The sequence below is a fragment of the Streptomyces thermospinosisporus genome (assembly GCF_039526425.1).
Classification (GTDB): domain Bacteria; phylum Actinomycetota; class Actinomycetes; order Streptomycetales; family Streptomycetaceae; genus Streptomyces; species Streptomyces thermocarboxydovorans.
Map to the genome: position 1 here is coordinate 61,270 of NZ_BAAAIZ010000011.1, position 57,510 is coordinate 118,779.

The window sequence follows — 57,510 nt, forward strand, 5'->3', positions numbered from 1 at the left end:
TGGACCCGGGGTGCGTGGTGCTGGGCGGCGAGATCGGGCAGGCCGGGGGAGAGGAGCTGGCCCGCCGGGTGGAGCAGCGGCTGGGATCCATGTCGCCGCTGCCCACCGAGGTGCGGCCCAGCGTCCTGGGCGGTGCGGCCGTGCTGCGGGGCGCGCTGCTGACCGTCCGCGACCGCGCCCAGGACGAGCTGTTCGGCGCCCCCGCGCCGGCGCGCTGATCCGGGCGCAGTCGCCTGGAGATCCGATCCGGGCGAAGGGGCCTCAGCCCTTGCGTCTGCCGCTCCGCCTCGCGTGCTCCGCCAGATAGTCCTCGAACGTCCGCTTGCCCACCGCGTGGTCCGGGGTCAGATGGCCGCCCGCCCGGAAGGCCTGGTAGGCCTGACCTGCCAGCGGCACCTTGACGACCGCCCGGCGGCGGCCCGTGGCCCGCAGATACGACTCGGCCAGCGACTCGAACGTGCGCACCTCGGGGCCGCCCATCTCGCCGACCCGCCCCGCGGGCGCCCCCTGGGCCAGCTCGGCCAGCCGCTCGGCGACCTCGGTGACCTCGATCGGCTGGTCCTTCACCCGGGCCGGGAGCAGCAGCACCGGCGCCTTCGACAGGGCCTGGAGCAACCTGAAGACCAGATCGTGGAACTGGGTCGTGCGCAGGATGGTCCAGCCCAGGCCGGAATCCTCCACCAGCCGCTCCACCGCGAGCTTGGAGCGGTAGTACGGGAACGGCACGCGGTCCACGCCGACGATCGAGATGTACACGAGGTGCGCCACCCCGGCCCGCTGCGCCGCGGCGATCAGATTCCGCGTGGGCTGCTCGTCACCACCGCGCGGGCTGGTCGCGCAGTGCACGATCGTCTCCACGTCCGCGACGGCCCGGTCCAGCGCCGGCCCGCCCTCGCGCAGGTCGACGGCGTAGGGCTGGGAGTGCCGGCTGAGCACCCGCACCTCGTGCCCGGCCGACCGCAGCCGTTCGCAGACGTGTCTGCCGAGTGTTCCGGTACCGCCGGTCACCAGGATCGTGGTCATCGCTGTTCAGCTCCTTCGGACACCGGGCGTCCCCTGCTGGAGCGCCGCTCGTCAGCCAGGACGGGACGACCGCTCCGTTCGTGACATCCCTGGCGGAGCCATCGGGGGCGTCCTGGGGCGGGCACTCCGGCGCGCGCCGGCTGACGACGTACGCAGTCCAGCTTGTCCGGGATCACCGCGGCCCGCACCTGCACGGAACGCGTGTGGTGTGACCCGGCGGCGGGCAAGGGCCGTCGTCACCGCCGCCGGGCCGGTCTCATCGAGGGCGACCCGCGTCAGCAGGGTCCCTGCTCCCGCCGGACGGGTAGTCGGAGCCGCCGAGCGGGAACCGGCCGAACTCCACACCGTGGTGCCGCCGGTGACGTTCTTGAACCCGCGGGTGCAGTACGGCAGTCCGATGTCGGTGCGGCCGTCCACCCGGGTGCCGTCCGGCTCGAAGCAGCCGCCGGTCCCGGCCCAACCGCCCACCGGGATCGGCGTCTTGACGTCCGCGTGCTGCTTCACCGGGCGCCGCTGGTGGCGGTGAGGGGACGGCACGGTCGGTTCCTCTCGACGGAAGTTGCCCGAGACCCTAAGAGGACTAGACCACGCCGTCAATAGGTATGGACCAATCTCGATGACCGCTCAAACGTGTCCCGAATCGGGGGAGTTGGGGTGCTGTGCCACGCTGGGGAGGGGCTCTGTCACCGGCTGTGAGCCACCCCACACCCCCCACGCGCTTCGACGACCTCCGGCCGTGGCACACTGGCCCTGTACCAGTAGCAGCGCACTCCGGGGTCGGTGAAAGTCCGAACCGGCGGTTACAGTCCGCGACCCGGTCGCCTCCAGCGGCCGGTTGACCAGGTGAAACTCCTGGACCGACGGTGAAAGTCCGGATGGGAGGCAGTGCGCGGCGGGCGGGCATCCATGCGCGCCGCCGTACCGGTTCGCCGTCGAGGCGACCCGTGGACCGGCGTCGCAGGCGGTGTCCCGGTCCGTACCTTCTGCCGTCATCGGCAGCCCCGGAGTCCGTGCCCGAAGAGGCAGGAGGACCCGGGAAGTGTTCACCGGAATCGTCGAAGAACTGGGCGAGGTCATCGCCGTCGAGACCCTCGACGACGCCTGTCGCTTCCGGCTGCGCGGACCCGTCGTCACCGAGGGCGCCAAGCACGGAGACTCCATCGCCGTCAACGGCGTCTGCCTCACCGTCGTCGAGCACGAGGGCGACGAGTTCACCGCCGACGTGATGGCCGAGACCCTCAACCGCTCCAGCCTCGGCGCGCTGACCGTCGGCTCCCGCGTCAACCTCGAACGCCCCATGGCCCTCGGCGCCCGTCTCGGCGGCCACATCGTGCAGGGCCATGTCGACGGCACCGGCGAGATCCTCGAGCGCAAGCCGTCCGAGAACTGGGAGATCGTGAAGATCTCCCTGCCCGCGGGCCTCTCCCGCTACGTCGTGGAGAAGGGCTCCATCACCGTCGACGGCATCAGCCTCACCGTGGTCGACGCCGGCCCCGACTTCTTCACCGTCAGCCTGATCCCCACCACGCTCGCGCTGACCACCCTCGGCATCAAGCAGCCCGGGGACCCGGTCAACCTCGAGGTGGACGTGATCGCCAAGTACGTCGAGCGGATGATCGGCGACCGCGCCCTCGGCGAGGGGGCCGTGCGGTGAACTGGCTGAACTCCGAGGCGTTCACTCTCCTCGGCCAGCACATCAAGTGGTCCGACATGACCGGCAATGTGATCGGCCTGATCGGCCTCGCCCTCGGCTGGCGGCGCTCCCTGTGGACCTGGCCCGCCCAGTTCCTCTCCGGGCTGATCCTCTTCGCCGCCTTCGCCACCGCCCACCTCTCCGGCAGCGCCGGCAAGCAGATCGTCGTCATGCTGGTCGCCGCCTGGGGCTTCGCCCAGTGGCGCCGCGGCCAGGAGCGGGCGCAGGACGGGACGATCGCCGTCCGCTTCGCCACCTGGCGCGAGCGCGGCACCCTGGCCGGTGCCGCCGCCCTCGGCACCCTCGCCGTCGGCGGGCTGTTCACCCTCTACCCGTCGCTGTCCTGGGACCCCTGGCCCGACGCCTACATCTTCGTCGGCACCATCGTCGCCATGTACGCCCAGGCCCGCGGCATGGTCGAGTTCTGGTTCGCCTGGCTGCTCGTCGACCTCGTCGGCGTCCCGCTGAACTTCGCCAACGGCTTCGCATTCTCCGGCTTCGTCTACATCGTCTACGGCGCGCTCGTCCTGTGGGGCCTGCGCGACTGGTGGCTGCGCTCCCGCGACGCGCGGCCCGCCCTGGAAGGAGCGTCCGCATGACCGCGGCACCGATCCTGTACAGCACCGAGGGCCCCGAGGACTTCACCCTCGACCCCGTCGAGCAGGCCATCGCCGACATCGCGGCCGGCCGCCCCGTCGTCGTGGTCGACGACGAGGACCGCGAGAACGAGGGCGACCTCGTCATCGCGGCCGAGAAGGTCACCCCCGAGATCGTGGCCTTCATGATGAGCGAGTGCCGCGGCCTGATCTGCGCCCCCATGGAGGGCGAGGAGCTGGACCGGCTGAAGCTCCCGCAGATGGTCGAGGACAACACCGAGTCGATGCGCACGGCGTTCACCGTCTCCGTGGACGCCTCCGCCGCCCACGGGGTGACCACCGGCATCTCCGCCGCCGACCGCGCCGCCACCCTGAAGCTCCTGGCGAGCGGCACCGCCGGGCCCGACGACCTGGTGCGCCCCGGGCACATCTTCCCGCTGCGCGCCCGCCCCGGCGGCGTGCTGGCCCGCAACGGCCACACCGAGGCAGCCGTCGACCTCGCCCGCCTCGCCGGGCTGCGGCCCGCCGGAGCCATCGTCGAGATCGCCGGTGAGGACGGGCAGATGCTGCGGCTGCCGGAGCTGATCCCGTTCGCCCGCAAGCACGGCCTGTCGATCATCTCCATCGAGGACCTGATCACCTACCGCCGCAGCAGCGAACCCACCGTCCGCCGCGAGGCCGAGGTCCGCCTGCCCACCTCCCACGGCGCCTTCACCGCCTACGGCTACCGCTCCACCGTCGACGGGGTCGAGCACGTCGCCCTCGTCCACGGCGACCTCGGCGACGGCGAGGGCGTACTGGTGCGCATGCACTCCGAATGCCTCACCGGTGACGTGTTCGGCTCACTGCGCTGCGACTGCGGCCCCCAGCTGGACGCCTCCCTGGACCGGATACAGGCCGAGGGCCGGGGCGTCGTCGTCTACCTGCGCGGACACGAGGGCCGCGGCATCGGCCTGATGTCCAAGCTGCGCGCCTACGAGCTGCAGGAGCGCGGCCGGGACACCCTGGACGCCAACCTCGAACTCGGCCTGCCCGCCGACGCCCGCGACTACGGCGCCGGCGCGCAGATCCTCGCCGACCTCGGCGTGCGCAGCGTCCGCCTGATGACCAACAACCCCGACAAGTCCGCGGCGCTCGTCCGCCACGGCATCGAGGTCACCGGCCGTGAGCCGATGCCCGTCACCGCGGGCGAGCACAACCTGCGCTACCTGCGCACCAAGCGGGACCGGATGGGTCACGACCTGCCCTGGCTGGACGGACCGACCGTGCCCGCCTGCGGCAACCAGTGAGACCAGTAAGACACGTGCCCACCTGCGGCAACCAGTAACAGAAATTCCCGAGGAGCAACGTGAGCGGCAAGGGTGCACCGGAGCTGACCGTACGCAATGTGGGTGACCTCCGGGTCGCCGTCATCGCGGCGCAGTGGCACGAGAAGGTGATGGACGGGCTGGTGGACGGCGCGCTGCGCGCCCTGCACGACCTGGGCATCGACGAGCCGACCCTGCTGAGGGTCCCCGGCAGCTGGGAGCTGCCCGTCGTCGCCAAGGTCCTCGCCGGCCGGGGCTACGACGCGATCGTCGCCCTCGGCGTGGTCATCCGCGGCGGCACCCCGCACTTCGACTACGTGTGCCAGGGCGTCACCCAGGGCCTCACCCAGGTCTCGGTCGACGCCGGTGTGCCCGTCGGCTTCGGCGTGCTCACCTGCGACACCGAGGAGCAGGCCCTGGACCGCGCCGGACTCGAGGGCTCCAGCGAGGACAAGGGCCACGAGGCGGTGACCGCGGCGGTCGCGACGGCGGCGACGCTCCGCTCGGTATCCGAACCGTGGCGCTAGGCGGGCACCCGTACCGCGTAGAGTGGGCGCCACCATGTCCAAGAAGACGTTCGAGGAGCTCTTCACGGAGCTCCAGCACAAGGCCGCCCACGGCGACCCCGCCACCTCCCGCACCGCCGAGCTGGTGGACAAGGGGGTCCATGCCATCGGCAAGAAGGTCGTCGAGGAGGCCGCCGAGGTCTGGATGGCCGCCGAGTACGAGGGCAAGGAGGCGGCCGCCGAGGAGATCTCGCAGCTGCTGTACCACGTCCAGGTGATGATGGTCGCCCGCGGCATCTCCCTCGACGACGTCTACGCCCACCTGTAAACACACCCGTTCGACACGCCGACACCCCCGTCACGCAAAGGAAGCCGACCTCATGCTGCGCATCGCCGTCCCCAACAAGGGTTCACTCTCCGGCCCTGCGGCGGAGATGCTGCATGAGGCCGGCTACCAGCAGCGCCGGGAGTCGAAGGAACTGCGGATCGTCGACCCGGAGAACGAGGTGGAGTTCTTCTACCTCCGCCCCCGCGACATCGCGATCTACGTCTCCTCCGGCCGCCTCGACATCGGCATCACCGGCCGCGACCTGCTCGTCGACTCCGGCGCCGACGCCGAGGAGATCCTCGCCCTCGGCTTCGCCCGCTCCACCTTCCGCTACGCCACCAAGCCCGGCACCGTGCACACCCTCGCCGACCTGAACGGCAGGACGGTCGCCACCTCCTACGAGGGCATCGTCGGCAAGCACCTGAAGGACAACGGCATCGACGCCTCCGTCGTCCACCTGGACGGCGCCGTGGAGACCGCCATCGAGCTCGGCGTCGCCGAGGTCATCGCCGACGTGGTGGAGACCGGCACCTCGCTGCGCAACGCGGGCCTGGAGGCCTTCGGCGACCCGATCATGAAGTCCGAGGCGGTCGTGATCCGCCGCACCAACGGCGCCGAAGGGGCCGACGAGAACGTCGAGTCCAAGGTGCAGCAGTTCCTGCGCCGCCTGCAGGGCGTCCTGGTGGCCCGCACCTACGTGATGATGGACTACGACTGCCGCGTCGAGCAGCTCGAGAAGGCCGTCGCCCTCACCCCGGGCCTGGAGTCCCCGACGGTCTCCCCGCTGCACAACGAGGGCTGGGTCGCCGTGCGCGCCATGGTCCCGGCGAAGGAGGCCCAGCGGATCATGGACGACCTCTACGACATCGGCGCCCGCGCCATCCTCACCACGGCCATCCACGCCTGCCGCCTGTGAGCACCCCGCCGCGAGCCGCATCGCCTTCACGAGCCGCATCGAGAGCCGTAACCGGGAGACGCGCGAGATGTCTGAGCTGCCCGACCTGCCGGTCACCTTCCGGCCCACGCGCACCCGCGCGGTGCTGCTCACGGCGGCCGCCGCGATCTTCGTGGTGATCACCGTGATCGCGGTGCTGCTGCCGCAGCTCGGCCCCGGCGAGCGGATCAGCTTCGTGTTCACCGCCGCCCTGCTGGCCGGCGTCCTGCTGATGCTGGCGCGGCCGAAAGTCGTCGCCGACGACAGCGGTGTCACCGTCGTCAACATCGCCTCAAGGCGCCGGCTGGAGTGGGCGGAGATCCTCCAGGTGCATCTCCGTCCGGGTGACCCCTGGGTGTTCCTCGACCTCAGCGACGGCACCAGCCTGCCCGCGCTCGGCATCCAGCCCGGCATCGCCCGGCAGCAGGCCCTCGCCGACGCGCGGGCCCTGCGGGCGCTGGCCGAGGAGCGCTCCACGGCCCACCCCGACACGCCCCAGGGGTGAGGTCCGGGACACCTCCGGGGCGTCCACCCTGCCGCAGCCGGGGCTGTCTTGATTAATCTGTTGGGCGGAGGCGCTCCCACAGAGCCTCCGCCCCTGTCGCCCCGCCCGGTGCCTCAGGGGCTCCTGCTACCCGAGGAGTGACTCCCTCCGGCGATGGACGGATCGTCCTGCAGTACCTGCGCCGCCCCCTGCCGACATAGCGCGGACCGAGTCCGCGCCCGTGCGGAGGCGGCGGCATCATGACCATCCCTCTGCTGCTTCTCGCAGCCGCGTTCCTGCTGATTCTCGCCAACGGATTCTTCGTGGCCGCCGAGTTCGGCCTGGTCACCGTCGAGCGACAGGACGCCGAGCAGGCCGCCGCGGACGGCGACCGCCGCGCCCGCCGCGTGGTCGCCGCCCTCAAGGAGCTGTCGTTCCAGCTCTCCGGCACCCAGCTCGGCATCACCATCACCTCCCTGGTCGTCGGCATGCTCGCCGAACCGGCGCTCGCCCAGCTCCTGGACGGCCCGCTGAAGGCGATCGGCATCCCCGGCGGTGCCGTGCCCGGCGTCTCGGTCGTCATCGGCATGCTGCTGGCCTCGGCCGTGCAGATGGTGATCGGCGAACTCGTGCCCAAGAACTGGGCGGTCTCCCGCCCGCTCCAGGTCGCGCGCTTCGTGGCCGGCCCCCAGCACGTCTTCGCCCGCGTGTTCCGCCCGGTCATCGCCGGGCTGAACGCGGTCGCCAACCGCCTGGTGCGGCTGCTCGGCATCGAGCCCGCCGAGGAGCTGGCCTCCGCCCGCACCCCCGGCGAGCTGGTCTCCCTGGCCCGGCACTCGGCGCGGGCCGGAGCCCTGGAACAGGACACCGCCGACCTGTTCGTGCGGACCCTGTCCCTGGGCGGGCTCACCGCCCAGCACGTGATGACCCCGCGTGTCAAGGTCAGCGCCCTCCAGGCCTCGGCCACCGCGCAGGACGTGGTGAACCTCACCCGGGCCACCGGACTGTCCCGCTTCCCCGTCTACCGGGAGCGGATCGACGAGATCACCGGCATGGTCCACCTCAAGGACGCCCTCGCGGTGCCGGCGGCCGACCGGTTGCGCACCCCGGTGCACGAGATCGCCCGCCCGGCGCTGCTCGTCCCGGAGACCCTGCCGGTGCGTCCGCTGCTGACCCGGCTGCGCAGCGAGCAGCCGATCGCCGTGGTCGTCGACGAGTACGGCGGCACCGCCGGTGTCGTCACCCTGGAGGACATCGTCGAGGAGATCGTCGGCGAGGTCCGCGACGAGCACGACGGCCACGACGCCCCCGAGCTGATCGCCGCCCCGCCCGAGGACGGCAACCCGGCCTGGGACGTCGACGGCAGCGCCCGCCTGGACGTTCTGCTGCGCATCGGACTCGACGCCCCCGAGGGCCCGTACGAGACGGTCGCCGGCCTGGTCGCCGACCTGCTCGGCCGGATCCCCGCCGTCGGCGACCGGGCCGAGCTGCCCGGCTGGCAGCTGTCGGTGCGCCGGGTCGGCCACTACCGCGCCGAACGCGTCCGGCTGGTCCGCACCGCGCCGCTGCCGCTGGTGGAGGCGGCGGGATGAGCGTGCTGCAACTTCTCTTCGCCGCGCTGCTCGTGCTCGCCAACGGGTTCTTCGTCGGCGCCGAGTTCGCGCTCGTGTCGGTCCGCCGCAGCCAGATCGAGCCGCTCGGCACGGCCCGCGCCCGCCAGGTCCTCTACGGCCTGGAGCATCTGCCGCAGATGATGGCGGCGGCCCAGTTCGGCATCACCGTCTGCTCGCTGACGCTGGGCGCGGTCGCCGAACCCACCGTCGCCCGGCTGCTGGAGCCGGTCTTCACCTGGATCCATCTGCCGCACGGCATGGTCCATCCGCTGGGCTATGTCATCGCGCTCGCCGTGGTGGTCTTCTGCCATCTGGTCATCGGCGAGATGGTGCCGAAGAACCTCGCCATGGCGGCCCCCGAGAAGACCGCGCTGTGGCTCAGCCCCGGCCTGGTGTGGTTCGCCCGGCTGTGCCCGGTCACCGTGGCCCTCGGCGCCTGCGCGCACGCGGTGCTGCGGCTGTTCCGGGTCGAGCCGAAGGACGAGGTGGAGGCCGTCTTCACCAGCGAGCAGCTCAACCGGCTGGTGGAGGACGCCGGCCAGGCGGGTCTGCTCGATCCTGAGGAGGCCGAGCGCCTCGAGGACGCCCTGGAGCTGGGCTCCCGCCCGGTGACGGACGTCCTGCTGAAGCGCGAGTCCCTGGTCACGGTCGACCCGGCGGTGACCCCCGCGCAGATCGTGGAGCTGACCGCCCGTACGGGCTACAGCCGGTTCCCGATAGCGGTGGGCGACGGCGCCTTCATGGGCTACCTGCATGTGAAGGACGTGCTCGATGTGGAGGACTCCGACCGGGCGGTGCCGCAGCGGCTGTGGCGCCGGATGACGACCCTGCGCCCGGAACTCCCCCTGGACGACGCCCTCACGGTGATGCGGCGGGCGGCCACGCACCTCGCCCAGGTGACCGACGCCTCCGGCAAGGTGCTGGGCCTGGTCGCCCTGGAGGACGTCCTGGAGATGCTGGTGGGCGAGGTGCGCGACCCCGCGCACCGGCAGCTCGCCTAGCCGTACGCAAACCGGTGCCTCCCTCGTGCCCGCGGCGGGGCGGGGGAGGCACCGCGGGGATTCGCCCGGGTGAGGTCCTGAGGGCTTCGCCTAGGTGAGGTCCTGAGGACCCCGCCCCGACAGGACCTCGCCGTACGCCTGCATCAGGTCCGGCAGCCGCAGCGTCGCCAGGTCCTCCCGGCTCAGCTCGCCCGGATACATCGACAGCCGCAGATCCCGGTAGGCGCAGCTCTTCTCGTACAGCGTGCGCAGGAACCGTCCGTTGCCCAGCTCGTCGATCCAGCCCTGGTCCACGACGTGCCCGGCGATGGAGCGGAGCTCCTCCAGGGCTTCCTCGTCCCAGACGTCGCCGTTCTCCGCGGCCAGCACCTTGCCGATCTCCACCAGCTCCAGGGGCCGGTAGGAGGGGAAGTCGATGCGGGTGGTGAAGCGCGAGGACAGGCCCGGGTTGGCGGCCAGCAGGCGGTCCATGCCCTCGGGATAGCCGGCCAGGATCACCACCAGGTGGTCGCGGTTGTCCTCGGCCCGCTTCAGCAGCACCTGCAGCGCCTCGTCGCCGTAGGCGTCGCCCTTGCCGTAGCCGGAGTTGGACAGCGCGTACGCCTCGTCGACGAAGAGCACGCCGCCGAGCGCGGAGTCGATCAGTTCGTTCGCCTTGACGGCGGTCTGCCCCAGGTACTCGCCGACCAGGTCGGCCCGCTGGGCCTCCACCAGGTGGTCGCCGCCGAGGAGTCCGAGGGCGTAGAAGACCCGGCCGAGGATCCGGGCCACGGTGGTCTTTCCGGTGCCGGAGGGTCCGGAGAAGATGAAGTGCCGTTTGGGCGGCTGCACCGGCAGCCCCTGCCCGGCCCGCAGCCGGGCCATGTTCAACTGCGCCGACAGCGCCTTGACCTGGCGCTTGACCGGCTCCAGGCCCACCATGCGCTCGAGCTCGGCGAGCGCCTCCTCGAGTAACGCCGCGTCGGTGGGCCCGGTGGGCACGGGGGAGGCCGTCGCGCCCGCCCGCTCCCGCACCCCGGACCCGCCGCCCGGCGGCGTGGTCACCGGCGGTGCCCCGGGATCGCCGAGCCGCAGCTCACGCCCCTCGGTGCCGAACAGCGGATCGAGGGTGTCCGGGCCGTCCAGCACGTCCTGGCCCACGTCGGTGAGCGTGGCGGTGGCCAGGTCGGCCGAGTCGTCGTAGCCGTCGCCCTCGGCGATCGCCGCGAGCCGGGCCGAGGTGTCCATGAACGCCGGATCGACTCGGTGCACGGCCCGGTACAGGGGGAGCGCGGCGGCGCTCCGGCCGGTGCCCTCGTGCGCCCGCGCGAGCCAGTAGCGCAGCTCCTTGCGCTGCGGCTGCTCGCTGCGGCAGCGCATGAGGGCCGCCGACAGCAGCGGCTCGGCCTGCCCGTACATCTCCAGGCGCACCCGGGCCATGCCGCCGAACAGGCCGGCCTCGATGCCGAGCATGGGGTCGTCGAGCAGCGGGTCGGTGTGCCGGACGAGCTGCTCCCAGTCCTTGACCAGGTAGGCGCGGCAGGCGTGCAGGAAGCGGACCTGCGGGTCGGTGTCCACCGGGGGCAGCCCGGCGAGCGCCCGGTCCAGCTCCGGCACGTGCCGGCCGTCCAGCCAGTGGGAGGCGTGCGCCAGCAGCAGGTCGCGGGGCTTCTCCAGCACCGGCTGCACCCACCAGCCCAGCCAGTACCAGGAGTTGAGGGTGCGTCGGTGCCGGGCGCGCTGCTCGCCGAAGCGGTCCCGGTAGCGGAACATGCGCAGCAGCGCGGTCGTCGTGTCCACGCGCAGCGCGTGCAGCCCCAGCCAGGCGTCGGCCATCCCCGGGTCGAGCCGCACCGCGGTGCGGAACTCCTCCTCGGCCTGCGGATACGCGCCCATGGTGTAGGCGTCCACGCCTCGCAGCCAGGCGAGGTCGGCCGGGGCCTGCGGGCCCTGCGTGCCGAAGTCCATCACGTCCCCCACAAACCGTGCCCCCGTCGGTCTGCCGCCGGGCCCCTCGCCCGACGGCTGCCTCTGGTCGAACCGCTGTGCCGCGGACCGGAGTTGCAAGGTGCGCGAAGCAGTGTCCGTAGGTCGCACCGGGGTGCATCGTACCTGCGAGGGCGGGGCCTGACCCAGTGCGCCGTGCAGGTCGTGGAGGGGACCGGCGGAGGCGGCGGAGGCCGGACATGCTCACCCAGGGTGAGCACGAGATGCCGCTCGGCGTCCGGGAAATGTGAAGTGGACAGAACGAAGCCCCCGATCACGGGGGAACAACCGGGGGCTTCGCGTCTGGCGGCGACTCGGTGAGTCGCACACCGAGAACGTAAGACCTGTACGGGCTTTGGGTCAAGCCGAGTTGGAGCACTCAGGACGCTTGTCCGACACCCTTCTTCACAAGTTCAACACATCGCGGACGGCCCGTCACCGTCCGTACAGGAGGAGCCCAACTCACCCGTCACAACAGGTCCCTGGAGCACCTCGTACCCCTCCTCGCGCTGCCGCACCAGAAGGTCGGCGTACGGGCGCGAGGGGTCGCGTGCGAAGTGCTCGCGCTCCGCCCTGACCCACCCGTCCCAGAACTCCCGCTGCTCCTCGCCGTCCCGTGCCCGGCCGCGGGCCCAGGCCTCCTTTGCGGGCAGGTCCATCCACAGCAGCAGCGCCAGATGCGGCCGCAGTGCCCGCCGCCCCGCGCCCACGCCCTCGACCAGGATCACCGGAGCGGGCGGCAGCGCGCGGGCCGGACCGAAGCGCCGGGTCCGCCAGTCGTAGGGGGAATAGTGGGCGGTCGCCCCCCGGCGGAGCGGCTCGATCACCTGGCTGAGCAGCCGCTCCGTCCAGTCGAACAGCTGCTCGTGGCTGGCGATGTCGTCCAGCCGCAGCACCGGCGCACCGCCCAGCGCCCGGGCCAGCTCCATGGCGAAGGTGGACTTTCCGGACCCGGCATGCCCGTCGACGCCCACCAGCCGCACCGGGCCGCAGGAGGGCGGGAGCCGGCGGATGCGGGAGGCGAGCGCGTGCAGGGCCGATTCCAGGGGAGCGTGAATGGCTGGTTCCAGGGGTGGAGGAGGGGGGACCGACGGGTGAACTCTAAGCCCTCCACTGGTCGAGTCCGATGTCGGTCGGCGCGGCACGGCCCCGGGTGCTGGCCAGGCCCGTCCCGCTGTGTTCATAGTGGGCGCACACCCGCTCCAACCGGTGGACGCACGCCGTCCGGCCGGCCCCGCACGGTCCTGCCCCGACTCGACACCTTGGGGGTCCTCCACCCATGAGCAGAGCCGAACAGCCGTCCCGCAGAACCCTCCTGGCCGCAGCCGTCGTCGCCGCCGTCGCGGGCGGCGCCGCCCCGGCGTCCGCGAGCAGCATGACCACCGTCCCTCCGGTCGGCGCCGCCGGCGGCCGGGCTCCCGCCCGCCCCGTGGACAACCGGGCCTGGGTCACGTACACCGACTGGCGCTCCGGCACCGCCCGCGGCACCCGCGCCGTCGCCGGCACCCGCCCCGGCGTGGTGATCGCCAAGCCCGCCGGCACCACCGACTACACCGACCCGCACACCGGCCGCACCGCCGCCTGGGAGTACGCCGTCTGGACGTCCCCCGTCCACCGGCTCTCCGTCCCCAGCACCGAGGTCATCGCCTCCTGGAACGCGCACACCCCCGGCGGCACCTGGCTGCAGGTCGAGCTCAAAGCGACGTACTCCGACGGCACGGACAGCCCCTGGTACGTGATGGGCCGCTGGGCGGCCGGCGACCAGGACATCCGGCGCACCTCCGTGGACGACCAGAGCGACGGCACCAGCACCGTCTGGACGGACACGCTGGCCCTCGACGACCCCGCCTCGGGCCTGCGGATCGTCTCCTACCGCCTGCGTCTGACCCTCTACCGCAGGCCCGGCACCAAGCTCACCCCGACCGTGTGGCGGCTCGGCGCCATGGGCTCCGACATCCCCGACCGCTTCACCGTTCCGGCCACCGAGCCCGGCCTGGCCAAGGAGCTGATCGTCCCGCGCTACTCGCAGGAGATCCACAAGGGCCAGTACCCCGAGTACGACAACGGCGGCGAGGCCTGGTGCAGCCCCACCTCCTCGCAGATGATCATCGAGTACTGGGGCGGCCGCCTCACCAAGGAGCAACTGTCCTGGGTGAACCCGGACTACGCCGACCCGCAGATCTGCCACGCGGCCCGCCACACCTACGACTACCAGTACGCCGGCTGCGGCAACTGGCCGTTCAACGCCGCCTACGCGGCCACCTTCAAGGACCTGCAGGGCGTGGTCACCCGGCTCGGGTCCCTCACCGACCTGGAGACGCTGATCGCGGCCGGCATCCCCGCCATCACCTCCCAGTCGTTCCTGAAGGAGGAGCTGACCGGCGCCGGGTACGGCACCTCGGGGCATCTGATGACCGTGATCGGCTTCACGGCAGAAGGCGACGTGATCGCCAACGACCCCGCCTCCCCGGGCAACGCGGCGGTGCGGCGCGTCTACCGGCGGCGGGAGTGGGAGAACATCTGGCTGAGGACCAAGCGCTACAACGCCTCCGGCAAGGTCGTCTCCGGCACCGGAGGGGTCTGCTACCTCTACTTCCCGGCGCGCCCGACCGCACGGCAGCGCAAGGCCCTCGCGGCGGTGGGGGTGCGCTGAGCCCACCGGCCGTGTGACCAACGTCTCGGCCGCAAAAGCCGCTCTCGGTGGCAAGGTGGACACCGCCCCGGTCCCTGTCGTCCGGGGCGGACCACCGCACCACCGAGAGCAGCAGCGAGCAGCCATGACCGCGACCGCAGCCACCGCACCCCGCGTCCGCACCGGCGGACCCCAGGAAGACGGCCCGAAGATCCTCGAGCACGTCGCCGGATGGACCCTCGTCGTGGTCGTCGCGATGCTGGTGACCCAGCTCGGGCTGCTCTGAGCTGACCGGTCGGGCTCTTCGAGCCCCCATACCCCTTTGCGCCGCGGGCGCGCGCTCGGGCGAGCGGGCTCGTCCCAGCGCTGCGCGTGCGCTCCGCCGCGCCCCTGCCGATCCCGGCCGGCAGCGACTGCTCCCTGGCGCGCCTCGCTGAACTCCCGGCCGTCGGGCGGAGGTTGTTCGCCCGCGCCTCCTGCCGCGCCCCCTTCCTCGGACGACATCGCCCGCCAGGCGCGGGCTCCAACTCCCACCTGCCGGGCGGGTGCACCGCACCATCGACCCCTGTCTGCGGCGGCGCCGTCATCCCCGGCACCGCCGCACAGCTCTGACCTGCCCGTGCGCTGTTCCGCCCTCCCACGCCCGGTCGGCGGGCTGCCACGCTCCGGATGCCCGCACCCCGGGCGCCGCCCGTGTCGCTCAGCGGCTCCGCGAGCCGCCACTGCCCCGTCCGCGGCTCGTGTACCGCAGCCCCGCGGGCGGCGCCCGTCTCGCCGCGCGGCGGGCCCGGAGGGCAGGTACGAAGGAAGGTGCGAAGGCAGCCGAAGGGTATCCTTGAGTGAGCGGTCGTTAACCAGTGACTTGCTGTGGTCCATCCGGCATACTCACAGCGCACAGCCGCTGGTCAGGACCCTCCGAGACCCGGAGGGGCGACCGCGGCCGAGGCGTCAGAACGACCCAGGCGGATGTGCCCTCACCACGGGGCCCGGCCGCCAGTGCCCGAAAGAGGGAGGAGAGCGTCGCCATGCCCGACCGCGCCCCGCAGCCGGTGGACCGGCAACTGCCCACGGACGAGGCCCGGGACCTGATCTCGCTCGTGCGTGACATCGCACAGCGTGAGATCGCCCCGAAGGCCGCCGAGGAGGAGGACGCCGGGCACTTCCCCCGCGAGCTGTTCTCCCTGCTCTCCGACTCGGGGCTGCTGGGCCTGCCCTACGACTCCGAGTACGGCGGCGGCGACCAGCCCTACGAGGTCTACCTCCAGGTGCTCGAAGAGCTCTCCATGGCGCGGCTGACCGTGGGACTCGGCGTCAGCGTGCACACCCTCGCCTCCTACGCGCTCGCCGCCTACGGGACCAAGGAGCAGCGGACCGAGCACCTGCCCGCGATGCTCGGCGGCGGCCTCCTCGGCGGCTACTGCCTCTCCGAACCGGCGTCCGGCTCCGACGCCGCCTCGCTGCGTACCCGGGCGGTGCGCGACGGCGACGACTGGGTCATCAACGGCACCAAGGCGTGGATCACCCACGGGGGCATCGCCGACTTCTACACCGTCATGGCCCGCACCGGAGAGGAGGGCCCGCGCGGGGTCACCGCCTTCCTGGTGCCCGGCGACGCGGAGGGGCTGAGCGCCGCCGCGCCCGAGAAGAAGATGGGCATGAAGGGCTCGCCCACCGCACAGATCCACCTCGACGGCGTCCGCGTCCCGGACGACCGGCGGATCGGCGAGGAGGGCCAGGGCTTCTCCATCGCCCTGTCCGCGCTGGACGGGGGCCGGCTCGGCATCGCGGCCTGCGCGATCGGCCTGGCCCAGGCCGCGCTCGACGAGGCGCTGCGCTACGCCAAGGAGCGGCGCCAGTTCGGCAAGCCCATCGCCGACTTCCAGGGTCTGCGGTTCATGCTGGCCGACATGGCCACGCAGATCGAGGCGGGCCGCGCCCTGTACCTGTCGGCGGCCCGGCTGCGCGACGCCGGCCGGCCGTTCTCCAAGCAGGCCGCCATGGCCAAGCTGCACTGCACCGACACGGCGATGCGGGTCACCACCGACGCCGTCCAGATCCTCGGCGGATACGGCTACACGGCCGACTTCCCGGTCGAGCGCTTCATGCGCGAGGCCAAGGTGCTGCAGATCGTCGAGGGCACCAATCAGATCCAGCGCATGGTCATCGCTCGTCATCTCGCGGGACCTGAGGCACGCTGAACTGACCGAGCCCCCGCCAGGGCGCCGCGAGCCGGGACCACTCCGGGTCGTGGCGCCCCGGCAGGGTGCGACCGCGGTCCGCCCAGGTCCGCATCATGTCCCGGTAGATGGGTGGATCCGGCAGCTGCGGCGGGGCCGGCGCGAAGGCCGGCGGCGGTACGAAGACACGGCGTTGACGCCCGGTCGTCGAATACGTGGGGGTCGTCATACCTGGGCAACGCGGGAGTCACCGGACAGGTCACCGACCCGCGGAATAGGGCGTGCGTTCGCCGGGGCGTCCGCGACCGGACGACGACCGGGGCGTCGCCGGTGACGGGCCGGTGGCGGGCCGGTGATGGAGCGAGGGCGGCGCGGGGGCCGCCCCCGGCACGGTGCACTCAGGCGGCGTGGCGCCGCATCACGGGAACCCGGATCGGACGCGAGCCCGGGCCGCCCACGTGCGAGAACGGCTGGGTCCGCCAGTCGAGTCCCTGAGGGAGCGTCAACAGCAGTCCCGTGTCCTGCTCCTGGGGTGTGACGGTCTCGTCCGCCGGGCGGGCCTCCGAGGCGCTGCGGCCGGTGCCGGGGCACACCGTGAGGCCGAACGGGTTCCACGGAGAGGCGCACAGCGCGTGCTCCGGCAGGACCTCCTCGTCCGCCAGCAGGGCGATGGGCTGCGCGCAGTCCGGGCAGATCACCCGGTACATCTCGAAGGTGTCGTACGCGTCGTCCTCCTCGGCCAGGGCGTCGGGTTCGACGCCCTCCGGCTCGGGCTCGACGACCTGCTGCCGCCGCTTGGGCACGCTACGACCAGGGCGCTTAACACTCTGCATTGGGTTCTCCCCCTCGGGCTGGGCCGTTCAGGCGCTGCGGCCTCGACCACAGCAAGCACTTCCCGCCGCCGATCCGGGGTAATCACGAGAACATCACGGAAGCTGTTCGAAGCTTGTGGTGTTCGTCACATGCCTGCGGCAGATCACGAACCGGGTGCTGCCTGGCCTGCTCAGGTATCCGAGGAGATCAAGCGCACTGTAGGTTCTTGCGCCATGGAGGAGCTGGACCGACAGATCGTGCAGCTGCTCGTCAAGGACGGGCGGATGAGCTACACAGACCTGGGCAAGGCCACGGGCCTGTCCACGTCGGCCGTGCACCAGCGGGTGCGCAGGCTGGAGCAGCGTGGCGTCATCCGCGGCTATACCGCGGTCGTCGACGCGGAGGCCGTCGGACTGCCCATGACGGCGTTCATCTCGGTCAAACCCTTCGACCCCAGCGCCCCGGACGACATCGCGGACCGCCTCGCCGGAGTGCCCGAGATCGAGGCCTGCCACAGCGTCGCCGGCGACGAGAACTACATCCTCAAGGTCCGGGTCGCCACCCCGCACGAACTCGAGGAACTCCTCGCCCGGGTGCGCTCCCTGGCGGGCGTCTCGACCCGCACGACCGTGGTCCTCTCCACGCCGTACGAGGCCCGCCCGCCGCGCATCTGACCGGCGGGACCCCGACCTGCCGCGGGGCGCCTGCCCCGGCGTGCCGTGGGGCGGTCCCGGCCCGGTGCGGGCGACTGCGCGACCTGCCGCAAGGCACGACCTGGTTGCCGGGCGGAGCGGGCGACGCGCGAGACTGTGGGGCATGAGTGAACGCACCGCCCCCTCCCGCACCGTCCTGCTCCGCCGGGGAGAGATCCACAGCCCCGCCGACCCCTTCGCCACCGCGATGGTCGTGGAGCGGGGGCAGGTCGCCTGGGTCGGTTCCGAGGGGGCCGCCGACGCCTTCGCGGACGGGGTCGACGAGGTGGTCGATCTCGACGGGGCGCTGGTCACTCCGGCGTTCACCGACGCGCATGTGCACACCACCGCGACCGGTCTCGCCCTCACCGGGCTGGACCTGTCCGGGGCGCCCACCCTCGAGGACGCGCTCGCCCGGGTACGGGAGTTCGCCGCCGCCCGCCCGCACGACCGGGTGCTGCTGGGGCACGGCTGGGACGCCGCCCGCTGGCCCGGCGGACGGCCGCCCACGCGTGCGGAACTGGACGAGGCCACCGGCGGACGCCCCCTGTACCTCAGCCGCATCGACGTCCACTCCGCGGTCGTCACCACCGCGCTCCTCGACCTCGCCGGCGGTGACGTGACCCGCGAGGACCGGCCGCTCACCGGCGACGACCACCACGCCGTGCGCGCCGCAGCGCTCGCCGCCGTCACGCCCGCCCAGCGCACCGAGGCCCAGCGCGCCGCCCTCGCCCGGGCCGCCTCGCTCGGCATCGGCACCCTCCACGAGTGCGGCGGCCCGGAGATCTCCTCCGAGGACGACTTCACCGGCCTGCTGCGCCTGGCCGCCGAGGAGGACGGACCGCGGGTCGTCGGCTACTGGGCGGAGCGGGACGCCGCCAAGGCCCGTGAGCTGGGCGCGATCGGCGCCGCGGGCGACCTGTTCGCCGACGGCGCCCTCGGCTCGCACACGGCCTGCCTGCACGAGCCGTACGCCGACGCCGGTCACACCGGCACCGCGCACCTGGACGCCGCCGCCGTCGCCGCCCATGTCGTCGAATGCACCGAGGCGGGACTCCAGGCGGGCTTCCACGCCATCGGCGACGCCGCGGTCACCACCGTCGTCGAGGGCCTGCGCGCCGCCGCCGACAAGCTCGGCCTCAACCGGATCCGGGCCGCCCGGCACCGGATCGAGCACGCCGAGATGCTCACCGAGGAGACCATCGCCGCCCTCGCCGAACTCGGCCTCACCGCCTCCGTGCAGCCCGCCTTCGACGCCCTCTGGGGCGGCGAGGACGGCATGTACGCACGGCGCCTCGGCCCCGAGCGGGCCAGGACCCTCAACCCCTTCGCGGCCCTGCTGCGCGCCGGCGTCCCGCTCGCCTTCGGCTCCGACAGCCCGGTCACCCCGCTCGACCCGTGGGGCACCGTGCGCGCCGCCGCCTTCCACCGCACCCCGGAGCACCGGGTCTCGGTGCGCGCCGCGTTCACCGCGCACACCCGGGGCGGCTGGCGTGCGATCGGCCGCGACGACGCGGGCGTCCTGGTGCCCGGAGCCCCCGCCGACTACGCCGTGTGGCGCACCGGGGAGCTGGTCGTCCAGGCCCCCGACGACCGGGTGGCCCGCTGGTCCACCGACCCCCGCTCCGGCACCCCCGGACTGCCCGACCTCACCCCCGGCCGTGACCTGCCGGTCTGCCTGCGCACGGTGGTCGGCGGGCGCACCGTGTACGTACGGCCGGGCGAGTGATCTACGGGTGCGGCGCGGTGACGATCATGCGCCGGGCCGCCGAGGCGCGACCTGCGCTTCCTCCCCGCTGACCAGGCATTTGAACCACATTGTGCAGGTCAAACGACTGTTGACAGGCGGAGGATCGGGGCCGGTAGGTTCGGCCGGGTCCACCATCGGACGCCCCGACCGGGGAACTTCCGCCACTCGTGGCAGCGCCGCTGGGTCAGGGACGGTGTGCCGCACCGGAGCACCGTCACTGGGAGCCAGGCTCAGCGTCGGCGCGGCGACGAGGGGAACGTTCCGGCCGCCGGGGAGGTGCGACCCGGGTGGGGCCCGTGCGCTCAGTAGACAACGGCTTCAGGTCGACCCGCAGCCGGCGGGTCCCGGGCCGGCCCGAAGGGCGCCGGGCCTCCATCCGCCGCCGCACACGTAACTGGCATCACTGGCCGCCTCGCACGTCCCGTCACGTCGGCGCAGGCCGCGACCACTAAGGTGGGGACCCTGCGGACAGAACATGAAGGGGCAGCAGTGAACGACGGCGACGGGACCCTGGAGTCGGAGACCCGGGGGAGGCGGTTCGGCCCGCTCGGCACGACCTTGGTGATCATTCCGACCTACAACGAGGCGGAGAACATCAAGGCGATCGTCGGCCGGGTGCGCGAAGCCGTCCCGGAGGCGCACGTCCTGGTCGCCGACGACAACAGCCCCGACGGCACCGGCAAGCTCGCCGACGAACTGGCCGCCGAGGACGAGCAGGTCCAGGTGCTGCACCGCAAGGGCAAGGAGGGCCTCGGCGCGGCCTATCTCGCCGGTTTCCGCTGGGGCATGGAGCACGGCTACGGCGTGCTCGTCGAGATGGACGCCGACGGCTCCCACCAGCCCGAGGAGCTGCCCCGGCTGCTGACCGCGCTCAAGGGCGCCGACCTGGTGCTGGGCTCCCGCTGGGTGCCCGGAGGGCGCGTGGTGAACTGGCCGAAGTCCCGGGAGTTCATCTCGCGCGGCGGCAGCCTCTACTCGCGCCTGGCGCTGGATCTGCCGCTGCGCGACATCACCGGCGGCTTCCGCGCCTTCCGCCGCGAGACCCTGGAGGGCCTCGGACTGGACGACGTGGCCTCCCAGGGCTACTGCTTCCAGGTCGACCTCGCCCGCCGCGCGGTCAAGGCCGGCTACCACGTGGTCGAGGTGCCCATCACCTTCGTGGAGCGGGAGCTCGGCGACTCCAAGATGAGCCGCGACATCCTCGTCGAGGCGCTGTGGCGGGTCACCGCCTGGGGCGTCTCCGAGCGGGCGGGCAAGCTGCTCGGCCGGGGCGCGGGCAGGAAGCCCCGTACGGGCCGCTGATCACGGCAGCGACCGCCTGCCGATCACCGCATCGACTGCCTGTCCCGCTTGTCCCGCTTATCCCGCACTGAGCCGGGCCCAGGCACACTGGAGTCATGACGACTGGCGCTCAGACCCCGTATCCCGCCCGGCCCCGCCGCTCCCGGCTGCGCACCTGGCTGCCGCTGGGCGTGGCCGCCTGGCTGGTGCTGGAGATCTGGCTGCTCACGCTGGTCGCCGGGGCGTCCAGCGGGCTGGTGGTCTTCCTGCTGCTGGTGGCGGGCGTGGTCCTCGGCTCCGTCGTCATCAAGCGGGCCGGACGGCGGGCGTTCAGGAGCCTGAGCGAGACCCTGCAACAGCAGCAGGGCGGTGTCGTACCTGGCAGCCCGGGCAGCCGGCCCGACAGCGAGGGCAACGGGCTGACGATGCTCGGCGGTCTGCTGCTGATCATCCCTGGCCTGATCTCGGACGCGCTGGGCCTGCTGCTGCTCCTGCCGCCGGTGCAGAAGGCCGTCAGCCGCTACGCCGAGCGCACCTTCGAGCGCAAGCTGCGCGAGGCGGCGCAGGGCAGCCTGGGGGACGTCTTCCAGCAGGCCCGCATCCACCGGCCGGACGGCAAGGTGGTGCAGGGCGAAGTCATCCGCGACGAACCGGACACTCCGCAGGAGCCGCGCCCGCCCCTGTCCCGCTGACGCCACTGTCTGAGGCCACTGTCCGCTCATGCGGGCACAGCACGGGGCGGCCCGAGGGCCCGCACAGCGCAGGACCGCGGGCGCGACACCGGATGATCCGTATCGCGCCCGCGGTCCTGCGCTGTGCGCTGGGTACTACTGCCAAGCCCCCGCAGGGGTCACGCCGACTTCCGGCTGTCCCGGGGATGAACAGCGATGTTCATCGCGCCGGAGCGCAGCACGGCCAGACGCTCCTCGAGGACCTCTTCGAGCTCCTCTCGGGTGCGCCGCTCCATCAGCATGTCCCAGTGCGTACGCGCGGGCTTGGCCTTCTTCTCCTCGGGGCCGTCGCCGTCCACCAGAAGTGCCTGGCCACCGCAGACCTTGCACTCCCACTCCGGCGGGATCTCCGCCTCGACCGAGAAGGGCATCTCGAAGCGGTGCCCCTTCTCGCATGCGTACTCCACGGCCTGGCGCGGAGCCAGGTCGATACCGCGGTCCGTCTCGTAGCTGGTCACCACGAGGCGCGTGCCGCGAAGAGCTCGCTCACTCATGAATCGTGCCTCCCGGGCTTGTCGCCCACAGGACAGGTGTCGCTGTCGTCGTCATCCGGTCAACGTCCGGGCGGCGGTAAAGATTCCCGTCCCGAGTCCCGTTCCGGGTCATGCGTCGCCGTCGTAGCCGCAGCCTTGTCAACCAGTGCAGTACCCCCCGACGTCCGGTTTGTCACCTCTGTGGGCAGATGCGACCCAGCGGTTCGGCATCTTTGACGCGCAGTAACGGTACGCCTGGCAGGCCAAACGCGTACACTACAGCCCTTTCGCTCCGAGTGCTAAATCCGCTCGGGAACCGGGTTCCCCGCCTCGCCGATCGCACGCCGCACCGGCACCCGCGCCAGCAGCACGAATCCGAGCACGAAGAACGCCACCAGCGAGACGATCGCGTCCCGGTAGCTGCCGGTGAGCTGGTAGGTGAGCCCGAACAGCAGCGGCCCGAGCCAGCTCATGCCCCGGTCGCTGATCTCGTACGCCGAGAAGTACTCGGCCTCCTTGCCCGGCGGAACCATGTGGGAGAACAGCGAACGGGACAGCGCCTGGGTGCCGCCGAGCACCAGGCCGATCCCGGCGGCCAGCACGAAGAACCACGCCGGAGCGCCGGCCGGGAGGAAGTAGCCGCCCGCCAGGGTCAGCGTCCAGGCCACCAGCGAGCCGAGCACGGTCCGCTTCGTGCCGTGCCGGCGGGCCAGCCGGCCCAGCGCCAGCGCGCCCGCCACCGCCAGGACCTGCACCAGCAGCACGGCGGCGATCAGCGTGGACTGGCCGAGCCCCAGCTCCCTGGAGCCGTAGACCGAGGCCTGGGAGATCACCGTCTGGACGCCGTCGTTGTAGACGAGGTACGCCAGCAGGAACGCCAGGGTCAGCGGATGGCGCCGCATGTCGCGGAGCGTGGCGGCCAGCTGCCGGAACCCGGGCAGGGCCGCCTCCCGTTCCTCCCCCGCTCCGGCGCGGCGGTCGCGCAGCCGGCGCAGCGGCACCAGGGTGAAGGCCCCCCACCACAGACCGGCCGAGGCCAGGCAGATCCGGACGGCCGCGCCCTCGGACACCCCGAAGGTGTCGTGCTGCGTGTACAGGACCAGATTGGCGACGAGCACCAGGGCACCGGCCGCATAGCCGAAGGCCCAGCCGCGGGAGGAGACCGCGTCGCGCTCCTCGGGCGCGGCGATCTGCGGCAGATAGGAGTTGTAGAGCATCATCGCCACGGACTGCGCGGCGTTCGCCACCACCAGGAGCACTCCGCCGAGCAGATAGCGCTCACCGTCGAGGAAGAACATCCCGGCCGTGGCCCCGGCCCCGGTGTAGGCGGCGGCCGCGAGCAGCGGCTTCTTGCGCCCGGTGCGGTCGGCGGCGGCGCCCACCAGCGGCATCACCAGCACCGCAAGGACCACCGACAGCGACACGCAGTACGCGAAGAAGCTCCCCGCCCGCACGGGGACGCCCAGCGGGTGGACGAACCCGTCCGCGTCCGCCGCCGCCTCCGCGACCGTGGTCAGGTACGGGCCCAGGAAGACGGTGAGGACGCTCGTGGAGTACACGGAGCAGGCCCAGTCGTAGAAGTACCAGCCGCGCTGCTCGCGGCGCTTCCCGGCCGCCTCGTCCGGCGCCGGTGACCGCACGGTTCCGATGCCCACTCGTGCCCCTCGCTTTCCCGTGAACGCGCTGCGAGGTGCCGGGGACCTGGTCTCAGACCCAGATACCGCGGTCCTCCATGACCTTGCGCAGTGTCTCGATGTGATCGGTCATGATGCCATCCACGCCCAGGTCCAGGAGCCGGTGCATCCGCTCCGGCTCGTTGACCGTCCACACATGCACCTGCAGCCCGAGCGCGTGGGCGGTGTTCACGAAGCGCCGGTCCACCACCGTCACGCCCGACTGCTCCTCGGGCACCTGGGCGGCCACCGCCGAGCGCCGCACCGGCGCCGGCAGGCCCCAGGAGCGCAGCCGCAGCCTCAGCACGCCCCGGGTGCCGAACGAGGTCGCAAGGCGCGGCCCGGCCAGCCGCTGGGCGCGCACCACGCGGGCCTCGGAGAACGAGCCCAGGCAGATCCGGTCCCAGGCGCCGGTGCGCTCGACGAGCTCCAGGAGCGGCAGCAGGGCGGGCTCCGCCTTCACATCGACGTTCCAGCGCACCTCGGGGAAGGTCTCCAGCAGCTCCTCGAAGAGCGGCACCGGCTCCTCGCCCGCCACCCGGGCCTGCGCCACGTCCCGCCAGGGCAGCTCGGCGATCCGGCCGGCGCCGTCGGTCACCCGGTCCAGCGTCTCGTCGTGGAAGGCGACCAGCCGCCCGTCGCGGGTGGCGTGCACATCGGTCTCGATGTAGCGGTAGCCCGCTGCCACGGCCCGGCGGAACTGCCGCACGGTGTTCTCCAGACCGTCCGCCGTCCCGCCCCGGTGGGCGAAGGCGATCGGGGCGGGATGGTCGAGGTAGGGGTGGCGCGGCGGGCGTATCGGCGAGGTCACCGACGCAGTATCGCTCGCCGCGGCTGCCCGGCGGCAACCACCGTGGTGCCCTCAGGACCCGCAGGGACGGCGAACAGGCGCAGGAACACCTGGGCCAGCGGGCCGATCGCCAGCGCGTACAGCAGCGTGCCCGGACCGACGGTGCCGCCGAGGACGAAGCCGGTGGCCACGACGGTGATCTCGAGGACCGTGCGGACCAGGCGGATGGACAGCCCCGTGCGCTGATGCAGGCCGGTCATCAGCCCGTCCCGCGGGCCGGGGCCGAAGCGCGCCGCGATGTACAGCCCGGTGGCCGCGCCGTTCAGCACCACCCCCGCGACCAGGAACGCCACCCGCGCGGGCAGGCCGTGCGCGTCCGGCACCACTGCGAGCGTGGCGTCCATCGCCGCGCCGATCACCAGCACGTTGGAGACGGTGCCCAGGCCGGGACGCTGGCGCAGCGGGATCCACAGCAGCAGCACCGCCGCGCCCACCACGGTCAGCACCAGGCCCATCGACAGACCGGTGCGCTCGGACAGGCCCTGGTGCAGCACGTTCCACGGCTCGAGGCCCAGCCCCGATCGGACCAGCAGCGCCGAGCTCGCCCCGTACAGCGCGAGGCCCGCGTACAGCTGGAACAGCCGCCGTGGCAGCTGCCGGGGCCGGGATGAGTGACCGGACACGTGGATGCCCCCTGGAGGGAAGGTGGTGGAAGTGGACCGACGCATGACACCCTGTGGCTTGGACGGATAAGCCATCCATGGCCAATCCGGGGAAGGTGGACTGATTCTCATGGCGCAGTGGACCTCGGCGGTGGGGGCCGCCCAGCTCGCCCGGCAGCTCAAGTCCCAGCAGGAGCGTCCGGCCGGGCCCGGCACCCGGCGCCCGCCCGCCTACCGGGCCCTCGCCGACGGCATCCGCCTGCTGGTGCTGGAGGGCCGTGTCCCGGTCGCCGCCCGGCTGCCCGCCGAGCGCGAACTGGCCCTCGCCCTGTCCGTCAGCCGCACCACCGTCGCCGCCGCCTACGAGGCGCTGCGCAGCGAGGGCTTCCTGGAGTCCCGGCGCGGCGCGGGCAGCTGGACCGCCGTGCCGGCCGGCAACCCGGTGCCCGCGCGGGGTCTGGAGCCGCTGCCCCCGGAGGCGCTCGGCTCGCTGATCGACCTCGGCTGCGCGGCACTTCCCGCGCCCGAACCCTGGCTGACCCGGGCCGTGCAGGGCGCCCTGGAGGAGCTCCCGCCCTATGCGCACACCCACGGCGACTATCCCGCCGGGCTGCCCGCGCTGCGCTCGATGATCGCCGAGCGCTACACGGCACGCGGCATCCCGACCATGCCCGAGCAGATCATGGTCACTACCGGGGCGATGGGCGCCATCGACGCCATCTGCCACCTCTTCGGCGGCCGGGGCGAGCGCATCGCGGTGGAGTCGCCCTCGTACGCCAACATCCTCCAGCTGATGCGCGAGGCCGGCGCCCGGCTCGTCCCCGTCGCCATGGCCGAGGGCCTCGCCGGCTGGGACATGGACCGCTGGCGGCAGGTGCTGCGGGAGGCCGCACCCCGCATCGCCTACGTCGTCGCCGACTTCCACAACCCGACCGGGGCGCTCGCCGACGAGGACCAGCGGCGCCGCCTGGTGGACGCGGCCCGCTCGGCGGGGACGGTGCTGGTCGCCGACGAGACGATGAGCGAGCTGTGGCTCGACGAGGACGTGGAGATGCCCCGCCCCGTCTGCGCCTTCGACCCGGCCGGCTCCACCGTGATCACCGTCGGCTCGGCCAGCAAGGCCTTCTGGGCCGGCATGCGCATCGGCTGGGTGCGGGCCGCCCCCGACGTGATCCGCAGCCTGGTCGCCGCACGCGCCTACGCCGACCTCGGCACACCGGTGCTGGAGCAGCTGGCGGTGCACTGGCTGTTCGGCACGGGCGGCTGGGAGCAGGCCGTCGAGGTGCGGCGCACCCAGGCCCGCGAGAACCGGGACGCACTGGTGGCCGCCGTGCGGCGGGAGCTGCCGAGCTGGGAGTTCGAGGTGCCCCAGGGCGGACTCACCCTCTGGGTGCGCACCGGCGGCCTCTCCGGCTCCCGGCTCGCCGAGGCGGGCGAACGCGTCGGCGTACGCGTCCCCTCAGGCCCGCGCTTCGGCGTCGACGGCGCCTTCGAGGGCTACGTCCGCCTGCCCTTCACCGTGGGCGGCGCCGTGGCCGAGGAAGCAGCCTCCCGCCTGGCCGCAGCCGCCCGCCTGGTGGAAACGGGCGGCACGTCGGGAGCGGAACCGCCGCGGACGTTCGTGGCGTAGGGCCCGCGTGGCGCTCGGCGGGGGAGCCCGTCGGCCGGATCGCGCCTCGGGCATCGGGGGGCACCGGTAACGGCCTTGAGGGGAGAGGCACCGGCGGGACTTGGGAGCCCAACGCGAGGACCCGGCGGGGCCAGGAGCGCCAGGGGCGGGAGCGGGCGGTGGCCCGGGAGCGGGGCCGGGTGGTTCAGCGGGCTCAGGGCGCCACGCCCGAGCCTGCGCCAGGAGCGCCGGGGCCGGGTGGTTCAGCGAGGCTCGGGGGGCCTCGCGCCCGAGCCTTCGCCAGGAGCGCCGGGGCCGGGAGTCGGCGGGCCTCAGGGAGTCCTTGGCGCGAGCTCGGCTTGGGCGCGGGAGCGGGGGGCCGGAGTGGCGCAGGGGCCTCGGCCCCGAGGCACCTGCGCCCCCATGGGCATCGGGGCCGGGGAGTCGGCGCCGCCCGGGGGTGATGGGGCTCAGGAGGACTCGGCGACTGCCCCTTCCCTGGTCGGCTGCTGCGTGGCGGGGCCCGCGGCCAGGGCCTCGGCGGGGACCTTGGGCTCGTCGGAATCCGTCGTGTCCTGCGCGTCCCGGGCCTGGGTGCGGTCCGACGGGACCTTCTCCAGGCGGACCGCCGGGGCCGGGGTGTCCGCCTCCTGGGCGGCCGCGGCCTGGTGGGCTTCCTCGTCCGCCGGGGTCGTACGCGGCGGGAGGAGCTCGAGGACGGCCTGGCGCAGGGCCTCGCTGGTGGCGTCGTCGTAGGGGTTGGGGGTGGCCGGGACCTGGAGGCGGTGGACCGGGCCGGTGCCGAGGAGGGCGTAGCCGCGGCCGGCGGGGATCTGGTCGACCGGGGTGCTGGGCGGCGGGGCGCCGAGGACGGACTCCAGCTGCTCGGCGGTGGCCGGGCCGAGGACGACCCGCGCCCGGGTGTGCTGCCGCACCGCCTCGCTGAGGGTCTCCAGGCTGTCGAGCTGGTCGGCCACCACGACCGTGACGTTCGCCGGGCGGCCGTGCCGGAGCGGCATGTGGAGCAGCGCCTGGGGGTCCGGGCGGCCGTCCGCGGCGGCCAGATGCGTGAAGACGGTCGGGCGGTCCAGCAGGATCCACAGCGGCCGCCGGGTGTCCTCGGGCGGCGGGTCGCCCGCCTGGTGCGCCCGGTTGACGGCGATCAGCCGGCGCTCGGTCTCCCGCGCGGCCCACTTCAGGCTCTCCGCCGCCCCGGCCGGGCCGCACTCGACGGCCAGCACGCCCTCCCGGCCGGTCAGGCAGGCGTACTCGCCGGTGCCGCCCCCGTCGATGATCATGACGTCGCCGTGCTGGAGGGCCTGCAGCGCGATGGAGCGCAGCAGCGTCGAGGTGCCGCTGCCCGGCTGGCCGAGGGCGAGCAGATGCGGGGCGGTGGAGCGGATGCCGGTGCGCCAGACGACGGGCGGCACGTCACACCGTTCCTCGCCGTAGGTGAGCGGCAGGGTGCGCTGCACCCGGATCGGGTCGGTGAAGCCCAGGACGGTCTCGCCGGGGGACGTGACGAAGCGCTGGGCGGCGATGTCGACCGGCAGCGGCGCGAGGGCGCGCAGCGTGAGCAGGTTGCCCTCCTCGTCCCAGGCGAAGTGGTACTCGCGGTCGCGCCCCGACTTGGCGGCGAGCAGGTGCTCGATCCGGGCGCGGGACTCCGGCTCGCCGTCGGGGAAGTAGGCGGGGTAGCTGATCACCAGGTGGGTGATCCGGCCGCCGCCGTCGAACTCGTACTCCGGGAACGCCTTGTCCCACGCGCCGCCGTGGCTGTAGAGCGGCTCGGGGTCGTCGGGGGTGGAGAAGTACGGCACCAGGGCCTCGTAGAGCGACTTGAGGCGCTGGCTGCGGGACGGGTCCGGCCCCTGGGGGGCCTTCGGTCTGCGGTCCCGGCCCTGCCAGGCCGCCGCCGCCATCACGGTGATGACGGCGAGCAGCGGGCCGTACGGCATCAGCGCCACGACCAGGACCACCGAGGCCGCCAGGAAGAGCAGCGGACCGCGCCGGTCCTTGGGCGTCTCCGCCCATCTGCGCCGGCCGGCCGAGGCCAGCCGGCGCAGTCCGCGCGTGATCGTGATGAGCGGATGGAGGACGTCCGTGGCGCTGTCGGCCGCCGTCCGGGCCAGCTCCCGGCTCCGGGCGAGCTGCGCGCCGCCGTGGCTGAGGATGCGGGGGAGGGGGCGCCGGGCCACTGATGCCTCCAGAGGGTCCGTACGAGCGGGCGGGGTGCGGGGCGGCGGCTCAGAACCTGAGCCCGCCCAGGAGACTGGCCAGGCTCTCGCCGCCGGCCTTGATGCTGGGGGCGATGGCCGTGCTGGCCAGGTAGAAGCCGAACAGCATGGCGACCAGCGCGTGCGACAGCTTCAGTCCGTCCTTGCGGAAGAAGATGAAGACGACGATGCCGAGCAGCACCACGCATGAGATCGAGATGAACATGTGAGTTCTCCTGGTTCGGGGACAGTCACCCTGAGTACTTCCAGGCTCACAGGATGTGTCTATACGATAAAAGGTGCAACTGGGTGCATTTGGTAGCTTTTCGCTCATATGGCTCAGGGGGCCGTGTCGCCCCGTTGCCTCGGGTGGTTGCGTCCGGTCGGCTCTGCCGTGATCTTTACCTCGGGCGTCGCGGCTCATGTGCCGCACGAGCCAGTACCCTGGCGGTTCACCCGTACGGCGCTGCACCGCTCGCAGGCGTACGCCCGTCCCCGCAGTCCCCGAAGCACGTGAGAGGCGGTCCGGCCGATGACTGAAGCCCCCGACCCCGAGGTCGTGGAGCTGGCGACCAAGATCTTCGATCTGGCCCGCAGGGGCCGGACCGAGGAGCTCGTGGCCTACGTCGACGCGGGCGTCCCGGCCGACCTCACCAACGACCGCGGCGACTCGCTGGTGATGCTCGCCGCCTACCACGGGCACGCCGGCACCGTACGGGCCCTCCTGGAGCGCGGCGCCGACGCCGACCGCGTCAACGACCGCGGCCAGACCCCCCTCGCGGGGGCGGCCTTCAAGGGCGACGCCGAGGTGACCAAGGCGCTCCTCGACGGCGGCGCCGATCCGAACGCGGGGACGCCCTCGGCCGTCGACACCGCGCGCATGTTCGGCCGGGCCGAACTGCTGAATCTGTTCGGCGAGCACTGAGCCGGACACCTGAGCGAGCGCCCGCCGGGGCGCTCTGACCAGTGAAGACACGGAAAACGGGGGAGGCGGTACAGGGCCGCCGAAATATCGGTCGCGGTGGATGTGACCGCCGGGTCATCATGACGACGTGGTTCACGGACGTGATGGCTGGGCAGCTCTTGCCGCACCGCGCGGGCCGTGATGCGGCCCGCCAGGGCCACCGACGAGAGGCAGAGGAAGATGGTCTACAGCAAGCAGGAAACGGCGGGCGCCCCGACGTGTTGTCACGCGGCCAGGTAATGCACACCCCCGGTTGCGTCGACGCTTGATGTGAGGCTGTTTCCCATGTTCGATCCGGTCATAGCGCCCAGCGGTACGCTGCTCGGCCTGCTCCAGCGGGGCCGCGGCGACGGCACACTGCACGCGCTCACCGCCCCGCGCTCCGAGGCGCTCGCGGCGCTGAACCACTGTGTGCTGCGCGACCCGCGCCACGACTGGCAGGTGGAGAACCGCTCCCTCTACTACGCCCGCCTCTACCTCGATCTGCACGGCGAACTGGACGCGATCGAGGCCCACCTCTTCGACCCCGAGGACGTGCTCGACACCGACGAGTCACGCACCGGACTCGCCCTCGCCGTCCTCGGCCATCTGGCTTCCTACGGCAGGCGGGAGGCCCTGGACCTGCTCCGCAGGTACGCCGCCCACGGCACCAACTGGACCTGGGCCCTGGACGAACTGGCGCTGCGCGACGACGACGAGGGCCTGCGCGCCCTGGCCGAGCCCGTGCTTGCCCGGTTCCCCGAAGGCCCCGAGGGCGACGCGGAACTGGCCGCGACCGTGCGGGACTCCTTCGAGCCCCGGCCCTGGCGGCTGTGGGCCGACGATCCCCGCCCCGCCGTCGCCGCGCGCGTGCGGGCCGCCCACGAGAGCGGCTGCTTCGACCGATGGCAGCGGCAGATGCGCCCCGCCGGACCCCGGCCCGGATGGAGCGTGCGGGCCGTTCTCGAGTGGGCCCAGCAGGGGGTCGAACGCGGCACCGCGCTCCACGTCCCCGCCGCCCGCTGCCTCACCGCCGTCGCGGGCCCCGAGGACCGGCCCGAGATCGTCCGGGCCGCCCAGGACGGCACCGAGGGAGCCCGGTGCACCGCCCTGCGCTACCTCGCCGACAGCAACGATCCCGACGTGCTCGACCTGATCGAGCAGGCCGTGGCCACCGGCTCCGCACCCGTCGTGGAGGCCGCGGTCGCCTCCTTCGAACGCATGCGCAGTCTCGCCGCCGTGGACCGGGCCCGCGCCTGGGCGCGTCGGCCCGACCAGCTGGGCGCCGCCGCCGGCCGCGTGCTCGCCTGCCGGGGCGGAGCCCAGGACCGCGACCTGGTCCTCGCCGCCCTCCGCGAGGCGGTGCGCGGCGACGGCCCTGACGCACCCACCCTGTGGACCCTCGTCGACGGCGCCGGACGCCTGGGCATCGGCTGCGCCGCCCCCGTCCTGCGCCACATCTACCGCGAGACCGCCTCCTCCCACCTGCGCGGCCGCGCCGCCCGCGCCCTCGCCGCCACCGACCCCTCCTTCGGCCGGGGCTTCGCCGTCGAATGCCTCTGGGACTGCGAGGAGTCCACCCGCGAACTCGCCGCCCGCCACGCCGAGACCGGCGACACCCGCGTCGTCGAGCGCCTGCGCCGCCTCGCCGCCGACCCGGCCGAGGAGGCCGAGGTCCAGACGGCCGTCCGCAGCCGCATCGGCCAGGAGGGCACGGCCGTGTGAATCCCATCGCCGCACGATGAGCGGCGCCTGCGAACGGAACGGCGCCCACGAACGATCGAGGCGGCCCCGTCGGCCCTGTGTCCCCAGAAGTGGGGCAGGGCGCGGTGGGGCCGCCTGCGTGCGGCTGAGGGGCGCCGGGTGGTGAAGCCCACGGGGCGCCGCGTGTTCGGGGAGGCGGCCGGGAGCTGCCCGGGCGGATGACGGCGATGAGCGGTGGGCCGGCGATCCACCTCGCTCGGCGGGCGCAGGAGGGGCCGCCGCCGTCCGGCGGCGCGGCGCCGGACGGGCATGAGCGCCGGGACGGGCCTGGCCGTCGGCCCCCACCCGTGCTGCGTCGGCCGCACGGCACTGCAGACGTGGTGGCCGACCCCGTGCGGCTTTGTGGCGGGGGGCCGGTGCGGGAGGTGTGGGTGTGCCGGGGCGGGTTGCTCGGCGTCCGCGTGTGCTGCGTCGGCCGCGTGGCACGGGAGGCGTCGTGGGACCGGCGCCGTGCGGCTTGTGGCGGGGGGCCGGTGCGGGAGGTGTGGGTGTGCCGGGGCGGGTTGCTCGGCGTCCGCGTGTGCTGCGCCGACCGCGTGGCACGGGAGGCGTCGTGGGACCGGCGCCGTGCGGCTTTTGTGGCGGGGGGCCGGTGCGGGAGGTGTGGGTGTGCCGGGGCGGGTTGCTCGGCGTCCGCGTGTGCTGCGTCGGCCGCGTGGCACGGCAGGCGTCGTGGGACCGGCGCCGTGCGGCTCAGTGGCGGCGGGCCGGTGCGAAATGTACCGGTATGCCCGGGCGGCCTGGCCGGCGGCCCACGCCTGCCGCGTGAACCGCGTCGCGCAGCAGACGTCGTGGGACCGGCCCCGTGCGGCTCAGCGGCGGCGGACGGGCACGAAGCGCACGGGTGTGCCCGGGCGGGCCTGGGCGGCGGCGGGGAGGTCGGTGGGGCGGACGACCGCGATCACCGGGTAGCCGCCGGTGGTCGGGTGGTCGGCCAGGAAGACCACCGGGGTGCCGTCCGGCGGCACCTGGACCGCGCCCAGCACCATGCCCTCGCTGGGCAGTTCACCGGTGCGCGCCCTCGGCAGGGCGGGGCCGGTGGTGCGCAGGCCGATGCGGTTGCTCGCCGGTGAGACGCGATACGTGCCCGAGGTGAAGGCGCGTACCGCCTCGGGGGTGAACCAGTCGTCGCGGGGGCCGAGCGTCACCCGGAGGACCAGTTCGGCCGGGGGCGCCGGCTGCGGGGCCGTGTCCACGGGCGCGGCCCGGGCCGGGCCGGTGCCCAGCGGGAGCAGCTCGCCGTCCGTGAGGGGCGCCGGGCCGAGGCCCGACAGCAGGTCGGTGGAGCGGCTGCCCAGCACCGGGTCGACCGCGATCCCACCGGAGACGGCCACATAGGCGCGCACCCCGGAGACGGCCGCGCCGACGTCCAGCAGTGCCCCGGCGGGGACGCGCACCGGAGCGCCCCAGGGGACCGGGCGGCCGTCCACGGTGACCGGGCCGGGCGCACCGGTGACCGCGACGGTCACGGACGAACGGGGCCGCACGGCGACGCCGTTGAGAGTCGTCTCCAGGACCGCCGCCTCCGGCGGGTTCCCGGCCAGCCGGTTGGCCAGGGCCGCCGCGGGCCCGTCCAGGGCGCCGGACCTGGGGACGCCGAGATGGGCGTGCCCGGGACGGCCCAGATCCTGCACGGTGGTCAGCGCCCCGGCCCGTACGACGACGAGCGCACGGTCGGTCATGCCGCACCCGCCGTCCCGGCAGCGGCGCCCGCCGTCGCACTCTCGTTCCGGTCCGAGGCCGCCCCCACGGGCACGAAGCGCACGCGGGTGCCGGGCGACAGCAGGGCGGCCGGTGTGCGGGCGGGGTCCCACAGGGGCGCGTCCGTGGTGCCGATGAGCTGCCAGCCGCCGGGGGAGGGGCGCGGGTACACCCCCGTGTACGGGCCCGCCAACGCCACCGCGCCGGCCGGGACGGCGGTGCGCGGAGTCGACCGGCGGGGCACGTGGTAGCGGGACGGAAGGCCCGTCAGATAGCCGAAGCCGGGGGCGAATCCGCAGAAGGCCACCTGGAACTCGGTGCCCGCGTGGATACGGGCGACCTCGGCCACGGGGACGCCCCAGTGCGCGGCCACGTCGGCCAGGTCGGGTCCGTCGTAGCGCACCGGGATCTCGACCGTCTCCGGTGCGCGCGGAGGGACGGGCGGGATGTCGGCGGCCGTCAGCTCGGCGGCGGTGCGCCGGGGGTCGGGCAGGCCGTCGAGCAGGACGGTACGGGCGGCCGGGACGATCTCGCCGACCCGCAGCGCCCCCTCCGCGCGGCGGCGCAGCAGTTCCGCGTGGAGCGCCTGCGCCTCCTCGCCCGAGGAGACCTCCACCAGCAGGGCGTCGTCGCCGACGGGCAGGACCTTCATACGAAGGCCTCCACCCGCACCCCCGACGCCTCCAGCCGCTCCCGCAGCCGGCGTGCCAGGCCGACCGCGCCGGGCGTGTCGCCGTGCAGGCACAGCGACCGGGCCCGCACCTCGACCCGCCGCCCCGACAGCGCCCGGACCGAGCCGGAGCGGGCCAGCTCCACCGAGCGCGCCACCACCGCCTCCGGGTCGGTGATCACGGCGCCCTCCTCGTGGCGCGGCACCAGCGTGCCCTCGTCGGTGTAGGCGCGGTCCGCGAACGCCTCCGCGACCACCGGGAGTCCCGCCTTGCCGGCGACCTCCAGCAGCCGCGAGCCGGGCAGGCCGAGCACCGGCAGCTCCGGGCCGGCCAGGAACACCCCGTCCACCACCGCCTCGGCCTGCTCCACGTCGTGGACCACCCGGTTGTACAGCGCCCCGTGCGGCTTGACGTAGGCCACCCTGGAGCCCGCCGCGCGGGCGAACACCTCAAGGGCCCCGATCTGGTAAGCCACCTCCGCCGCCAGCTCGGCGGGCGGCACGTCCATCGAGCGCCGCCCGAAACCGGCGAGGTCGCGGTAGGAGACCTGGGCGCCGATCCGGACCCCGCGCTCCGCCGCCAGCTCGCACACCCGGCGCATGGTGACCGCGTCACCCGCGTGGAAGCCGCAGGCCACATTGGCGCTCGTCACGACGGACAGCAGCCGTTCGTCGTCGGTGAGCCGCCAGCGGCCGAAGCCTTCGCCGAGGTCGGCGTTGAGATCGATCGAGGTCATGGATCCTTCGGGTCTCCTGGTTCAGGCCACGCGGTACTGATCGTCGCGGGCGTCGGTGAGGAACATGCGTCCCGGGGCGTGGGTGATGGCGAACGGCACACCCGAGGCCATCACTGCCGCCTGCGGGGTCACCCCGCAGGCCCAGAACACGGGGATGTCGTCGGGCTCGAGCTCCACCGGGTCGCCGAAATCGGGCCGGCCCAGGTCGGCCACGCCGAGCGCCGAGGGGTCGCCGCAGTGCACCGGACCGCCGTGCACCGCCGGCATCACCCCGGTCTCCCGGATCGCCGCCGACAGGTGCCGGGGCGGCACCGGCCGCATGGACACCACCATCGGCCCGCGCAGCCGCCCCGCCGGACGGCACTGCCAGCTCGTCACGTACATCGGCACGTTGCGGTTCTGCTCCAGGTGCCGCAGCGGGACGCCGGCCGCGGCCAGCGCCCACTCGAAGGTGAAGCTGCACCCGATCAGGAACGACACCAGGTCGTCGCGCCAGTGTGCCCGCACATCGGTCGGCTCGTCCACCAGCTCGCCGTGCTCCCACACCCGGTAGCGCGGCAGGTCGGTGCGCAGATCCGCGCCGTCGGCGAGCACCGTGGTGACCGATCCGGCGTCGGTGACGTCCAGCACCGGGCAGGGCCTGGGGTTGCGCTGGCAGAACAGCAGCATGTCGTAGGCCCAGTCCGCGGGCACCGAGATGAGATTGGCCTGGGTGTGCCCGGCCGCGACACCGGCGGTGGGGCCGGTGAGCCCCTGACGGAAGCGGGCGCGGGCGGTGGCCGGGCGCCAGGCGTGCGCCTCCTCCTCGACGAGGGCCACCGGGCGTTCCTCGGTGCGGTTCACGCCAGCTCCTTCCCGCGGGTCTCCGGCAGTCCGAGCAGCGCCAGCGCCGCCAGGCCGTAGGCGACGGCACCGAACACCAGCGCCCCGCCCACGCCCCAGCTGTCCGCCAGGAAGCCGACGGTGGTGGGGAAGACGGCGCCCACCGCCCGTCCGGTGTTGTAGGTGAAGCCCTGGCCGGTGCCGCGCACCGCGGTCGGGTACAGCTCGCTCAAGTAGGAGCCGAAGCCGCTGAAGATGGCCGACATGCAGAAGCCGAGCGGGAATCCGAGCATCAGGACCAGGGATCCGGCGCCGCTCGGCAGGTTGGCGTAGGCCAGGATGCAGATGGCCGAGAGCAGCGCGAACAGCCAGATGTTGCGGCGGCGGCCCAGCCGGTCGGTGAGGTAGCCGCCGGTCAGATAGCCGGTGAAGGCGCCCGAGATGAGGAACGTGAGATAGCCGCCGGTGCCGACGACCGACAGGCCGCGCTCGGTCTTGAGGTAGGTCGGCACCCAGGTGGCGAGGGTGTAGTAGCCGCCCTGCACACCCGTGGAGAGCAGCACCGCGAGGAGGGTGGTGCGCAGCAGGCCGGGGGAGCCGGGACGGTCCGGCCGGAAGATGACCCGGAACGAGCCCTTCTCCCGGCTCTGTTCGCGCGCGGCCGCCGCCGCGGGCGCGTCGTGCACACTGCGCCGGACCCACACCACCAGCACCGCCGGCAGCGCGCCGGTCCAGAACATCACCCGCCAGGCGAGGTCCTCGTCGACGAAGGAGAAGACCATCGTGTAGACGACCACGGCGAGCGCCCAGCCGACGGCCCAGGAGCTCTGGATGGCGCCGAGGGTACGGCCGCGGTGCTTGGCGGTGGCGTACTCGGCGACCAGGATCGCGCCGACCGCCCATTCGCCTCCGAAGCCCAGACCCTGCAGGGCCCGGAACACCAGCAGCGTCTCGTAGTCGGGTGCGAAGCCGCAGGCCACGGTGAACACCGCGTAGGTGGTGACCGTCAGCAGCAGCGCCTTCACCCGGCCGATCCGGTCCGCCAGCACGCCCGCGAGGGCGCCGCCGATCGCGGAGACGACCAGGGTGACGGTGGTGAGCAGGCCCGTCTGACCGCTGTTCAGGCCGAAGTAGGCCGACAGCGCGACCATCGTCAGCGGCAGAGTGAAGTAGTCGTAGGAGTCCAGGGCATACCCGCCGAACGCGCCGCCGAAGGCACGCCGGCCGCGGGGCCCGAGCGCACGGAGCCAGCCGAACGCCCCGCTGTCGTCGGCGTGTTCGGCGGGGGCGGGGCATGGGGAGCCGGTGAGGGGACGGGGGGAAGGGGTCGTGCTCATGGGCACCTCGCAGGGGAGACGGAGGATGCGTGCGGGGAGGCGTGGGGGGAGGTGAGCCGTGCCGTGTCGAGCACCGTAGAGGATCGTTCAACGATCCTTCAATACCCACGTTGTCTTGTTCTTCGGTGTGCGGTTGAATTCCGGGCATGGCAGAGCAGCTGAGCCCCCTGGCCGACGACCGCGCCCTGCTGGGCCGCACCAGCACCGCCGAACGCGTCTCGGACATCCTCAGAAGCCGGATCGCCGAGGGGTTCTTCCCGCCCGGCACCCGGCTGTCGGAGGACAGCATCGGCGGGGCGCTCGGTGTGTCGCGCAACACACTCCGCGAGGCGTTCCGGCTGCTCACGCACGAGCGGCTGCTCGTCCACGAGCTGAACCGCGGGGTCTTCGTGCGGGTGCTGACCGTCGAGGACGTCGAGGACATCTACCGCACGCGCCGGCTCGTCGAGTGCGCCGTCGTCCGCGGACTGGGCGAGCCGCCCCACGGGCTCGACGCGCTCGCCGGGGCGGTGGAGGAGGGCCGCCGGGCGGCGCGCGAAGGTGACTGGAAAGCGGTGGGTACGGCCAATATCCACTTCCACCGGGAGCTGGTCGCGCTGGCCGGCAGCGAGCGCACCGACGAACTGATGCGCAGCGTCTTCGCCGAACTGCGGCTGGCCTTCCACCTGGTGGACGAGCCGCAGCGGCTGCACGAGCCGTACATCGCACGAAATGTCGCGATACTCGAGGCCCTGCAGGCGGGGGAACTGGCCAAGGCCGAGGAACTGCTGGCGGGTTACCTCGACGACTCGCTGGAACGCGTCGTGGAGGTGTATCGGCAGCGGGTGGAGGAGCAGGACCCGGACGCCTGAACCGGGAGACGCACCTGCGCCCTTGAGGCGGTCGCCGGAACGCGCGGCGCGGACGAGGGACCGTAGGGGCGGATGGAACCCGCGCGCGGACGGCGGGTCCGGAGCGGCGGACGGCGGGGCCGGTCCGTGCGCCGGGGTGCATCTGGGTCGTTTGGGATGTTGTCAGACCGAGGACCTAGTCTGTGCACCGTGACTTCGCCTGCAACGACGGACAGCGTTCCGCCCCAGCTCAGCGCGGGGCCGCGCCCGGCACCGGGCCCGGCCGCCGACGAGGGACTGGCGCGGCGGCTGCGCGCGCTCGCCTGCACCGCGCCGCTGCACGACCTGGACGCCCGCAAGGCCAATCTGGCCGGTGAGTACTCGGTGTACGGCATGGCGGAGATCGCCCTCGCGGCCATCGATCTGGTCACCCTGAACATGGACTTCGACACGGGCGCCGACCACGACCAGATCGTCGCCCGGCTGATCCCGCGCATTGCCGCCCAGGCCCCGCAGCGCCCCGCCGCCGAGCACGAGCGGGTGGCCCGCTGGGTCCTGGAGAACCTCATCAACGTCGGCAGCGTCGACCGCGGCTTCCGCGCCGTCTACGGCGTCTTCGGACCCGACGGCACCTACGTCCGGCGGGACTACGACTTCAAGCTGATCGAGGAGGTCCCCGGCCCCGGCGGCGCGGTCTATCTGCGCACCACCGACGAAGCCGTCAACGTCCTCGTCGGCGCGCTGGACACCGATGTCACCAGCGCCCAGATCGCCGCCGAGGTCAAGCTGGAGGTGCTGATCAGCCGCGGCCGGCTCGCCGACGCCCAGCTCGCCGCCGAACAGGCCCGCTACCGCACCGTGCAGTACTCCGAGACGCTGCGCCGCGCCCTGGAGGCGACCCGGCGCAACGTACGGGCCGTGGACTGGCTCAACGCCGTGCCCGACATGATCGCCGAGGCGCTGGATCACGTGGCCGACCGGTACCGCCACGAGAACGCGATCCTCACCAACATCCGCAAGGCCCGCGACGAGTCCGAGGACCCCGAGCACAAGCGCCGCGCCGCCGAGCTGGTGGACATCGTCAAGGACTGCATCCGGCGCCATACGCAGCTGCAGTCCCGGCTGCTGGAGGCGGGCCCGCTGTTCCGCGCCGAGCAGGACCGGCAGGCCTTCGCCGCGCCCGCCGCGGCCTCCGGCACCGATCTGTACGGCCAGCTCCTCGCGCCCTGCCTGCCGCTGCCGGTGGAGCAGGCCGTCCGGGTCACCGACGCCTTCTTCGCGCACGGCACCGGCCTGCGCACACCGGTGTCGGTCCGGGTCGCGGATCTCGTCGACATACTGCTCACCCCGCCCGTGGAGCGGGAGCACCTCGGCGCCGAGATGCCCGAGCCCGACCTGATCGCCACGCCCGACGACAGCCGCTTCACCGAGGAGCAGCTGGCCGCGGCGACCGAACTGCTGGACCTTCCGGCGGACGCCCCGCGCCGGCTGTCCGGACTGCTGGCGCAGGCCCGCCGCCAGGACCCCGAACTGCCCTACCTGGTGGCGCTGCTGGCCGTGCACGCGGCCAGCCCCCCGGTGGGCACGGCCGTCCGGCAGGGCGAGCGCAGGCTGCTGTTCGCCGTCGACGACGGCACGGAGCTGGACGACCCGGAGTTCGGCGGCGCGGACCTCATCGTGGGGACCGCCCTGCTGGACGCGACCGGACCGGAGGCCGCGTGAAGGCGCCCGCCACGGGCCGCCGCCGGAGCGCCGGCGCCGGACCCACCGTGCCCGCCGAGAAAGCGGCCCCGCCGCCCGTAGCAGAGTTCGAGGAGTTGCCGTCGTGAACGAGCAGGCCGACTGGAGCGAGGAAGACGCTCCCGCATCGTCGGGAAGCGGTTCCGTCACGCCCGCCGACGCCGCCGACGCCGCGCGGCTCGTCGCCTTCGGGCTCCAGCCCAAGCTTCAGCCCGCCCGCGACCAGGAGTACGCGGACCTGCTGCGCCGCTACCGGGAGGACCCCTCCTTCGCCCGGATCGCGGACGCCGTGGCCACCGGGCTCGGACTGATCGTGCTGGAGGTGTCGCCGCGCGCCGGAATGGCCGTCACCGCCGCCGAGGACTCGGTGTTCGCCGTTCGCATGAGCGACTACGCGCGGCGGACCTCCGCCGACGGCGGCGACCGGTTCCTGCACGGACTGGCCCATCTCGCCGTCGCCGCCATGGCCTTCCCGCGCCCCGAGGACCTCGCCGACGACGGCTACATCGGCCGGGTCACCGTCAACGGCGTCGACGCCTTCGTCCGCCAGGCCTGCCGCCGGCTCGAGGAACGCGCGGCCGAGCAGGGCGAGAACACCGACCCGGTCAGCGACGCCCCCGGGCTCGAGGCCGCCTGGCGGGTCTGGGCCAGACGCAGCGCCACCGGCGCCACCAAGGACGCCCGCCGGCTCGCCGGCTCCACCACCGGCATCGTCGCCAAGGCCGTCGGCTTCCTCACCGACTCCGGCTTCCTGCAGCGCACCGGCGACGACAACGGCGGCACCTACCGCACCACCGCCCGCTACCAGCTCCAGGTGCGGGACATGGCCGGCAGCGCCGCCATGGCCGAACTGCTGGAGCTGGGCGTCGTACCGGTCACCGACGGCACACCGACCCTGCTCCCGCCCGAGGACGGGGACGACCTGGACCTGGTCGCCGACGCCGGCCTGCCGTTCCACTCGTCCTGACCCGTCCCACCACCCGCCGAACACTCCCCGTCTCACCCAGCCTTACGAGAGTCCGCCATGTACGAGCTGTCCCGGGTCCGCCTCTACTCCATCGGACCCGCCGGTGCGCGCTACGCCGACACCGTGCTTGACCTGCGCGGTGTGGGCGACCCCGTGCCCGACCCCGCGCCGACGCAGGCGGAGTTCTTCGAGGAGGAGCCCGCCGGCCCGCCGCGCCGGCCCGCGCCCGCCGGTGTGCTCTTCCTGGAGAACGGCGGCGGCAAGTCCGTTCTGCTCAAGCTGATCTTCTCGGTGATGCTGCCGGGCCACCGCAACACCCTCGGCGGCGCCAGCTCCGGAGTGCTGCGCAAGTTCCTGCTCGCCGACGACTGCGGCCATGTCGCCCTGGAGTGGCAGCACGTGCAGACCGGCGAGTGCGTCGTCGTCGGCAAGGTCAGCGAATGGCGGGGGCGGCAGGTCTCCAACGACCCGCGCAAGTTCGCCGAGGCCTGGTACTCCTTCCGGCCCGGCCCCGGACTCAGTCTGGACAACCTGCCGGTCGCCGAGTCGACCGCGGTGCGGCCGCCCGCCGAGGGCCAGTCCGGCGCCCGCGGCAGACGGCGCACCATGAAGGGCTTCCGGGACGCCCTCGTCGAGGCGGGCCGCACCTACCCGCATCTGGAGGTGCACTGGGAAGAGATCCACGAACGCTGGACCGAGCACCTCGGCGACCTCGGCCTCGACCCCGAACTCTTCCGCTACCAGCGGGAGATGAACGCCGACGAGGGCGAGGCGGCCGGACTCTTCGCGGTCAAGAAGGACTCCGACTTCACCGACCTGCTGCTGCGCGCGGTCACCGACACCCGCGACACCGACGGACTGGCCGACCTGGTCAGCGGCTTCGGCCACAAGCTGGGCCGGCGCGCCGAGCTGATCGCCGAACGGGACTTCACCGCCGGGTCCGTCGACCTGCTCGGCCGGATCGTCGAGGCCGCCGACGCGCGGCAGCGCGCCCGGGAGATCCACGCCGGCGCCGAGCGCCGCACCCGCACCCTCGCCCGCCGGCTCTCCGCACGCGGCGCCCAGGAACGCCTGCGCGCCGCCGATCTCGCCCAGCGCGTCACCGCCGCCGCCTACGCGGTGACACACGCCGAGGCAGGCAGGGAACGCAGCGCCCTGATCGCTGCCGAACTCGCCTACCGGCACGCCTCCCTGGCCCTGGCCGCCGCCGAGAAGGCCGCCGCCGCGCAGAAGCGGGAACTCGCCGACGCGCGGACCCTGTACGCGGCCTGGCAGGCCGCCGAGGCTGTGCTGCGCCACCGCGCCGCCGCCGACCGCGTGGCCAGAGTCAGCGCCGCCATCCAGGAGGCCGAACGGGACGCGGCGCCCGCACTGGCCGCCCGGGCCAGGGCCGCGACCGACCTGGTGCGCGCACTGCACGCCGCCGCGCAGAACGCGGAGAACCTCGCCAACGAGCAGGAGGAGCGCTCCGCCGCCCTCCAGGAGGTCAGCGACGCCGCCTACCGCGACTCCACCGCCGCCGCCACCGAGGCCCAGCGGGCCCGCAGCGAGATCGGGCACCTGCGGCAGCGGCTCGCCGAGGTGCAGCAGGAGACCGCCGAAGCCGTCCGTGCGGGCTGGCTGGACGACAGCGCCCCCGACGCCGACCCGGCCCGCGCCGCACTCGCCGCCAGCGACGCCGAGAAGACCACCGTCGCCGCCTGGGACGCCGCCCGCGAGACGGCCCGCCGGACCGCCGAACAGGCCCGCGAGGCGGCCGCCGCCGAGACCCGGGCGGAGCTGACGGCCGGCCACGCCGCCGACGCCGCCACCGCGGCCCGCCGCGCCTATGAGGCCGAGTACCGCACCGCCCAGGCGCTGGCCGAGGAGGAACGCCTGGCGGAGCTGCTCAACCTGCCCGGCGCGCCCCGCCCCGGAGTACCGGCACAGCGCACCGACTCGCGCGAGACGGCCGACGGCGCCGGGAACCGGCCGGCGGCGGCCCCCGGAGCCGACGGCACCGCACCGGCCCACTCCGCCGCGGCCGATCCGGGGAACGGGCCGCTCAGCGCCGAGGACCTCGACCGCTTCGCCGACGAGCTGCGCGAACTCCTCGACGATGCCGTCTCCTCCGCCGAACGGCAGCTGTTCGACCTGCGCACCGCCGCCGCCGACGACGCCCGGATCCTGGGCGCCCTGGGCGACGGAGGTCTGCTGCCGCCCGGACCGGACGTGCTCGCCACGGTCGAGTTCCTCGGCGAGCACGGCATCCCCGCACTGCCCGGCTGGCGCTACCTCGCCCAGGCCGTCGACCCCGCCGACCACGCCCGCGTGCTGGCCGCCCGGCCCGAGCTGGTCGACGGCGTGATCATCACCGACCCGGACTCCCACGCCCGCGCCCGCGAGGCGCTCAGCGACGCAGCGCTGCTGCCCCGCTCCGCCGTCGCCGTGGGCACGGCCGCCGCGCTGCTCGCACCCGCCCCCGCGGCGGACGCCGGCAGCGGCGACGTGTTCCTCGTCCCGCCGAACCCGGCCATGCACGACGAGCACGCCGCCGACGAGGAACGCCAGGCCCTGCGCGCCCGCGCCGCCGAACGCGACGAGGAGATCCGCGCGCTGGCCGCACGGCTCGGCAAGGACCGGGAACTGGCCGCCCGGCTCGCCTCCTGGCGCACCGGCTGCCCCGCCGGCCGGCTCACCGAGCTGGCCCGCGCCGCGCACGACGCCCGCGTCTTCGCCGAGGAGGCCGAGGCCGAGCTGGCCGAGGCACGCACCCTCCGCGCGGAGGCCGAGGAGGCCGCCGCCGAGGCGGCCCGCGTCCGCGACGAACGGCAGGAGGCCGCACAGAAGGCCCGGCGCGCCGCCGACGCCCTCGCCGGGCTCGCCTTCCGGCTGCGCGAACGCGCCGGCTGGCAGGCCCGGATGCGGGAACTGGCCGACGAGGCCGCCGAGGCCGAGGCCCGCGCCCAGGAGTGCCTGGAACGCGCCCGCGCCGCCGACGAGGACCGCCGCGCCGCCCAGCGGGCCGCCGACGACGCCCGCCGCACCGCCCGGGCCCTGCGCGCCGAGCGCTCCGAGATCGCGGGCGCCCCCGACGACGTGCCCGAGGACGGCGCCGACGACGCGCAGGCCCCCCAGGCGTCACTTCCCGCGCTGCGGGAGGCCTACCGGGCGGCCTCCCAGGTCTACGAGAAGGTCGGCGTCGGCGCCGACCTGCGCGCCGAGCAGGCCCGCGCGGAGAGCGACGAGAGCGCGGCCCGCGCGGAGCTGGACCGGCTCAGCAACAAGGTCCGCACCCGCGCCGAGCAGCTCCTCGAATCGCCCGATGGCGCCGACGGCCCCAGCCGGCAGGCCGCCGCCGCCCGCGCCGAGGAACTGGTGCAGCTCCTGGAGTCCCGCGCCTCCAGCGCCAGCGAGCAGCTCGGACGGCTGCGCGGCGAGGCCGAGCGGCTCGCCCCCGAGGAGGGGGAGGCCCACACCGAGCTGCCGGACGAGCTGGTTCCGCGCGACGCCGAGCACGCCCAGGCCCTGCTGCGCACCGCCACCGCCGAACTCGCCTCCCGCACCGAGGCCCTGCAGCAGGCCCGCGAGACGCACGCCGAACTCCTCGAGGCCCACCGGGCCGCCGAGGACGCGGCCGGTGCCTTCGACGAGATCGCCGCCCTGCTCCGCGACCTGCTGCGCGACAACGCCGCCGAGGAGGAGCAGGACGAGCCCGAGCCGTACCCGGGCAGCCTGGAGGACGCCCGGCAGGCCGCCGCCGAGGCCCGCCGCTCGCTGCGCGGCTGCGCCGCCGACCTGTCGGCCGCCGAGTCCGCGGTCCGGGAGGCCTGCGACGTGCTGGTCCGGCACGCCAACTCCACCCGCTTCGAACAGGTCCGCACCCCCGCGCGGCAGCAGATCCGCGAGCTGCCCGCCTCCGCGCTGCCCGAGCACGCCCGGCGCTGGGCGGAGGCCTTCGCGCCCCGGCTGCGGGTGCTCACCGACGAGCTGGAGCAGCTGGAACGCAACCGCGACTCGATCGTGGACCGGCTCCGGGGCCTCGTCGAGTCCGCCCTGGCGACGCTGCGCTCCGCTCAGCGCCTGTCCCGCCTGCCCGAGGGGCTGGGCGAGTGGTCGGGGCAGGAGTTCCTGCGCATCCGCTTCGAGGAGCCCGACCAGGCCACCCTGACCGAACGCCTCGGCGAGGTCATCGACGAGGCGACCCGCGCCGCCGTGAAGAAGAACTCCGACCTGCGGCGCGACGGCATGTCCCTGCTGCTGCGCGGAGTGGCCGCCGCCCTCCAGCCGAAGGGCGTCGCCGTCGAGATCCTCAAGCCCGACGCGGTCCTGCGGGCCGAACGCGTCCCCGTCGGCCAGATGGGCGACGTGTTCTCCGGCGGTCAGCTCCTCACCGCGGCGATCGCCCTGTACTGCACCATGGCCGCGCTGCGCTCCAACGACCGCGGGCGCGACCGGCACCGGCACGCCGGAACGCTGTTCCTCGACAACCCCATCGGACGGGCCAACGCGACCTATCTGCTGGAGCTCCAGCGGGCCGTCGCGGACGCGCTCGGTGTGCAGCTGCTGTACACGACGGGCCTGTTCGACACCACGGCGCTCGCGGAGTTCCCGCTGGTCATCCGGCTGCGCAACGACGCCGACCTGAGGGCCGGGCTGAAGTACATCAGCGTGGAGGAGCATCTGCGGCCGGGGCTGCCCCAGCCGCCGCAGGCGGGGGAGGCCGTGCACAGCGAGATCACGGCCACCCGGATGTTCCGGCGCCCGGCACCGGCAGGACCGCAGGGATAGACACTCAGGCGCCCGGCACGGCAGGACCGCAGGGCTGGACACCGTACGGCTTCTGGCTGGTCGTCAGGTCTGTCAGAAGCCGTACCCCATGCGGCGGGACAGCTCGGCCGCCGCCTCCACCGTCCGCCCGCCCAGCTCGGGCAGTCGTGACTCGCTCAGCCGGTACACCGGCCCCGAGACGCTGATCGCCGCGATGACCTCCCCGTCGTGCGAGCGGACCGGAGCCGCCACGGCCGCAAGCCCCAGCTCCAGCTCCTCCAGCGTCGAGCCGTAGCCGCGCCGCAGGGCCTCCTCCAGCTCACCCCGCAGCACCTCCGCCCGGGTGATCGTGCGCTCCGTGAACCGCTCGAGCGGGCTGGCGAGCTGCTCCTCCCGCAGGGCGGGCGGCAGATGGGCCAGCAGCACCTTGCCGCTGGCCGTGGCATGCAGGGGAGTCCGGCGGCCCAGCCAGTTCTGCGCGGTGACCGCCGCCGTGCCACGGGCCTGCATGATGTTGACGGCCGCGTCGCCGTCCAGCACCGCGAGGTTCACCGTCTCACCCAGCTCGTCGGCCAGCTCCCGGCAGACCGGCACGCCCTCCTGGGAGATGTCCAGCCGCAGGGCCGCCGCTCCGGCGAGGCGCAGCACGCCCGCACCCAGGTAGTACTTGCCCCGGTCCTTGGCCTGGGCCACCAGGCCCCGTTTCTCCAGGACGCCCAGCAGCCGGAAGGCCGTGGACTTGTGCACGCCCAGTTCGTCCGCGATCTCGGTGACGCCGGCCTCGCCGCGCCGGGCCAGGATCTCCAGCACGCTGACCGCACGGTCCACCGACTGCACGGCGCTCGCCGCGCCCTTGGCCTGCATGGCTCGCCCCTCACCCACCTGCCGGCCCGGTCCTGGCCTCGTCTCCGGGAACCGCGTGACGCGACCTCGCCCCGCCGGTTCTGTTGCACATCACGCATCACTGTGCGCCATACGAAGCGACAGTAAGCAACAGTAAGCAACAGTACCGGGGTGGCGGGAAGCCGGAAGAAGCGAGGAATGCCGGGCCGCAGCCGTCACGAGTGGGAGAGCTGGCCCGCTCCGCCGCCCCGGCGTATTCGGCCCCGCGCCCGCTCGGCGGCGCGCTCCTGACGACGCGCCCGGCGCCGCTCGCGCCGCAGCGCACGCGCCGTGCTGCTGGGCTCGGACACCACGCCGTGCCGCTGGCTCCACACCTGGCGCGTCACCCAGACGTCCAGGACCGCCCAGGTGGCCACGATGGTGCTCACCACACTGCTGAGCACCATCGGGAACGCCAGCCACGACCCGGCCAGGGTGCACAGGAACGCCACCATGGCCTGAATCAGTGTCACCGCGATGATGAGGACCGCCCGCACCGCCGCCGTCCGCACCGGGTCCGGCAGCCGGCGCCGACGCGCGGGCTCCTCGACCCACAGTGGCCGGTGGTAGGCCTGCTCGTGGGCGCCCGTGAGCACGCTCCCGTCCGGCTGTCCGGTCTCGCCGCCCGGCATCCCGTCGTCCCGCCGGACGGCGTCACCAGCGACCTTGACCCGCTCCGCCGGGGCAGCGCCCCGGCTCGGCTCCTCGGTGCGCGATCGCGTCGTCACCCGCGTCGCCGCGGCGTCCTCGGGCGCCGTGCGCCGCTCAGCCGTGCCCATCACCGTGTCACTCCCCACCGCCGGCAGACCTTCACCCGGGTCCCGAAGACCCGACTCCCCTCTGGCTGCCCGGCTTGCGCTGTTTTACGCCGTCCCGGTGCGTGATTCGGCTCCTGTGACCGATTCCGCCCCCATGTCTCACAGAGAAGGACGAACGGTGCGACGTGAAGATTCCCAGCCGCGGAATTTTTCGGCCAACCGCCACCGCACCGCCAAGCCACTGCGTGACCTGCCACGCAGGACGCCGGGAGACAATCTCCCGCAATGCCCGGACAACTCCGTATGTCTCGCCTCCCCCGCGCCAGTTCGCGCTCCGGACGGCCCTTCGAATTGACTGCGGCTCGGTAGTAGGCTCGCGCCGTTTGTTGACGCACACGTGTACCCCCGGCCGGCCGGGGGCCGAGCTGGGGGAGGCCATGCGCTTTCGCGGGAAGTCCATCCGCCGGAAGATCGTGGCGTTGCTGCTCGTGCCGCTGGTGTCGCTGACGACCATCTGGGCCTTCACCACAGTGCTCACCGGCCGCGAGGCGAGCCACCTGTTCGACGTGTCCTCGGCGATGGAGAAGGTCGGCTACCCCGTCGAGGACACCGTCCGCGTCCTGCAGCAGGAGCGCCGCCAGACGCTGGTCTACCTCGCCGACCCCCGCGCCTCCGACGGGCTCGCCGCGCTGCGCCGCAGCCGGGTCGCCACCGACAAGGCCGTCGGCAAGGTCCGGGCCAACGCCTCGGATCCGGACGTGCGCGAGGCGCTCGGCGGGGACACCGCCGAACTGGGCGCGGTTCTCGACTCGTTCGGCGGCATCGATTCCCTGCGGCGCAGTGTCGAGGACGGCACCGTCAACCGCTCGCAGGCTCTTGACCTCTACAACAAGCTGGTCGACCCCTGCTACGCCCTGCTCGCCCATCTGCATGTGGTCGACGAGGTGGCCCTGGACAAGGAGTACCGTGCGCTGGTCAATCTCGCCCGAGCCCGCGAACTCCTCTCCCGTGAGGACGCCCTGCTCGGCTCCGCGCTGATTGTCGGCAGGCTGTCCGCCGCCGAGGTCCGCGACGTCTCCGATCTCATGGCGCAGCGGACCATGCTGTACGACGTCGCCGTGCCCGAACTGCCCGCCTCGGAACGCGAACGCTACGAGTCCTTCTGGAAGAACGCCGCCTCCGCTCCGCTGCGCGTGGGAGAGGAGGCCGTGGTCTCCTCCGGCGCCGGCGTGCCGCGCGGGGTCACGGCCAAGGGCTGGGACACCGCCGCCGGCAAGGTCCTCTCCGAGCTCGGCACGCTCAACGACCAGGCCTCCGACCGCTATCAGGACCGCGTCCGCCCGGTCGCCATGGGCGTCATCACCCAGGCCGTCGTCGCCGGTGTGCTCGGTCTGATCGCCCTGCTGCTGTCCCTGTTCCTCTCCGTGCGCATCGGCCGAGGCCTCATCCGCGACCTGCGCCAGCTGCGCATGGAGGCCCACGAGGCGTCCGGGGTGCGGCTGCCCAGCGTGATGCGCCGCCTGTCCGCCGGAGAACAGGTCGACGTGGAGACCGAGGTCCCGCGCCTGGAGTACGACAAGAACGAGCTGGGCGAGGTCGGCCAGGCCCTCAACACCCTGCAGCGCGCCGCGGTGGAGGCCGCCGTCAAACAGGCCGAACTGCGCGCCGGGGTCTCCGAGGTCTTCGTCAACCTCGCTCGCCGCAGCCAGGTGCTGCTGCACAAGCAGCTCACCCTGCTCGACGCGATGGAGCGCAGGACCGAGGACACCCAGGAACTCGCCGACCTGTTCCGCCTGGACCACCTGACCACGCGGATGCGCCGCCACGCCGAGGGCCTGGTGATCCTCTCCGGTGCCGCACCCTCCCGCCAGTGGCGCAAGCCCGTCCAGCTCATGGACGTCGTCCGTGCCGCCGTCGCCGAGGTCGAGGACTACGAACGCATCGAGGTGCGCCGGCTGCCGCGGGTCGCCGTCACCGGGCCGGCGGTCGCCGACCTCACCCACCTGGTGGCGGAACTCCTGGAGAACGCCACCGTGTTCTCCCCGCCGCACACCGCCGTCCAGGTCCTCGGCGAGCGCGTCGCCAACGGCTTCACCCTGGAGATCCACGACCGCGGCCTCGGCATGACGGCCGAGGCACTCCTGGACGCCAACCTGCGGCTCGCGGAGACCCCGGAGTTCGAACTGTCCGACACCGACCGGCTCGGCCTGTTCGTGGTCAGCCGGCTCGCCCAGCGGCAGAACGTCCGGGTGTCCCTGCAGCCGTCCCCCTACGGCGGGACCACCGCGGTCGTCTTCATCCCGGACGCGCTGCTGACGGACGACGCCCCGGACACCAACGGCGTCGGCTTCCGTCTCGACCGGCCCCGGCTCACCAAGGACAAGAAGCCGGAGGAGAGCCGCCGCGCCGCGCTCTCCCAGGTGCCCGTCCAGCTGCCGGGGCTGCCCGCCTCCCTCCTGAACGGCCCGGTCGAACTGGAGGCCCCCGTCGACCTGGACGCGCTCGACGACCTCGACGGCGTGCTGGGCGACGACGACAGCGCCGGCGGCGGCCTGTTCCACCCGCACCGGTCGCGCCCCGGGGACGAGCTTCCCGGCCGCCGCGCGCAGCCCCCGGTGTCCGGCCCGCGTGAGGCAGGGGACGACACCGCTGACGACGAGGTGCCCGCCCCGGTGCCGCTGCCCCGGCGCGGCACACCGAAGCTGGTCAGCTCCCACGGGCGGCCGGTCCGTGACGAGCGGACCCGGCGCGGGCGCGATGAGGAGGAGACCACCGGATCCTCCGCACACACCGATCTGGAACCCGCGCCGCCGCTCGCCGCCCGGCGACGGAGCGACAGGCGCGGGCAAGGCTGGGGCACCGGACGCCCGGGCGGCCCGGAGCCCGTCTCCCCGGCCCCGTCCGGCACCGACCGCCCCGTGTCCGGCGAGGGAGAGGCGGACGGAGACGTACCGCCGCCGCTGCCCTCGCGCCGCCGGGGAGCCCCCGGAGCAGGACCACGCGCGGTCGAACCGCCCGCCCCCACCGCGTCCCGACGCGACTCCGACGGGCCCGCACCCCTTCCCGGCCTGCCCCGGCGCAACCGCCGCCACACGGACGAGCCGGACGACCCGGACACCGTCCCCACGACACGCAACGCCCCCACCACGGCACCGGACGCCATCACCGCACCGGGCGCCCCGGGGACGGGCGGCGCCGCGACGGACCCCGGCCGCAACCGGCCCGGCGCGGACACCGGGCGGCCGGACGCCCCGGAGGCCGTAACCGAACGGCTCGCGGCACTGCCCCGGCGCGTGCGGCAGGCCAGCCTCGCCCCACAGCTCAAACACAGCGCCCCACGCAACGACGACCCTCCGCAGCCCGTCGAACGGGATGCGGAGGAAGTGCGCAGCCGTATGGCCGCGCTGCAGCGCGGCTGGCAGCGCGGCCGCGCAGAGAACGCCGTCGCCGACGACTCAGGCAGCGGCACGGCACCACGACGAACGACTCACGGCACCACGACGAACGACTAAGGGGGACGGTCGATGACCGCACCGAAGGCCACCGGCCACACCGCGGACGACAAGGGGGAGCTGAACTGGCTCCTCGACGACCTGGTGGACCGCGTCGCCAGCATCCGCAAGGCCATCGTGCTCTCCAGCGACGGTCTGCCCACGGGAGTCTCCAAGGACCTGACCCGGGAGGACAGCGAGCATCTGGCGGCCGTCGCCTCCGGCTTCCACAGCCTCGCCAAGGGCGTGGGCCGCCACTTCGAGGCCGGCAACGTACGCCAGACCGTCGTCGAGCTCGACGAGGCGTTCCTGTTCGTCACCGCCGCCGGCGACGGCAGCTGCCTCGCCGTCCTCGCGGACGCCGACTCGGACGTCGGCCAGGTCGCCTACGAGATGACCCTGCTCGTGAAGCGGGTCGGCGCACATCTGGGTGCCGCTCCGCGCACCGATCTGCCCGCCGGCGGGTAGTGAGATGACATGAGCGCTGACGGTCAGGGAAGAAGCCACTGGTTCGACGACGAGGCCGGACCGGTCGTCCGTCCGTACGCCATGACGCGCGGCCGCACCACCAGTGCGGCCCAGCACCGCCTCGATCTGATCGCGGTGGTCGTCACCGAACCGGACGCGGACGACCCGGAGACGGACCCCACGCTCGCCCCCGAGCACGTGGAGATCGTCGAGCTGTGCCGCCGCACCCCGCAGACGGTCGCCGAACTCTCCGCCGAGCTCGATCTGCCGGTCGGCGTGGTGCGGGTCCTCGTCGGGGACCTGGTGGACACCGAATTCGTCCATGTGAACCGGCCGGTACCCCCGGCCGAGCTGCCGGACGAGAGTATTCTGCGCGACGTGATCAACGGCCTCCGGGCGCTGTGACCGGCGCGGAAGCGGGGTAGTGACGTGGCAGGCTGGCAGTTCTGGGTCGACCGGGGCGGCACCTTCACCGACATCGTCGCGCGGCGCCCCGACGGACGGCTGCTCACCCACAAACTGCTGTCGGACAACCCGAGCCGGTACGCCGACGCCGCCGTCGCCGGCGTCCGCGCCCTGCTCGGCGACTCCGGCGGCCCGGACGGGACCGACGAAACCGGCAGCATCGATCACATCGACAGCATCGACAGCATTGTTGATGTAGTCCGCATGGGCACCACCGTCGCCACCAACGCGCTGCTGGAGCGCAAGGGCGAACGCACCCTGCTGGTCATCACCCGCGGCTTCCGCGACGCGCTGCGCATCGGCTACCAGAACCGCCCGGCCATCTTCGCCCGCCGCATCGAGCTGCCCGAGCAGCTCTACGAGCGGGTCGTCGAGGTCGACGAACGCATCGCCCCCGACGGCACCGTGCTGCGCGCCCCGGACCTGGCCGCCCTCGCCGGGCCGCTGCGGCAGGCGTACGACGACGGCATCCGCGCCATCGCCGTGGTCTGCCTGCACAGCCACCTCCACCCCGCCCACGAGCAGGCCATCGGCGAACTCGCCGCCCGCATCGGCTTCCCGCAGATCTCGCTGTCCAGCGAGGTCAGCCCGCTGATGAAACTCGTCCCGCGCGGCGACACCGCCGTCGTCGACGCCTACCTCTCGCCGGTGCTGCGCCGCTACGTCCGGCGCGTCGCCGACGAGCTCCGGGGCGTGCGGCTGATGTTCATGCAGTCCAACGGCGGACTCGCGGAGGCCGGGCAGTTCCGCGGCAAGGACGCCATCCTCTCCGGCCCGGCCGGCGGGATCGTCGGCATGGCCCGCCTCTCGCAGCTGGCCGGCTTCGACCGCGTCATCGGCTTCGACATGGGCGGCACCTCCACCGACGTGTCCCACTTCGCCGGCGAGTACGAACGCGTCTTCAACACCCGGATCGCGGGCGTCAGGCTGCGCGCCCCGATGCTCGACATCCACACCGTCGCCGCCGGCGGCGGCTCCGTCCTCCACTTCGATGGATCCCGCTACCGGGTCGGGCCCGACTCGGCCGGCGCGGACCCCGGCCCCGCCTGCTACCGCAACGGCGGCCCGCTCGCCCTCACCGACGCCAACGTCATGCTCGGCCGCATCCAGGCCGACCACTTCCCGAAGGTGTTCGGACCCGACGGCGACCAGCCCCTGGACACCGGCCTGGTCCGCGAACGCTTCACCGCCCTCGCCCGCGAGATCCGCGAGCAGACCGGCGACGACCGCACCCCCGAGCAGGTCGCCGAGGGCTATCTGCAGATCGCCGTCGCCAACATCGCGGCCGCGGTGAAGCGGATCTCGGTCCAGAAGGGCCACGACATCACCCGCTACGCGCTCACCACCTTCGGCGGCGCCGGAGGGCAGCACGCCTGCATGGTCGCCGACTCCCTCGGCATCCGCACCGTCCTGGTGCCGCCCATGGCCGGCGTGCTCTCCGCCCTCGGCATCGGCCTCGCCGACACCACCGCCATGCGGGAGCAGTCCGTCGAGGCGCCCCTGGAAGCCGACGCCATGCCCGGCGTGCACAAGACCGCCGACGCCCTCGAGGCCGCCGCCCGCGACGAACTCCTCGCCGAGGACATCCCCGCCGACCGCATCGAGGTCACCCGCCGCGCCCAGCTCCGATACGACGGCACCGACACCACCCTCACCGTCGAACTCACCGACCCGGACACGATGCGACGGGCCTTCGAGGAACGTCATCGCGCCACGTACTCCTTCACCCTCGACCGCCCGGTCGTCGTCGAGGCCCTCTCCGTCGAAGCCACCGGTGTCACCGATCCCCCCGATCTCTCCGCCCTGTCCACCTACACGGGCCGTCCCGCCGAACCCGTCACCGTCCGCCTGCACACCGGCGGAGCCTGGCGCGACGTACCCCTCCACCGCCGCCAGGACCTCCCTCCCGGCCAGACCGTCACCGGGCCGGCGATCATCGCCGAGGACGGATCCACGACCGTCGTCGACGACGGCTGGCGGGCCGCGACCACCCGGGACGGGCATCTGGTCATGGAACGCGTGGCGGTCACGCAGAGTTCCGAACTCGACACGGAGGTCGATCCGGTCCTCCTCGAGATCTTCAACAACCTCTTCATGTCCATCGCCGAACAGATGGGCGCCCGCCTGGAGTCCACCGCCCAGTCCGTCAACATCAAGGAGCGCCTGGACTTCTCCTGCGCGCTCTTCGACCCCGACGGAAACCTGGTGGCCAACGCCCCGCACATCCCCGTCCACCTGGGCTCGATGGGCACCAGCGTCAAGGAGGTCATCCGCCGCCGCGGCTCGTCCATGCGCCCCGGCGACACCTACGCCGTCAACGACCCGTACCACGGCGGCACCCACCTGCCCGACGTCACCGTGATCACCCCGGTCTTCGGCGCCGCCCCCGATGGCGGCACGGAGAGTGACCGGAAGGTCCTCTTCTACGTCGCCTCCCGCGGCCACCACGCCGAGATCGGCGGCATCGCCCCCGGCTCCATGCCCGCGAACAGCCGCACCATCGAGGAGGAGGGCATCCTCTTCGACAACTGGCTGCTCGCCGAGAACGGCCGCTTCCGCGAGGAGGAGACCCTCCGACTCCTCACCGAGGCGCCCTACCCCTCACGCAACCCGGCCACCAACCTCGCCGACCTGCGCGCCCAGATCGCCGCCAACCAGAAGGGCGTCGACGAGGTCGGCCGCATGATCGAGCACTTCGGCCTCGACGTCGTCCAGGCCTATATGAAGCACGTCCAGGACAACGCCGAGGAGGCCGTCCGGCGCGTCATCGACGCCCTCGACGACGGCGAGTACGCCTACGAGACCGACTCCGGCGCCGTCATCCGCGTCCGCGTCCGCGTGGACCGGGAGAACCGCAGCGCCACCATCGACTTCACCGGCACCTCCCCGCAGCTGGCCACCAACTTCAACGCGCCGTTCTCCGTCGTCAACGCGGCCGTGCTGTACGTCTTCCGCACCCTGGTCGCCGACGACATCCCGCTCAACGACGGCTGCCTGCGCCCCCTGCGGATCATCGTGCCGCCCGGGTCCATGCTGGCGCCCCGCCCGCCTGCCGCGGTCGTCGCGGGCAACGTGGAGACCTCCCAGGCCATCACCGGCGCCCTCTACGCGGCGCTCGGCGTCCAGGCCGAGGGTTCCGGCACCATGAACAACGTCACCTTCGGCAACGCCCGCCACCAGTACTACGAGACCGTCGCCTCCGGCTCCGGCGCGGGCGACGGCTTCCACGGCGCCCCCGTCGTGCAGACCCACATGACCAACTCCCGGCTCACCGACCCCGAGGTCCTGGAGTGGCGGCTGCCCGTCCGGCTCGAGGAGTTCTCGGTGCGCCGGGGCAGTGGCGGCGCCGGACGCTGGCGCGGCGGCGACGGGGCGGTGCGCCGCATCCGGTTCCTGGAGCCCATGACCGTCTCCACCCTGTCCCAGCACCGCAGGGTCCCGCCCTACGGCATGGCCGGCGGCGAACCCGGCGCGCTCGGCGCCAACCGGATCCACCGGGCGGACGGCACCGTCACCGAACTCGCCGGAAGCGACTCGGCCGACGTCCGCCCCGGCGACGTACTCGTCATCGAAACCCCCGGCGGCGGGGGATACGGCCCGCCGCCCGACCCCCATCACGCAGGAGAAGAGATCGATGATCTTCGGGCGTTCTGAGCGCGGCAAGCCCCCGGTCGAGCCCGTCACGCTCAAGATCCTGGTGGCCGGCGGCTTCGGCGTGGGCAAGACCACGCTGGTCGGAGCGGTCAGTGAGATCAGGCCGCTGCGCACCGAGGAACTGCTCACCGAGGCGGGGCGCCCGGTCGACGACCTCAGCGGTGTGGAGGCCAAGCACACCACCACCGTCGCCATGGACTTCGGACGCATCACCCTGCGCGAGGACCTGGTGCTGTATCTCTTCGGCACGCCCGGCCAGGAGCGCTTCTGGTTCATGTGGGACGAGCTGTCCGAGGGCGCCCTGGGCGCCGTCGTGCTCGCCGACACCCGGCGCCTTCAGGACTGCTTCGCCGCCGTCGACTACTTCGAACGGCGGGCCATACCCTTCCTGGTCGGCGTCAACCGCTTCGACGGAGCCCCGCGTTACCCCGTGGAGGATGTCCGGCAGGCCCTCGACCTCGACGACCATGTGCCCCTGCTGCTGTGCGACGCGCGGGACCGCGAGTCGGTCAAGGAGGTCCTCATCGGCGTCGTCGAGCACGCCATGCGGCAGGGGGCACAGCGCCGCGAGGCGGTCACCACCTGAACGGCACCGCCACCTGAACGGCACCGCGCCGCGGGCCTCCGCGCCCGCGGGCGGCCCGCACTCCCGCCGACCGGAGTGCGAGCCGCGGTCCGCTGCGACGTGCTTCCGCGGCCGTGCTTCCGCGGCCGTGCTTCCGGGCCCGGGTCAGTCGTCGTTGTCCTCGACCCAGCCGAAGCTGCGCTCCACCGCCTTGCGCCAGTTGTGGAACTCCCGGTCCCGCACCGACGCCTCCATGGCCGGCGTCCACTCGGCGTCCTTCCGCCAGTGCGACTTCAGCTCGTCCAGGTCGTTCCAGACGCCCGTGGCCAGCCCGGCGGCGTAGGCGGCGCCCAGGCACGTCGTCTCCGACACCTTCGGCCGGATCACCGGCACCCCGAGCACGTCCGCCTGATGCTGCATGAGCAGATTGTTCTTCGTCATGCCGCCGTCGACCTTCAGGGTGGTGATCTGCACCCCGGAGTCCTGGTACATGGCGTCCACGACCTCACGCGTCTGCCAGCTGGTCGCCTCCAGCACCGCACGTGCCAGATGCGCCTTGGTCACGTACCGGGTGAGGCCGGTGATCACCCCGCGCGCGTCGGAGCGCCAGTAGGGGGCGAACAGCCCGGAGAAGGCGGGCACGATGTACGCCCCGCCGTTGTCCTCCACGCTGGCCGCCAGTGGCTCGATCTCGTCCGCGGTGCGGATGATGCCGAGCTGGTCGCGGAACCACTGCACCAGCGCGCCCGTGATGGCGATCGAGCCCTCCAGGCAGTAGACGGGAGCCTCGTCGCCGATCTTGTAGCCCATCGTGGTCAGCAGGCCGCTCTTGGACGGCACCGGCCGGCTGCCGGTGTTGAGCAGCAGGAAGCTGCCCGTGCCGTAGGTGTTCTTCGCCGTGCCCACGTCGTAGCAGGCCTGCCCGAACACCGCCGCCTGCTGGTCGCCCAGCGCGGACGCCACCGGCACGCCGCCCAGCTGGCCCACGGCGGTGCCGTACACCTCGGCGGACGACCGGATCTCCGGCAGCATCGCCTCGGGCACGTTCATCGCCGAGAGGATGGACGGCTCCCACTGGAGCGTCTCCAGATTCATCAGCATGGTCCGGCCGGCGTTGGTCACATCGGTGACATGGCGTCCGCCGTCGGTGCCGCCGGTCAGATTCCAGATGAGCCACGAGTCGATGGTGCCGAACGCGATCTCGCCGTTCTCCGCGCGGGCCCTGAGCCCGGGCACGTTGTCCAGCAGCCAGGCCGCCTTCGGCCCGGAGAAGTAGCTGGCCAGCGGCAGACCGGTCTGCTCACGGAAGCGGTCCTGCCCGTCCGAGCCGCCGAGCTGGTTGCACAGGGCGGCCGTGCGGGTGTCCTGCCAGACGATCGCGTTGTGCACGGGTTTGCCGGTGGCGCGGTCCCACAGCACGGTGGTCTCGCGCTGGTTGGTGATGCCGAGCGCGCTGAGCTGGTCGGCACGCAGCCCGGCCTTGGCGAGCGCACCGGCGACCACGGCCTGGACCTTGGACCAGATCTCGGTGGCGTCGTGCTCCACCCACCCCGGCTTGGGGAAGATCTGGCGGTGCTCGCGCTGGTCGACGGCCACGATCGCGCCGTCCTGGTTGAAGATGATGCAGCGGCTCGAGGTGGTGCCCTGATCGATCGCGGCGACGAACTTGTCCGTCATGACGTCCCCTTCGTCGGTTGGTGCTGAAGTCTGCGGTCCGTTCCGTACCGTTCCGTATCGGACGGTCGTGTGCGAGCACCGCCATCGGCTGAGGGGCGGCGGGCACGCCGGCGCTCAGATCCGCGGGGCGTGGCTCAGAAGGCGGCGTTGAAGAGGAGCCCGGACAGCCCCGCGCCGATCATCGGCCCGACCACCGGCACCCAGGCGTACCCCCAGTCCGAGGTGCCCTTGTTGGGGATCGGCAGCAGCGAGTGCACGATGCGCGGGCCCAGGTCACGGGCGGGGTTGATGGCGTATCCGGTGGGACCGCCGAGGGACAGACCGATGCCGACCACCAGGAA

Annotated in this window: 47 protein-coding genes, 1 pseudogene and 1 riboswitch (1 of these 49 only partly in view); of the genes and pseudogenes, 29 read left to right on the plus strand and 19 right to left on the minus strand. The window is 73.3% G+C overall.

The features are described from left to right. A pseudogene (locus ABD207_RS06045) lies at positions 1–218 on the plus strand (ROK family transcriptional regulator); the annotation flags it as partial. Between the two features lie 43 nt (positions 219–261). On the opposite strand, the gene ABD207_RS06050 reads toward ABD207_RS06045, so the two are convergent. After that, positions 262–1,023: an SDR family oxidoreductase gene (locus ABD207_RS06050; RefSeq protein ID WP_344010630.1), complete on the minus strand. Its 762-nt coding sequence runs from the start codon at positions 1,021–1,023 to the stop codon at positions 262–264. 762 nt (positions 1,024–1,785) lie between these two features. Continuing rightward, positions 1,786–1,916, plus strand: a riboswitch (FMN riboswitch). Positions 1,917–2,062: 146 nt separating this feature from the next. Here ABD207_RS06050 and ABD207_RS06055 point away from each other — a divergent pair. From ABD207_RS06055 to ABD207_RS06095, 9 genes are all read left to right on the plus strand, one after another. Next, positions 2,063–2,677, plus strand: coding sequence for a riboflavin synthase (locus ABD207_RS06055; RefSeq protein ID WP_344010632.1), 615 nt, complete (start codon positions 2,063–2,065; stop codon positions 2,675–2,677). Beyond that, positions 2,674–3,315 carry a nicotinamide mononucleotide transporter family protein gene (locus ABD207_RS06060; RefSeq protein WP_344010633.1) on the plus strand — a complete coding sequence of 214 codons (642 nt, stop codon included), beginning with the start codon at positions 2,674–2,676 and terminating at the stop codon, positions 3,313–3,315. The genes ABD207_RS06055 and ABD207_RS06060 overlap by 4 nt, the downstream gene beginning before the upstream one ends. Further along, positions 3,312–4,601, plus strand: a complete 1,290-nt coding sequence (locus tag ABD207_RS06065) for a bifunctional 3,4-dihydroxy-2-butanone-4-phosphate synthase/GTP cyclohydrolase II (RefSeq protein WP_344010634.1) — start codon at positions 3,312–3,314, stop codon at positions 4,599–4,601. Before ABD207_RS06060 ends, ABD207_RS06065 begins: the two co-directional genes overlap by 4 nt. A 59-nt stretch (positions 4,602–4,660) precedes the next feature. Beyond that, positions 4,661–5,146, plus strand: a complete 486-nt coding sequence (gene ribH / locus ABD207_RS06070) for a 6,7-dimethyl-8-ribityllumazine synthase (RefSeq protein WP_344010635.1) — start codon at positions 4,661–4,663, stop codon at positions 5,144–5,146. A gap of 34 nt (positions 5,147–5,180) precedes the next feature. Then, entirely contained in the window at positions 5,181–5,453 is a 273-nt protein-coding gene (locus ABD207_RS06075) for a phosphoribosyl-ATP diphosphatase (protein ID WP_004990764.1), read from the plus strand. Between the two features lie 52 nt (positions 5,454–5,505). Continuing rightward, positions 5,506–6,369 (plus strand): ATP phosphoribosyltransferase, encoded by an 864-nt coding sequence (gene hisG / locus ABD207_RS06080; protein WP_344010636.1) that lies wholly within the window; start codon positions 5,506–5,508, stop codon positions 6,367–6,369. A gap of 67 nt (positions 6,370–6,436) precedes the next feature. Beyond that, entirely contained in the window at positions 6,437–6,892 is a 456-nt protein-coding gene (locus tag ABD207_RS06085) for a PH domain-containing protein (RefSeq protein ID WP_344010637.1), read from the plus strand. Between the two features lie 239 nt (positions 6,893–7,131). Further along, positions 7,132–8,463: a hemolysin family protein gene (locus tag ABD207_RS06090; RefSeq protein ID WP_344010639.1), complete on the plus strand. Its 1,332-nt coding sequence runs from the start codon at positions 7,132–7,134 to the stop codon at positions 8,461–8,463. Continuing rightward, on the plus strand, positions 8,460–9,485 hold the full coding sequence (locus ABD207_RS06095; RefSeq protein WP_344010641.1) for a hemolysin family protein: 1,026 nt from the start codon (positions 8,460–8,462) through the stop codon (positions 9,483–9,485). The genes ABD207_RS06090 and ABD207_RS06095 overlap by 4 nt, the downstream gene beginning before the upstream one ends. 90 nt (positions 9,486–9,575) lie before the next feature. Here ABD207_RS06095 and ABD207_RS06100 read toward each other — a convergent pair whose 3' ends face one another. After that, positions 9,576–11,432, minus strand: coding sequence for an AAA family ATPase (locus ABD207_RS06100; protein ID WP_344010643.1), 1,857 nt, complete (start codon positions 11,430–11,432; stop codon positions 9,576–9,578). A 431-nt stretch (positions 11,433–11,863) separates the two neighbouring features. Next, positions 11,864–12,433, minus strand: a complete 570-nt coding sequence (locus ABD207_RS06105; protein WP_425580630.1) for a uridine kinase family protein — start codon at positions 12,431–12,433, stop codon at positions 11,864–11,866. A 296-nt stretch (positions 12,434–12,729) separates the two neighbouring features. Here ABD207_RS06105 and ABD207_RS06110 point away from each other — a divergent pair, with 296 nt between their 5' ends. From ABD207_RS06110 to ABD207_RS06120, 3 genes are all read left to right on the plus strand, one after another. Further along, positions 12,730–14,103, plus strand: coding sequence for a peptidase C39 family protein (locus tag ABD207_RS06110; RefSeq protein WP_344010645.1), 1,374 nt, complete (start codon positions 12,730–12,732; stop codon positions 14,101–14,103). Between the two features lie 124 nt (positions 14,104–14,227). Beyond that, a complete protein-coding gene (locus tag ABD207_RS06115) occupies positions 14,228–14,368 on the plus strand; it encodes an SCO1431 family membrane protein (RefSeq protein WP_344010647.1) in 141 nt (46 codons plus the stop codon). Positions 14,369–15,107: 739 nt separating this feature from the next. Then, positions 15,108–16,280, plus strand: a complete 1,173-nt coding sequence (locus ABD207_RS06120) for an acyl-CoA dehydrogenase family protein (RefSeq protein WP_344010649.1) — start codon at positions 15,108–15,110, stop codon at positions 16,278–16,280. Positions 16,281–16,657: 377 nt separating this feature from the next. Here ABD207_RS06120 and ABD207_RS06125 read toward each other — a convergent pair whose 3' ends face one another. Beyond that, the gene (locus ABD207_RS06125) at positions 16,658–17,092 is read right to left on the minus strand and encodes a hypothetical protein (RefSeq protein ID WP_344000848.1); all 435 of its coding nucleotides are present in this window, start codon (positions 17,090–17,092) and stop codon (positions 16,658–16,660) included. Between the two features lie 213 nt (positions 17,093–17,305). Between ABD207_RS06125 and ABD207_RS06130 the strand changes: the two genes are divergently transcribed. The 4 genes from ABD207_RS06130 to fxsA all read left to right on the plus strand — a co-directional run bounded on the left by ABD207_RS06130 (position 17,306) and on the right by fxsA (position 21,487). After that, complete coding sequence (locus ABD207_RS06130; RefSeq protein WP_167990775.1) at positions 17,306–17,746, plus strand: Lrp/AsnC family transcriptional regulator; 441 nt, start codon at positions 17,306–17,308, stop codon at positions 17,744–17,746. A 142-nt stretch (positions 17,747–17,888) separates the two neighbouring features. Then, positions 17,889–19,493 carry an amidohydrolase gene (locus tag ABD207_RS06135; RefSeq protein ID WP_344010650.1) on the plus strand — a complete coding sequence of 535 codons (1,605 nt, stop codon included), beginning with the start codon at positions 17,889–17,891 and terminating at the stop codon, positions 19,491–19,493. Positions 19,494–20,003: 510 nt separating this feature from the next. Continuing rightward, positions 20,004–20,816 carry a polyprenol monophosphomannose synthase gene (locus tag ABD207_RS06140; RefSeq protein ID WP_344010652.1) on the plus strand — a complete coding sequence of 271 codons (813 nt, stop codon included), beginning with the start codon at positions 20,004–20,006 and terminating at the stop codon, positions 20,814–20,816. 95 nt (positions 20,817–20,911) lie between these two features. Continuing rightward, entirely contained in the window at positions 20,912–21,487 is a 576-nt protein-coding gene (gene fxsA / locus ABD207_RS06145; RefSeq protein ID WP_344010653.1) for an FxsA family membrane protein, read from the plus strand. 158 nt (positions 21,488–21,645) lie between these two features. On the opposite strand, the gene ABD207_RS06150 is transcribed toward fxsA, so the two are convergent. The 4 genes from ABD207_RS06150 to yczE form a co-directional block, all read right to left on the minus strand. Further along, positions 21,646–22,020, minus strand: a complete 375-nt coding sequence (locus ABD207_RS06150; RefSeq protein ID WP_125496038.1) for an RNA polymerase-binding protein RbpA — start codon at positions 22,018–22,020, stop codon at positions 21,646–21,648. 278 nt (positions 22,021–22,298) lie between these two features. Then, positions 22,299–23,654 carry an MFS transporter gene (locus ABD207_RS06155; protein WP_344010656.1) on the minus strand — a complete coding sequence of 452 codons (1,356 nt, stop codon included), beginning with the start codon at positions 23,652–23,654 and terminating at the stop codon, positions 22,299–22,301. Positions 23,655–23,706: 52 nt separating this feature from the next. Beyond that, positions 23,707–24,483, minus strand: a complete 777-nt coding sequence (locus tag ABD207_RS06160; protein ID WP_344010658.1) for a glycerophosphodiester phosphodiesterase family protein — start codon at positions 24,481–24,483, stop codon at positions 23,707–23,709. Then, positions 24,480–25,190 carry a membrane protein YczE gene (yczE, locus tag ABD207_RS06165; RefSeq protein WP_344010659.1) on the minus strand — a complete coding sequence of 237 codons (711 nt, stop codon included), beginning with the start codon at positions 25,188–25,190 and terminating at the stop codon, positions 24,480–24,482. Before yczE ends, ABD207_RS06160 begins: the two co-directional genes overlap by 4 nt. 64 nt (positions 25,191–25,254) lie before the next feature. On the opposite strand from yczE, the gene ABD207_RS06170 reads away from it, so the two are divergent. Beyond that, positions 25,255–26,754, plus strand: coding sequence for an SCO1417 family PLP biosynthesis transcription factor (locus ABD207_RS06170; protein ID WP_344010661.1), 1,500 nt, complete (start codon positions 25,255–25,257; stop codon positions 26,752–26,754). 449 nt (positions 26,755–27,203) lie between these two features. Here ABD207_RS06170 and ABD207_RS06175 read toward each other — a convergent pair whose 3' ends face one another. Both ABD207_RS06175 and ABD207_RS06180 read right to left on the minus strand, forming a co-directional pair. Continuing rightward, on the minus strand, positions 27,204–28,931 hold the full coding sequence (locus ABD207_RS06175) for a hypothetical protein (RefSeq protein ID WP_344010663.1): 1,728 nt from the start codon (positions 28,929–28,931) through the stop codon (positions 27,204–27,206). Between the two features lie 49 nt (positions 28,932–28,980). After that, positions 28,981–29,175 carry a hypothetical protein gene (locus tag ABD207_RS06180; RefSeq protein ID WP_167990790.1) on the minus strand — a complete coding sequence of 65 codons (195 nt, stop codon included), beginning with the start codon at positions 29,173–29,175 and terminating at the stop codon, positions 28,981–28,983. 306 nt (positions 29,176–29,481) lie between these two features. Here ABD207_RS06180 and ABD207_RS06185 point away from each other — a divergent pair, with 306 nt between their 5' ends. Beyond that, the gene (locus ABD207_RS06185) at positions 29,482–29,874 is read left to right on the plus strand and encodes an ankyrin repeat domain-containing protein (protein WP_344010664.1); all 393 of its coding nucleotides are present in this window, start codon (positions 29,482–29,484) and stop codon (positions 29,872–29,874) included. 324 nt (positions 29,875–30,198) lie between these two features. Then, positions 30,199–31,617 carry a HEAT repeat domain-containing protein gene (locus ABD207_RS06190; RefSeq protein ID WP_344010665.1) on the plus strand — a complete coding sequence of 473 codons (1,419 nt, stop codon included), beginning with the start codon at positions 30,199–30,201 and terminating at the stop codon, positions 31,615–31,617. A gap of 851 nt (positions 31,618–32,468) precedes the next feature. Here the strand turns inward: ABD207_RS06190 and ABD207_RS06195 are convergent. The 5 genes from ABD207_RS06195 to ABD207_RS06215 are packed head-to-tail and all read right to left on the minus strand — an operon-like array spanning position 32,469 to position 36,923. Continuing rightward, positions 32,469–33,338: a 5-oxoprolinase subunit C family protein gene (locus ABD207_RS06195; RefSeq protein WP_344010667.1), complete on the minus strand. Its 870-nt coding sequence runs from the start codon at positions 33,336–33,338 to the stop codon at positions 32,469–32,471. Then, a complete protein-coding gene (locus ABD207_RS06200) occupies positions 33,335–34,009 on the minus strand; it encodes a 5-oxoprolinase subunit B family protein (protein WP_344010669.1) in 675 nt (224 codons plus the stop codon). Before ABD207_RS06200 ends, ABD207_RS06195 begins: the two co-directional genes overlap by 4 nt. Continuing rightward, entirely contained in the window at positions 34,006–34,764 is a 759-nt protein-coding gene (locus tag ABD207_RS06205) for a LamB/YcsF family protein (RefSeq protein WP_344010670.1), read from the minus strand. Before ABD207_RS06205 ends, ABD207_RS06200 begins: the two co-directional genes overlap by 4 nt. A gap of 21 nt (positions 34,765–34,785) precedes the next feature. Beyond that, positions 34,786–35,607, minus strand: coding sequence for a putative hydro-lyase (locus ABD207_RS06210; RefSeq protein WP_344010671.1), 822 nt, complete (start codon positions 35,605–35,607; stop codon positions 34,786–34,788). Next, complete coding sequence (locus tag ABD207_RS06215) at positions 35,604–36,923, minus strand: MFS transporter (protein WP_344010673.1); 1,320 nt, start codon at positions 36,921–36,923, stop codon at positions 35,604–35,606. Before ABD207_RS06215 ends, ABD207_RS06210 begins: the two co-directional genes overlap by 4 nt. 146 nt (positions 36,924–37,069) lie before the next feature. On the opposite strand from ABD207_RS06215, the gene ABD207_RS06220 reads away from it, so the two are divergent. The 4 genes from ABD207_RS06220 to ABD207_RS06235 all read left to right on the plus strand — a co-directional run bounded on the left by ABD207_RS06220 (position 37,070) and on the right by ABD207_RS06235 (position 45,230). Beyond that, positions 37,070–37,774: a GntR family transcriptional regulator gene (locus ABD207_RS06220; RefSeq protein WP_344010674.1), complete on the plus strand. Its 705-nt coding sequence runs from the start codon at positions 37,070–37,072 to the stop codon at positions 37,772–37,774. A 189-nt stretch (positions 37,775–37,963) separates the two neighbouring features. Beyond that, positions 37,964–39,475 (plus strand): hypothetical protein, encoded by a 1,512-nt coding sequence (locus ABD207_RS06225; RefSeq protein ID WP_344010676.1) that lies wholly within the window; start codon positions 37,964–37,966, stop codon positions 39,473–39,475. A 103-nt stretch (positions 39,476–39,578) separates the two neighbouring features. Then, positions 39,579–40,460: a hypothetical protein gene (locus ABD207_RS06230; RefSeq protein ID WP_344010677.1), complete on the plus strand. Its 882-nt coding sequence runs from the start codon at positions 39,579–39,581 to the stop codon at positions 40,458–40,460. A 57-nt stretch (positions 40,461–40,517) separates the two neighbouring features. Next, the gene (locus ABD207_RS06235) at positions 40,518–45,230 is read left to right on the plus strand and encodes a hypothetical protein (RefSeq protein ID WP_344010678.1); all 4,713 of its coding nucleotides are present in this window, start codon (positions 40,518–40,520) and stop codon (positions 45,228–45,230) included. A 72-nt stretch (positions 45,231–45,302) separates the two neighbouring features. Here the strand turns inward: ABD207_RS06235 and ABD207_RS06240 are convergent, their stop codons facing one another. Beyond that, complete coding sequence (locus ABD207_RS06240) at positions 45,303–46,073, minus strand: IclR family transcriptional regulator (protein WP_344010679.1); 771 nt, start codon at positions 46,071–46,073, stop codon at positions 45,303–45,305. 194 nt (positions 46,074–46,267) lie between these two features. Further along, positions 46,268–46,870, minus strand: coding sequence for a hypothetical protein (locus ABD207_RS06245; protein WP_425580631.1), 603 nt, complete (start codon positions 46,868–46,870; stop codon positions 46,268–46,270). Between the two features lie 416 nt (positions 46,871–47,286). On the opposite strand from ABD207_RS06245, the gene ABD207_RS06250 reads away from it, so the two are divergent. Genes ABD207_RS06250 through ABD207_RS06270 form a run of 5 tightly spaced genes read left to right on the plus strand, consistent with a single transcriptional unit; the run spans position 47,287 to position 55,513 of the window. Next, positions 47,287–50,361, plus strand: a complete 3,075-nt coding sequence (locus tag ABD207_RS06250; protein ID WP_344010681.1) for a sensor histidine kinase — start codon at positions 47,287–47,289, stop codon at positions 50,359–50,361. 12 nt (positions 50,362–50,373) lie between these two features. Next, positions 50,374–50,808, plus strand: coding sequence for a roadblock/LC7 domain-containing protein (locus ABD207_RS06255; RefSeq protein WP_344010682.1), 435 nt, complete (start codon positions 50,374–50,376; stop codon positions 50,806–50,808). Between the two features lie 9 nt (positions 50,809–50,817). Continuing rightward, positions 50,818–51,213 (plus strand): DUF742 domain-containing protein, encoded by a 396-nt coding sequence (locus tag ABD207_RS06260; RefSeq protein WP_344000797.1) that lies wholly within the window; start codon positions 50,818–50,820, stop codon positions 51,211–51,213. A 24-nt stretch (positions 51,214–51,237) separates the two neighbouring features. Then, positions 51,238–54,927, plus strand: coding sequence for a hydantoinase B/oxoprolinase family protein (locus ABD207_RS06265; protein ID WP_344010684.1), 3,690 nt, complete (start codon positions 51,238–51,240; stop codon positions 54,925–54,927). Beyond that, positions 54,908–55,513 (plus strand): GTP-binding protein, encoded by a 606-nt coding sequence (locus ABD207_RS06270; RefSeq protein ID WP_344010685.1) that lies wholly within the window; start codon positions 54,908–54,910, stop codon positions 55,511–55,513. The genes ABD207_RS06265 and ABD207_RS06270 overlap by 20 nt, the downstream gene beginning before the upstream one ends. A gap of 144 nt (positions 55,514–55,657) precedes the next feature. Here the strand turns inward: ABD207_RS06270 and glpK are convergent, their stop codons facing one another. Continuing rightward, positions 55,658–57,169, minus strand: coding sequence for a glycerol kinase GlpK (glpK, locus tag ABD207_RS06275; RefSeq protein ID WP_344010687.1), 1,512 nt, complete (start codon positions 57,167–57,169; stop codon positions 55,658–55,660). 134 nt (positions 57,170–57,303) lie between these two features. Next, on the minus strand, positions 57,304–57,510 hold the 3' end of the coding sequence (locus tag ABD207_RS06280; protein ID WP_344010688.1) for an MIP/aquaporin family protein. Its footprint extends 519 nt past the window's final position; only the last 207 of its 726 coding nucleotides appear in the window; its start codon lies off the right edge, out of view — the gene reads right to left on this strand; its stop codon occupies positions 57,304–57,306.

Bases quoted from the DNA above. Each gene is read 5' to 3' on its own strand.
- ABD207_RS06270 (WP_344010685.1), top strand. From the start codon at position 54,908: ATGATCTTCGGGCGTTCTGAGCGCGGCAAGCCCCCGGTCGAGCCCGTC.
- ABD207_RS06255 (WP_344010682.1), top strand. From the start codon at position 50,374: ATGACCGCACCGAAGGCCACCGGCCACACCGCGGACGACAAGGGGGAG.
- ABD207_RS06200 (WP_344010669.1), bottom strand. From the start codon at position 34,009: ATGAAGGTCCTGCCCGTCGGCGACGACGCCCTGCTGGTGGAGGTCTCC.
- ABD207_RS06220 (WP_344010674.1), top strand. From the start codon at position 37,070: ATGGCAGAGCAGCTGAGCCCCCTGGCCGACGACCGCGCCCTGCTGGGC.
- ABD207_RS06125 (WP_344000848.1), bottom strand. From the start codon at position 17,092: ATGCAGAGTGTTAAGCGCCCTGGTCGTAGCGTGCCCAAGCGGCGGCAG.
- ABD207_RS06245 (WP_425580631.1), bottom strand. From the start codon at position 46,870: ATGGGCACGGCTGAGCGGCGCACGGCGCCCGAGGACGCCGCGGCGACG.
- ABD207_RS06130 (WP_167990775.1), top strand. From the start codon at position 17,306: ATGGAGGAGCTGGACCGACAGATCGTGCAGCTGCTCGTCAAGGACGGG.
- ABD207_RS06215 (WP_344010673.1), bottom strand. From the start codon at position 36,923: ATGAGCACGACCCCTTCCCCCCGTCCCCTCACCGGCTCCCCATGCCCC.
- ABD207_RS06240 (WP_344010679.1), bottom strand. From the start codon at position 46,073: ATGCAGGCCAAGGGCGCGGCGAGCGCCGTGCAGTCGGTGGACCGTGCG.
- ABD207_RS06205 (WP_344010670.1), bottom strand. From the start codon at position 34,764: ATGACCTCGATCGATCTCAACGCCGACCTCGGCGAAGGCTTCGGCCGC.
- ABD207_RS06110 (WP_344010645.1), top strand. From the start codon at position 12,730: ATGAGCAGAGCCGAACAGCCGTCCCGCAGAACCCTCCTGGCCGCAGCC.
- ABD207_RS06100 (WP_344010643.1), bottom strand. From the start codon at position 11,432: ATGGACTTCGGCACGCAGGGCCCGCAGGCCCCGGCCGACCTCGCCTGG.
- ABD207_RS06050 (WP_344010630.1), bottom strand. From the start codon at position 1,023: ATGACCACGATCCTGGTGACCGGCGGTACCGGAACACTCGGCAGACAC.
- ABD207_RS06190 (WP_344010665.1), top strand. From the start codon at position 30,199: ATGTTCGATCCGGTCATAGCGCCCAGCGGTACGCTGCTCGGCCTGCTC.
- ABD207_RS06250 (WP_344010681.1), top strand. From the start codon at position 47,287: ATGCGCTTTCGCGGGAAGTCCATCCGCCGGAAGATCGTGGCGTTGCTG.
- ABD207_RS06170 (WP_344010661.1), top strand. From the start codon at position 25,255: ATGGCGCAGTGGACCTCGGCGGTGGGGGCCGCCCAGCTCGCCCGGCAG.
- ABD207_RS06195 (WP_344010667.1), bottom strand. From the start codon at position 33,338: ATGACCGACCGTGCGCTCGTCGTCGTACGGGCCGGGGCGCTGACCACC.
- ABD207_RS06065 (WP_344010634.1), top strand. From the start codon at position 3,312: ATGACCGCGGCACCGATCCTGTACAGCACCGAGGGCCCCGAGGACTTC.
- ABD207_RS06150 (WP_125496038.1), bottom strand. From the start codon at position 22,020: ATGAGTGAGCGAGCTCTTCGCGGCACGCGCCTCGTGGTGACCAGCTAC.
- ABD207_RS06180 (WP_167990790.1), bottom strand. From the start codon at position 29,175: ATGTTCATCTCGATCTCATGCGTGGTGCTGCTCGGCATCGTCGTCTTC.
- ABD207_RS06115 (WP_344010647.1), top strand. From the start codon at position 14,228: ATGACCGCGACCGCAGCCACCGCACCCCGCGTCCGCACCGGCGGACCC.
- ABD207_RS06090 (WP_344010639.1), top strand. From the start codon at position 7,132: ATGACCATCCCTCTGCTGCTTCTCGCAGCCGCGTTCCTGCTGATTCTC.
- fxsA (WP_344010653.1), top strand. From the start codon at position 20,912: ATGACGACTGGCGCTCAGACCCCGTATCCCGCCCGGCCCCGCCGCTCC.
- ABD207_RS06120 (WP_344010649.1), top strand. From the start codon at position 15,108: ATGCCCGACCGCGCCCCGCAGCCGGTGGACCGGCAACTGCCCACGGAC.
- hisG (WP_344010636.1), top strand. From the start codon at position 5,506: ATGCTGCGCATCGCCGTCCCCAACAAGGGTTCACTCTCCGGCCCTGCG.
- ABD207_RS06095 (WP_344010641.1), top strand. From the start codon at position 8,460: ATGAGCGTGCTGCAACTTCTCTTCGCCGCGCTGCTCGTGCTCGCCAAC.
- ABD207_RS06085 (WP_344010637.1), top strand. From the start codon at position 6,437: ATGTCTGAGCTGCCCGACCTGCCGGTCACCTTCCGGCCCACGCGCACC.
- glpK (WP_344010687.1), bottom strand. From the start codon at position 57,169: ATGACGGACAAGTTCGTCGCCGCGATCGATCAGGGCACCACCTCGAGC.
- yczE (WP_344010659.1), bottom strand. From the start codon at position 25,190: ATGCGTCGGTCCACTTCCACCACCTTCCCTCCAGGGGGCATCCACGTG.
- ABD207_RS06075 (WP_004990764.1), top strand. From the start codon at position 5,181: ATGTCCAAGAAGACGTTCGAGGAGCTCTTCACGGAGCTCCAGCACAAG.
- ABD207_RS06185 (WP_344010664.1), top strand. From the start codon at position 29,482: ATGACTGAAGCCCCCGACCCCGAGGTCGTGGAGCTGGCGACCAAGATC.
- ABD207_RS06135 (WP_344010650.1), top strand. From the start codon at position 17,889: ATGAGTGAACGCACCGCCCCCTCCCGCACCGTCCTGCTCCGCCGGGGA.
- ABD207_RS06235 (WP_344010678.1), top strand. From the start codon at position 40,518: ATGTACGAGCTGTCCCGGGTCCGCCTCTACTCCATCGGACCCGCCGGT.
- ABD207_RS06260 (WP_344000797.1), top strand. From the start codon at position 50,818: ATGAGCGCTGACGGTCAGGGAAGAAGCCACTGGTTCGACGACGAGGCC.